Annotated in this window: 50 protein-coding genes and 3 tRNA genes (1 of these 53 running past the window's edge); 27 read left to right on the forward strand and 26 right to left on the reverse strand. The window is 71.2% G+C overall.

All coding sequences use genetic code 11. The features are described 5' to 3' along the window. Positions 1-532: 532 nt before the first annotated feature. The 4 genes from ACFVJX_RS15800 to ACFVJX_RS15815 all read left to right on the forward strand — a co-directional run bounded on the left by ACFVJX_RS15800 (position 533) and on the right by ACFVJX_RS15815 (position 4,083). Entirely contained in the window at positions 533-826 is a 294-nt protein-coding gene (locus tag ACFVJX_RS15800; protein ID WP_384136760.1) for a Dabb family protein, read from the forward strand. A 353-nt stretch (positions 827-1,179) separates the two neighbouring features. After that, on the forward strand, positions 1,180-2,046 hold the full coding sequence (locus ACFVJX_RS15805) for an RNA polymerase sigma factor SigF (RefSeq protein WP_384136771.1): 867 nt from the start codon (positions 1,180-1,182) through the stop codon (positions 2,044-2,046). A 234-nt stretch (positions 2,047-2,280) separates the two neighbouring features. Then, entirely contained in the window at positions 2,281-3,147 is an 867-nt protein-coding gene (locus ACFVJX_RS15810; RefSeq protein WP_384136762.1) for an RNA polymerase sigma factor SigF, read from the forward strand. A gap of 57 nt (positions 3,148-3,204) precedes the next feature. Then, a complete protein-coding gene (locus ACFVJX_RS15815; protein ID WP_384136764.1) occupies positions 3,205-4,083 on the forward strand; it encodes a hypothetical protein in 879 nt (292 codons plus the stop codon). 30 nt (positions 4,084-4,113) lie between these two features. On the opposite strand, the gene ACFVJX_RS15820 is transcribed toward ACFVJX_RS15815, so the two are convergent. Then, positions 4,114-4,326: a hypothetical protein gene (locus ACFVJX_RS15820; RefSeq protein ID WP_356319176.1), complete on the reverse strand. Its 213-nt coding sequence runs from the start codon at positions 4,324-4,326 to the stop codon at positions 4,114-4,116. 736 nt (positions 4,327-5,062) lie between these two features. On the opposite strand from ACFVJX_RS15820, the gene ACFVJX_RS15825 reads away from it, so the two are divergent. The 5 genes from ACFVJX_RS15825 to ACFVJX_RS15845 all read left to right on the forward strand — a co-directional run bounded on the left by ACFVJX_RS15825 (position 5,063) and on the right by ACFVJX_RS15845 (position 10,524). After that, positions 5,063-5,584: a MarR family winged helix-turn-helix transcriptional regulator gene (locus ACFVJX_RS15825; protein ID WP_384136766.1), complete on the forward strand. Its 522-nt coding sequence runs from the start codon at positions 5,063-5,065 to the stop codon at positions 5,582-5,584. A gap of 23 nt (positions 5,585-5,607) precedes the next feature. Further along, on the forward strand, positions 5,608-8,085 hold the full coding sequence (locus tag ACFVJX_RS15830; protein ID WP_384136768.1) for a DHA2 family efflux MFS transporter permease subunit: 2,478 nt from the start codon (positions 5,608-5,610) through the stop codon (positions 8,083-8,085). A 177-nt stretch (positions 8,086-8,262) separates the two neighbouring features. Then, positions 8,263-9,081, forward strand: a complete 819-nt coding sequence (locus ACFVJX_RS15835; protein ID WP_384124920.1) for a YceI family protein — start codon at positions 8,263-8,265, stop codon at positions 9,079-9,081. Between the two features lie 26 nt (positions 9,082-9,107). Then, the gene (locus tag ACFVJX_RS15840) at positions 9,108-9,578 is read left to right on the forward strand and encodes a PPOX class F420-dependent oxidoreductase (protein ID WP_384124918.1); all 471 of its coding nucleotides are present in this window, start codon (positions 9,108-9,110) and stop codon (positions 9,576-9,578) included. Between the two features lie 4 nt (positions 9,579-9,582). Further along, a complete protein-coding gene (locus ACFVJX_RS15845) occupies positions 9,583-10,524 on the forward strand; it encodes an NAD(P)-dependent oxidoreductase (protein ID WP_384124916.1) in 942 nt (313 codons plus the stop codon). Here ACFVJX_RS15845 and ACFVJX_RS15850 read toward each other — a convergent pair. Further along, positions 10,518-11,300, reverse strand: coding sequence for a TetR/AcrR family transcriptional regulator (locus tag ACFVJX_RS15850; protein WP_384124914.1), 783 nt, complete (start codon positions 11,298-11,300; stop codon positions 10,518-10,520). The genes ACFVJX_RS15845 and ACFVJX_RS15850 overlap by 7 nt on opposite strands. Positions 11,301-11,448: 148 nt before the next feature. Further along, positions 11,449-12,972 carry an MFS transporter gene (locus ACFVJX_RS15855; RefSeq protein WP_384124912.1) on the reverse strand — a complete coding sequence of 508 codons (1,524 nt, stop codon included), beginning with the start codon at positions 12,970-12,972 and terminating at the stop codon, positions 11,449-11,451. Between the two features lie 138 nt (positions 12,973-13,110). On the opposite strand from ACFVJX_RS15855, the gene ACFVJX_RS15860 reads away from it, so the two are divergent. Continuing rightward, entirely contained in the window at positions 13,111-13,974 is an 864-nt protein-coding gene (locus tag ACFVJX_RS15860) for an endonuclease/exonuclease/phosphatase family protein (RefSeq protein ID WP_384124910.1), read from the forward strand. A gap of 3 nt (positions 13,975-13,977) precedes the next feature. On the opposite strand, the gene ACFVJX_RS15865 is transcribed toward ACFVJX_RS15860, so the two are convergent. From ACFVJX_RS15865 to ACFVJX_RS15890, 6 genes are all read right to left on the reverse strand, one after another. Then, the gene (locus ACFVJX_RS15865) at positions 13,978-16,185 is read right to left on the reverse strand and encodes an ArnT family glycosyltransferase (RefSeq protein ID WP_384124909.1); all 2,208 of its coding nucleotides are present in this window, start codon (positions 16,183-16,185) and stop codon (positions 13,978-13,980) included. After that, positions 16,182-17,528: a glycosyltransferase gene (locus ACFVJX_RS15870; protein WP_384124907.1), complete on the reverse strand. Its 1,347-nt coding sequence runs from the start codon at positions 17,526-17,528 to the stop codon at positions 16,182-16,184. Before ACFVJX_RS15870 ends, ACFVJX_RS15865 begins: the two co-directional genes overlap by 4 nt. A 26-nt stretch (positions 17,529-17,554) precedes the next feature. Then, positions 17,555-19,147 carry an ATP-binding protein gene (locus ACFVJX_RS15875; protein ID WP_384124905.1) on the reverse strand — a complete coding sequence of 531 codons (1,593 nt, stop codon included), beginning with the start codon at positions 19,145-19,147 and terminating at the stop codon, positions 17,555-17,557. After that, positions 19,140-19,880 carry a response regulator transcription factor gene (locus ACFVJX_RS15880; protein ID WP_384124903.1) on the reverse strand — a complete coding sequence of 247 codons (741 nt, stop codon included), beginning with the start codon at positions 19,878-19,880 and terminating at the stop codon, positions 19,140-19,142. Before ACFVJX_RS15880 ends, ACFVJX_RS15875 begins: the two co-directional genes overlap by 8 nt. A 148-nt stretch (positions 19,881-20,028) precedes the next feature. After that, positions 20,029-20,901 carry an amidohydrolase family protein gene (locus tag ACFVJX_RS15885; RefSeq protein WP_384124934.1) on the reverse strand — a complete coding sequence of 291 codons (873 nt, stop codon included), beginning with the start codon at positions 20,899-20,901 and terminating at the stop codon, positions 20,029-20,031. Positions 20,902-21,173: 272 nt separating this feature from the next. Next, positions 21,174-22,142 (reverse strand): DUF2797 domain-containing protein, encoded by a 969-nt coding sequence (locus ACFVJX_RS15890; RefSeq protein WP_384124901.1) that lies wholly within the window; start codon positions 22,140-22,142, stop codon positions 21,174-21,176. 245 nt (positions 22,143-22,387) lie between these two features. Between ACFVJX_RS15890 and ACFVJX_RS15895 the strand changes: the two genes are divergently transcribed. Next, the gene (locus ACFVJX_RS15895) at positions 22,388-22,639 is read left to right on the forward strand and encodes a hypothetical protein (RefSeq protein ID WP_384124899.1); all 252 of its coding nucleotides are present in this window, start codon (positions 22,388-22,390) and stop codon (positions 22,637-22,639) included. 18 nt (positions 22,640-22,657) lie between these two features. Here the strand turns inward: ACFVJX_RS15895 and ACFVJX_RS15900 are convergent, their stop codons facing one another. Continuing rightward, complete coding sequence (locus ACFVJX_RS15900) at positions 22,658-22,909, reverse strand: hypothetical protein (RefSeq protein ID WP_384124897.1); 252 nt, start codon at positions 22,907-22,909, stop codon at positions 22,658-22,660. Positions 22,910-22,994: 85 nt separating this feature from the next. Here ACFVJX_RS15900 and sigJ point away from each other — a divergent pair, with 85 nt between their 5' ends. Both sigJ and ACFVJX_RS15910 read left to right on the forward strand, forming a co-directional pair. Then, a complete protein-coding gene (sigJ, locus tag ACFVJX_RS15905) occupies positions 22,995-23,942 on the forward strand; it encodes an RNA polymerase sigma factor SigJ (protein WP_384124895.1) in 948 nt (315 codons plus the stop codon). Between the two features lie 93 nt (positions 23,943-24,035). Then, positions 24,036-25,307, forward strand: a complete 1,272-nt coding sequence (locus tag ACFVJX_RS15910) for an NAD(P)/FAD-dependent oxidoreductase (RefSeq protein WP_384124893.1) — start codon at positions 24,036-24,038, stop codon at positions 25,305-25,307. Between the two features lie 45 nt (positions 25,308-25,352). Here ACFVJX_RS15910 and ACFVJX_RS15915 read toward each other — a convergent pair whose 3' ends face one another. Continuing rightward, complete coding sequence (locus tag ACFVJX_RS15915) at positions 25,353-25,541, reverse strand: hypothetical protein (protein ID WP_384124891.1); 189 nt, start codon at positions 25,539-25,541, stop codon at positions 25,353-25,355. 248 nt (positions 25,542-25,789) lie between these two features. Between ACFVJX_RS15915 and ACFVJX_RS15920 the strand changes: the two genes are divergently transcribed. Beyond that, on the forward strand, positions 25,790-26,764 hold the full coding sequence (locus ACFVJX_RS15920) for a zinc-binding dehydrogenase (protein WP_384124889.1): 975 nt from the start codon (positions 25,790-25,792) through the stop codon (positions 26,762-26,764). Positions 26,765-26,940: 176 nt separating this feature from the next. Here the strand turns inward: ACFVJX_RS15920 and ACFVJX_RS15925 are convergent, their stop codons facing one another. The 3 genes from ACFVJX_RS15925 to ACFVJX_RS15935 form a co-directional block, all read right to left on the reverse strand. Beyond that, entirely contained in the window at positions 26,941-27,375 is a 435-nt protein-coding gene (locus ACFVJX_RS15925) for a signal protein (protein ID WP_384124887.1), read from the reverse strand. Between the two features lie 404 nt (positions 27,376-27,779). Then, positions 27,780-27,852, reverse strand: a tRNA-Arg gene (locus tag ACFVJX_RS15930). Positions 27,853-28,122: 270 nt separating this feature from the next. Continuing rightward, positions 28,123-28,213 (reverse strand) — tRNA-Ser (locus ACFVJX_RS15935). Positions 28,214-28,438: 225 nt separating this feature from the next. On the opposite strand from ACFVJX_RS15935, the gene ACFVJX_RS15940 reads away from it, so the two are divergent. Next, the gene (locus tag ACFVJX_RS15940) at positions 28,439-28,906 is read left to right on the forward strand and encodes an SSI family serine proteinase inhibitor (RefSeq protein ID WP_384124885.1); all 468 of its coding nucleotides are present in this window, start codon (positions 28,439-28,441) and stop codon (positions 28,904-28,906) included. Between the two features lie 212 nt (positions 28,907-29,118). After that, positions 29,119-33,624: a PAS domain-containing protein gene (locus ACFVJX_RS15945; protein WP_384124883.1), complete on the forward strand. Its 4,506-nt coding sequence runs from the start codon at positions 29,119-29,121 to the stop codon at positions 33,622-33,624. A gap of 131 nt (positions 33,625-33,755) precedes the next feature. Here the strand turns inward: ACFVJX_RS15945 and ACFVJX_RS15950 are convergent, their stop codons facing one another. The 8 genes from ACFVJX_RS15950 to ACFVJX_RS15985 all read right to left on the reverse strand — a co-directional run bounded on the left by ACFVJX_RS15950 (position 33,756) and on the right by ACFVJX_RS15985 (position 41,966). Continuing rightward, a complete protein-coding gene (locus ACFVJX_RS15950; RefSeq protein WP_384124881.1) occupies positions 33,756-35,405 on the reverse strand; it encodes a long-chain fatty acid--CoA ligase in 1,650 nt (549 codons plus the stop codon). A 191-nt stretch (positions 35,406-35,596) separates the two neighbouring features. Then, entirely contained in the window at positions 35,597-36,166 is a 570-nt protein-coding gene (locus ACFVJX_RS15955) for a SigE family RNA polymerase sigma factor (RefSeq protein WP_384124932.1), read from the reverse strand. Positions 36,167-36,651: 485 nt separating this feature from the next. Continuing rightward, positions 36,652-37,818, reverse strand: coding sequence for a lipid-transfer protein (locus ACFVJX_RS15960; RefSeq protein ID WP_384124880.1), 1,167 nt, complete (start codon positions 37,816-37,818; stop codon positions 36,652-36,654). After that, complete coding sequence (locus tag ACFVJX_RS15965) at positions 37,815-38,210, reverse strand: MaoC family dehydratase (RefSeq protein WP_384124930.1); 396 nt, start codon at positions 38,208-38,210, stop codon at positions 37,815-37,817. The genes ACFVJX_RS15960 and ACFVJX_RS15965 overlap by 4 nt, the downstream gene beginning before the upstream one ends. Next, on the reverse strand, positions 38,207-39,247 hold the full coding sequence (locus ACFVJX_RS15970; protein ID WP_384124878.1) for an acyl-CoA dehydrogenase family protein: 1,041 nt from the start codon (positions 39,245-39,247) through the stop codon (positions 38,207-38,209). Before ACFVJX_RS15970 ends, ACFVJX_RS15965 begins: the two co-directional genes overlap by 4 nt. A 1-nt stretch (position 39,248) precedes the next feature. After that, positions 39,249-40,202 (reverse strand): bifunctional MaoC family dehydratase N-terminal/OB-fold nucleic acid binding domain-containing protein, encoded by a 954-nt coding sequence (locus ACFVJX_RS15975; protein WP_384124875.1) that lies wholly within the window; start codon positions 40,200-40,202, stop codon positions 39,249-39,251. After that, positions 40,199-41,374, reverse strand: a complete 1,176-nt coding sequence (locus tag ACFVJX_RS15980; protein ID WP_384124873.1) for an acyl-CoA dehydrogenase family protein — start codon at positions 41,372-41,374, stop codon at positions 40,199-40,201. The genes ACFVJX_RS15975 and ACFVJX_RS15980 overlap by 4 nt, the downstream gene beginning before the upstream one ends. Positions 41,375-41,654: 280 nt before the next feature. Next, positions 41,655-41,966, reverse strand: coding sequence for a hypothetical protein (locus ACFVJX_RS15985; RefSeq protein WP_384124871.1), 312 nt, complete (start codon positions 41,964-41,966; stop codon positions 41,655-41,657). Positions 41,967-42,278: 312 nt separating this feature from the next. On the opposite strand from ACFVJX_RS15985, the gene ACFVJX_RS15990 reads away from it, so the two are divergent. Next, complete coding sequence (locus ACFVJX_RS15990) at positions 42,279-43,160, forward strand: bifunctional DNA primase/polymerase (protein WP_384124869.1); 882 nt, start codon at positions 42,279-42,281, stop codon at positions 43,158-43,160. 136 nt (positions 43,161-43,296) lie between these two features. Here ACFVJX_RS15990 and ACFVJX_RS15995 read toward each other — a convergent pair. After that, positions 43,297-43,383, reverse strand: a tRNA-Ser gene (locus ACFVJX_RS15995). Positions 43,384-43,433: 50 nt separating this feature from the next. Further along, positions 43,434-44,921, reverse strand: coding sequence for a trypsin-like peptidase domain-containing protein (locus ACFVJX_RS16000; protein WP_384124867.1), 1,488 nt, complete (start codon positions 44,919-44,921; stop codon positions 43,434-43,436). A 200-nt stretch (positions 44,922-45,121) separates the two neighbouring features. On the opposite strand from ACFVJX_RS16000, the gene ACFVJX_RS16005 reads away from it, so the two are divergent. The 3 genes from ACFVJX_RS16005 to ACFVJX_RS16015 all read left to right on the forward strand — a co-directional run bounded on the left by ACFVJX_RS16005 (position 45,122) and on the right by ACFVJX_RS16015 (position 48,094). After that, complete coding sequence (locus ACFVJX_RS16005) at positions 45,122-45,967, forward strand: glycerophosphodiester phosphodiesterase (protein ID WP_384124865.1); 846 nt, start codon at positions 45,122-45,124, stop codon at positions 45,965-45,967. Between the two features lie 44 nt (positions 45,968-46,011). Then, on the forward strand, positions 46,012-46,725 hold the full coding sequence (locus ACFVJX_RS16010) for an ATP-binding protein (RefSeq protein WP_384124863.1): 714 nt from the start codon (positions 46,012-46,014) through the stop codon (positions 46,723-46,725). Positions 46,726-47,128: 403 nt separating this feature from the next. Next, entirely contained in the window at positions 47,129-48,094 is a 966-nt protein-coding gene (locus ACFVJX_RS16015) for a DUF5926 family protein (RefSeq protein ID WP_384124861.1), read from the forward strand. Positions 48,095-49,081: 987 nt separating this feature from the next. On the opposite strand, the gene ACFVJX_RS16020 is transcribed toward ACFVJX_RS16015, so the two are convergent. Further along, the gene (locus ACFVJX_RS16020; RefSeq protein WP_384124859.1) at positions 49,082-49,792 is read right to left on the reverse strand and encodes a bifunctional DNA primase/polymerase; all 711 of its coding nucleotides are present in this window, start codon (positions 49,790-49,792) and stop codon (positions 49,082-49,084) included. A 597-nt stretch (positions 49,793-50,389) separates the two neighbouring features. On the opposite strand from ACFVJX_RS16020, the gene ACFVJX_RS16025 reads away from it, so the two are divergent. Continuing rightward, positions 50,390-51,760, forward strand: a complete 1,371-nt coding sequence (locus tag ACFVJX_RS16025) for a PP2C family protein-serine/threonine phosphatase (protein ID WP_384124857.1) — start codon at positions 50,390-50,392, stop codon at positions 51,758-51,760. 200 nt (positions 51,761-51,960) lie between these two features. Continuing rightward, positions 51,961-53,430: an aminopeptidase P family protein gene (locus ACFVJX_RS16030; RefSeq protein WP_384124855.1), complete on the forward strand. Its 1,470-nt coding sequence runs from the start codon at positions 51,961-51,963 to the stop codon at positions 53,428-53,430. 37 nt (positions 53,431-53,467) lie between these two features. Here the strand turns inward: ACFVJX_RS16030 and ACFVJX_RS16035 are convergent, their stop codons facing one another. Then, positions 53,468-54,025: an ATP-binding protein gene (locus tag ACFVJX_RS16035; RefSeq protein ID WP_384124853.1), complete on the reverse strand. Its 558-nt coding sequence runs from the start codon at positions 54,023-54,025 to the stop codon at positions 53,468-53,470. 258 nt (positions 54,026-54,283) lie between these two features. Here ACFVJX_RS16035 and ACFVJX_RS16040 point away from each other — a divergent pair, with 258 nt between their 5' ends. The 5 genes from ACFVJX_RS16040 to ACFVJX_RS16060 form a co-directional block, all read left to right on the forward strand. Further along, a complete protein-coding gene (locus ACFVJX_RS16040) occupies positions 54,284-55,102 on the forward strand; it encodes a hypothetical protein (RefSeq protein ID WP_384124851.1) in 819 nt (272 codons plus the stop codon). A 165-nt stretch (positions 55,103-55,267) separates the two neighbouring features. After that, a complete protein-coding gene (locus ACFVJX_RS16045) occupies positions 55,268-56,005 on the forward strand; it encodes a YcnI family protein (RefSeq protein WP_384124849.1) in 738 nt (245 codons plus the stop codon). Between the two features lie 49 nt (positions 56,006-56,054). Continuing rightward, positions 56,055-56,708 carry an SCO family protein gene (locus ACFVJX_RS16050; protein ID WP_384124847.1) on the forward strand — a complete coding sequence of 218 codons (654 nt, stop codon included), beginning with the start codon at positions 56,055-56,057 and terminating at the stop codon, positions 56,706-56,708. Beyond that, positions 56,705-57,154: a copper chaperone PCu(A)C gene (locus ACFVJX_RS16055; RefSeq protein WP_384124845.1), complete on the forward strand. Its 450-nt coding sequence runs from the start codon at positions 56,705-56,707 to the stop codon at positions 57,152-57,154. The genes ACFVJX_RS16050 and ACFVJX_RS16055 overlap by 4 nt, the downstream gene beginning before the upstream one ends. A gap of 14 nt (positions 57,155-57,168) precedes the next feature. Next, positions 57,169-57,200 carry the beginning of a copper resistance CopC/CopD family protein gene (locus ACFVJX_RS16060; RefSeq protein WP_384124843.1) on the forward strand. 2,059 nt of this gene lie beyond the right edge of the window, so 32 of the gene's 2,091 nt are visible here — the first part of the coding sequence; its start codon is at positions 57,169-57,171; the stop codon falls past the right edge of the window.

Raw genomic sequence — 57,200 nt, forward strand, 5'->3', positions numbered from 1 at the left:
GAGCCGGGGCCGGCGTTCGTATGCGCTGCTCAGGTCGGGGGAAGCGGCATCGGGGGGACAAGCCGCTTCCCCCGATGAGGACAGGCCCTGCCGGCCTCGCCGCGATCGGGGGTACGGCGCGGCGAGAACCCCACAGAGGGGGCCCGTCCCTGGCCCCGCGGACCTTCTGCCACATCCGCCGGGCTCGTCGCCCATCCTCCCTCTTCGCAGAAGCCGCGAGGCCGGGCAAAGGGCCCCGATCGCCGGGCCCTTGGTCCTTAAAGACGGGATGAGTGATCGGAAACGGCACGTGGATACGGCCATTCGTGCGGATAGACTCGCCCGACTGCACAGGGGAACGAAGGGGAGTCAGGGGCAGATGGTGCAAGCGAAGAAGATCGCTCTCTACTTGATAGTCGTCTTCGTGCTCTACACGATCATCACGTCCCCGGCCAGGGCCGCAGATCTCGTACAGGTAGGGTTCGAAGGCGTTTCGAGTGCCGCTCAGGGCGTTGGTGACTTCATGTCCGAGCTCGTGAACTAGGAGTATCCCGTGATCCGCCATCTGGTCCTGTTCAAGCTGAACGACGGCGTCGAGCGGGACGATCCGCGGGTCGTCGCGGGGGCCCGGGCCTTCCAGGAGCTGGCGGACAAGGTCCCGGGCCTGGAGTTCTGGGAGTGCGCCTGGAACATCACCGACCGGCCGATCGCGTACGACTTCGCCATCAACTCGGCCGTCGCCGACGAGGCCGCGCTGAAGAACTACATCGAGCATCCGGCCCACCAGGCGGCCGCCGGTCAGTGGCGCGAATTCGCCACCTGGGTGATCGCCGACTACCCGTTCTGACCCCTTCGGCCCTGCGAGCCCCTCACCACGGCGGTGAGGGGCTTTTCTTTGTGTTTAAACCGATTCGAGGTCAACACGGCGCTATGGGGTGCTTGCACATAGTGGACATGTCTTGTGATGCTATGACCGCTTTTGACGGATGAGTTGACCGAAGTTGACCGCAAAGGGGTGGCGTCATCGTGCCGGCCAGTACAGCGCCTCAAGTGCCTCCCCAGACCGTCCAGACGGCGCAGGCCGCCCAGACGGCACCGGGTGCCCAGACGACGATCCCGTCGGCCCAACCGGCCCAGCAGGCGCAGCAGACGCAGCAGACGCAGCCCGCACAGCAGGCACAGTCGGTGCAGGCACAGTCCGTGCAGGCACAGTCCGTGCAGCCGCAGCCGCAGCCGGTGCAGACGCAGCCGGTGCAGACGATCGAGACCGAGACGCCCGACGACACCGTCGCGCCCGCCAGGACCCGGGGCGCGGACACCAGGGCGCTCACCCAGGTGCTGTTCGGGCAGCTCAAGGGGCTGGAGCCGGGCACCGCCGAGCACGGCCGGGTCCGGACCGCGCTGATCGAGGCCAACCTCCCCCTCGTGCGGTACGCCGCCGCGCGGTTCCGCAGCCGTAACGAGCCGATGGAGGACGTCGTCCAGGTCGGCACGATCGGCCTGATCAACGCCATCGACCGGTTCGACCCCGAACGCGGTGTCCAGTTCCCGACCTTCGCGATGCCGACCGTGGTCGGCGAGATCAAGCGGTACTTCCGGGACAACGTGCGGACCGTCCACGTGCCGCGCCGGCTGCACGAGCTCTGGGTCCAGGTCACAGGCGCCACCGAGGACCTGACGACCGCTCACGGCCGCTCACCCACCACCGCGGAGATCGCCGAACGGCTGAAGATCTCCGAGGACGAGGTGCTGGCCTGCATCGAGGCGGGGCGCTCGTACCACGCGACCTCGCTCGAAGCCGCCCAGGAGGGCGACGGGCTGCCCGGGCTGCTGGACCGCCTCGGATACGAGGACCCGGCCCTGGCCGGCGTCGAACACCGCGATCTGGTCCGGCACCTGCTGGTGCAACTCCCCGAGCGCGAGCAGCGGATCCTCCTGCTGCGCTACTACAGCAATCTGACGCAGTCCCAGATCAGCGCCGAACTGGGTGTCTCACAGATGCACGTGTCAAGGCTCCTCGCCAGAAGTTTCGCCCGACTTCGATCCGCAAACAGGATCGAGGCGTAACCGGATCGGGTAAACAGCTCCCAGGACCTTCTCGCCGGACCAAATGCGGCACACCCCTTGTTAACTGCACAGACTCCCCCAAGACTTGTCGACAAGTCACTACAGCGTGTTGCCGACATGTGACATTCTGCGGGAACCGCGTTTGCCGCCGCCTCCCCTCCGGTATTCAGGTGGAGGCTGCGTTCCTCCGATGGTCGCGGCCACCGCGACCGTCCGCGACCTCAAGGGGGTGGCATGTCCGCAGAACAGGGCAGCTCGAAGGTGCTCACGCTCACCAAGAGCGCACCCGCACCCGTTGTGCTCACCAGCTCGTCGGAAGCCATCGACACCCGCACGCTGTCCCGCTCGCTGTTCGTGCGGCTTGCCGCACTGGGTCCCGCACCGGGTCCCGAAGGTACGGACAGCCCTGAGCGTGCCTATGTGCGGGACACACTCATCGAGCTCAACCTGCCGCTGGTGCGTTATGCCGCGGCTCGGTTCCGCAGCCGTAACGAACCAATGGAGGACATCGTCCAGGTCGGAACGATCGGCCTGATCAAGGCGATCGACCGTTTCGACTGCGAACGCGGCGTGGAGTTCCCGACGTTCGCGATGCCCACCGTCGTCGGCGAGATCAAGCGCTTCTTCCGCGACACCTCGTGGTCGGTGCGGGTGCCCCGCCGGCTCCAGGAGCTGCGGCTCGCCCTCACCAAGACCAGTGACGAGCTCGCCCAGAAGCTCGACCGCTCGCCGACCGTGCCGGAACTCGCCAAGGCGCTCGGGGTCTCCGAGGAGGATGTCGTCGACGGCCTGGCCGTCGGCAACGCCTACACCGCCTCATCGCTGGACTCGCCCTCACCCGAGGACGATGGCGGCGAGGGCTCGCTGGCCGACCGGCTGGGATACGAGGACGCGGCGCTGGAGGGCGTCGAGTACCGCGAGTCCCTCAAGCCGCTGCTGGCCAAACTCCCGCCCAGGGAACGGCAGATCATCATGCTGCGGTTCTTCGCCAACATGACCCAGTCGCAGATCGGCGAGGAGGTCGGCATCTCGCAGATGCACGTCTCGCGCCTGCTGACCCGCACGCTCGCCCAGCTCAGGGAGGGTCTCATCGCCGACTGACCCGTGCGCAGCCGCGCAGGGGTTCCGAATTGACGGACCGTCAGCCACACTGGCGCGATGCGACGTCAGACATTCGGCCCGCCCGGCCGCCGGGGCACCGCTATCGCCGCCTCGGCGGCGGTGCTGTGCCTGGGCGGGGCGCTGGCGGGCTGCGGCGCCGGGGCGGGCGGCGGCTACACGGCCGTCGGCGCGGTCCGGGCGACCCCCGGGAAGGCCCCGTCGGGCGCGGTCGCGCCCTCGGGGAAGGTCACGCTGGTCCCGCTGGACGGGGCCGGGCGCGGGAGCGACGACGGCGCCGGGAACGGCAGACGCGAGGGCGCCTCGCCCTCGCCGGGCTCCTCGGATGCGACCCGCGGGAAGAGCGGCGCGAAGGCAGGCGGTACCGGTGGTTCCGGCGCTGCCGACGGCGCGGGTTCCGGCGCCGCTGTCGGCGCGGGAGGCGATGCCGGGCGGCCGGGTACGCCCGGTCGTACGTCGAGCGGCTCCGGCGCATCGGGCAGTCCGTCCGGCGGCTCCACGGGCGGCACGGGCCCCACCGCCGGCAGCGGCGGTGGCTCCGGGGAGGGCTCCGGCAGCGGCCCCACCGGCCCGACGACGCCTTCCGAGCCCGGATCCTCCACGCCCGCAGGGCCGGCCGTGCTGAAGGTCGGCTCCCCGGGGCGTGCGGCGGCGGACGAGCGGTGGTGCGAGAAGGTGACCGTGGAGTTCCGCAACACCGGTGGTTCACCGGTTCGTTCGGGCACCGTCACCTTCGCCACGCACATCATCGGCGGGCTGGGCATCGACTGGGCGACCCGGAAATCGACAGCGCCGCTGCCCGCACCGATCGGCGCGGAAGCGGCGCGGAAGAAGACGTACACGGTCTGTGTGGACGCCTGGCGGGTGCCCCTGGGCATGCATATCGAGACCCGGGACGTCACCGCCGTCTGGAAGTGACGGATGGGGACGGGCCGGCCGGAGGGCCGGTCAGCCGAGCGCGAGCCAGGCGACCGCGCCGAGTACGACGATCACCGCGACGACCGCGGCGATAAGACCGGTCCTCGGTCCGGACGACACGGCCGCCGGCTGCTGCCGGCGCTGCGGCTCGCCCTCGTCGACGAAGGCGCGGAACATCTGAGTGTTGCCTGCCGGGTCGCCGGTGCCCTCGGGACCCTGCGGTGCGTGGGGATTGTGTGCCATGGGCCAGGACCCTAGCGAACTCGGCACAAACGCCCAACCCCCGGGGCGGTGAAGGCGCGAGACCACGGCGGGGGGATCCGGTGAGTGACCACGGACGACGGGGCGGGTGAGCAGCGGGGAACCCTCCGGGCCGGCCGGCCCCTGCCCTTACCTCCGCCAGACAACACCCCCGGGCCACGGGCCAGTTGAGGTTCGCTCCCGATCCCGTCCGCTCTCCCGTCTGCCCTCTCGTCCATCCTCCCGCCCTCTCTTCCGTCCTCCCGCCCTCCCGTCCTCCCGTATAGATGCGCGAACGGCCGCTCGACTCACGAGGAGCGGTCGGCCACCGCTCGCGGAGACTCGAAGCCGTACGACCGGACGCGCGAAACCGTACGACCGGACCCAGGAACCCGTACGACCGGACGCGCGAAACCGTACGAAGGGTGAACCCGGCCCACCCGGAGCTTGCCGCCTCGCCCCCTCACCCCCCTCGCCCTTCGAAGCCCTCGGGCCGGCTCGCCCCTCGGAGGCGCCCCTCGGAGGCGCCCCCAACGGCACGCCACCCGCGTCACGAGGTGTGGCACGAGACACATCCGCCTCCCGCGCATCCCACACGCTGGGGGTTTGACCCACACCCTACGGAGCCTTTTGGGTTCCTTTACTTATGCAAGCCCCTTTTCGTTTGCCTGCAGCAACCAACGGCTTCTATGGTTGCCCTAAGCAACAAGATGACCGGTGTGAGATGTCTGGGGGTCCCGTGGCCGCACGGAGTCAGTACGAAGAACTGGCCCGGCAGCTCAGCGCCATCGGCGCCGTGAAGCGGGGACTCGGCCGCATCCTTCCGGTGGAATGCCCGGCGGGCTCCGCGGCCGTGCTGGCCCTGCTGAGTCAGCACGGTGAGATGCGGATCAGCGGACTGGCCGAGCTGCTCGATGTCGATATGTCGGTGACCAGCCGGCACGTCGCTCACGTGGCGGAACGCGGCTGGATCGAACGGTCTCCGGACCCGGCTGACAAGCGCTCACGGATCCTGCGGCTGACCGCCGCGGGCAAGGACGTGCTGGCCGACCTGAACAGCCGGACCACCGAAATGTTCGCCCACCATCTCCAGGACTGGTCCGACGAAGAGGTCGGGCAGCTGACCACGCTGCTGGCCCGGCTGCGCGACAGTTTCTCCTGTCGCGGTCCCGGCGGATGCGCCCCCGGGAAGCACAGCGGCGACTGCCGCTCCCGGCCGGCCGACAGTTCCAACGGCTCGTACACCCGTACACCCGTGTAACAGAAGCAAAGACAAGGATTTAAATGGCTACGACCACACCAACCGGTGTGCGGGGCGGCCACGCCAAGCACGGAGGGAACGACTCCTCCGACGGCACGCCGATGACACACCGGCAGATCATGGAAGCACTCACCGGGCTGCTGCTCGGCATGTTCGTCGCGATTCTGTCGTCCACCGTCGTCTCCAACGCCCTGCCGGAGATCATCTCCGACCTCGGCGGCAGCCAGAGCTCGTACACCTGGGTCGTCACGGCCTCGCTGCTGGCCATGACGGCGACCACCCCCCTGTGGGGCAAGCTCTCCGACCTGTTCAGCAAGAAGCTGCTGGTCCAGATAGCACTGATCATCTACGTCCTCGGCTCCGTCGTCGCCGGTCTGTCGACCAGCAGCGGCATGCTGATCGCCTGCCGTGTGGTGCAGGGCATAGGCGTCGGCGGTCTCTCCGCCCTCGCCCAGATCGTGATGGCCGCGATGATCGCCCCGCGCGAGCGCGGTCGCTACAGCGGCTACCTCGGCGCGGTCTTCGCCGTCGCCACCGTCGGCGGCCCGCTGCTCGGCGGTGTCATCACCGACACCAGCTGGATGGGCTGGCGCTGGTGCTTCTACGTGGGCGTGCCGTTCGCGATCATCGCCCTCATCGTGCTCCAGAAGACCCTGAAGCTCCCGGTCGTCAAGCGCGAGGTCAAGGTCGACTGGACCGGTGCCTTCTTCATCAGCGCCGCCGTCTCGCTGCTGCTCCTCTGGGTGACCTTCGCGGGCGACAAGTACGACTGGATGTCCTGGCAGACCGGTGCGATGCTGGCCGGCTCCCTGGTGCTGGCCCTGCTCTTCGTCTTCACCGAGTCCCGGGCCAGCGAGCCGATCATCCCGCTGCGGCTCTTCCGCAACCGCACCATCACGCTGGCCTCGCTGGCCTCGCTGTTCGTCGGTATCGGGATGTTCGCGGGCACCGTCTTCTTCAGCCAGTACTTCCAGCTGGCGCGCGGCAAGTCGCCGACGATGTCCGGTGTGATGACGATCCCGATGATCGCGGGTCTGTTCCTCTCCTCGACCCTCTCGGGCCAGATCATCACCAAGACGGGCCGCTGGAAGGTCTGGCTGGTCAGCGGCGGTTTCCTGCTCACGGCAGGTCTCGGCATGCTCGGCACCATCCGGTACGACACCACGTACTGGCACATCGCGATCTTCATGTTCGTGATGGGTCTCGGCATCGGCATGATGATGCAGAACCTGGTGCTCGCCACCCAGAACCAGGTCGACCCCTCGGACCTCGGCTCCGCCAGTTCCGTCGTCACCTTCTTCCGTTCCCTCGGTGGTGCCATCGGTGTCTCGGCACTGGGCGCCGTCCTGGCGAACCGCGTCACCCACTACGTCAAGGACGGCCTCACGGACCTCGGTCCCCAGGGCGCGTCCATGGGCACCGGCGGCGGGGGCATCCCCGACCTGGACAAGCTGCCCGCGCCGATCCGTACGGTCGTGGAAGGCGCCTACGGGCACGGCGTCGGTGACGTCTTCCTGTACGCGGCTCCGGCGGCGCTGCTCGCCTTCCTGATCACGATCTTCATCAAGGAGGTCGCGCTGAGGACGAGGGCGGCGAACGACGCCCCGGTCGAGGCGGAGACACTCGCCGAGGTCCCGGGCGGCACCACCGCGCTGGTCTCCGAGGGTTCGGCCGGCGTCACCGCCGTCGACACCCCCGTCGACACCGTCAAGGCCGCTCCGGTGGCGACCCTGCAGGGCACCGCCGTACGCGGTGTGGTGCGCGGCTCCGAGGGCGCGCCCGTCGGACAGGCCGCCGTCACCCTGATCTCGCTGGGCGGCCGGCAGCTGGGCATCTCGGTCGCGCAGGCCGACGGCAGCTACGGACTGGACGCCCCGGGCGCCGGCTCGTACGTGCTGATCGCCTCCGCCGACGGCTTCCAGCCGCAGGCGTCCACCGTGGTCGTCGGCGAGGAGACACTCGCCTACGACATCCTGCTCGCCGGTACGAGCGGGCTGGCCGGAACCGTGCGGGCCGCCGAGACCGGCGCGCCGGTCGAGGGCGCCATGATCATCGTGACCGATGTGCGCGGCGACGTGCTGGCCACCGGCAAGTCCGGTGAAGCCGGCGAGTTCACCTTCGGTGAGCTGGTCCCCGGTTCGGTGACCGTCGCGGTGAACGCCGCCGGGTTCCGCCCGATGGCGCTCCCGGTGGAGATCGGCGGCCAGGGTGTCACCCGCGTCGACGCGGCACTGCGCTCCGGCGCACTGGTGCAGGGCGTCGTGCGGGCCGGTTCCGACCGGCGGCCGCTGGCGGACGCCCGCGTCACGCTGATCGACGCGGCGGGCAATGTGATCGCCAACTCGACGACCGGGGAGGACGGGGCGTACGCCTTCACCGACCTGGACGCGGGCGAGTACTCGGTCATCGCGACCGGTTACCCGCCGGTGGCGGGCGCACTGACCGTGGCCGGTCGCGGGGTCGACGGCCACGACATCGAGCTCGCCCACCCCGGCGAGTAGTCAAGACCCCTGGCGGGACGGCGCTTCGAGCGGAGAGGCTGTCCGGGCCGGTGGAAATGGGCCCCGGTGGCGGGGACGGCAGGCAGGGGACGGCCTGCCGTCCCCGCCCCGGGGCCCGACTCATTGAGTGACCTGTTCCATGAGCGGACGGGTCATTGAGCAAGGAGAGAAAACGGGATGGGACTTCGCGCACAGGTACGCACGCGGGACGGCTGGGCCGTCCAGCACGCGGTCGTGACGGTCACCGACATGACCGGTACGCAGGTGCTGCGCGCCGCCGCCGACGAGGACGGGGCGGTGTGGACGGACACCCCGCTGTCCGCGGGCGCGTACACCGTCATCGTGACGGCGGTCGGATACGCCCCCGCCGCATCGACCGCCCTCGTCACGGCGAGCGGCCGGGTCGAGGCCGGCACGGTGGTACTGGCCCGCCAGGGCGGTGTGGAACTGCCGCCGCCGGGCGCCTGGTCGCTGGACCCGGCGCACTCCTCGGTGGGCGCGGTCGCCCAGCACCTGGGGATCTCCAGCGTGCACGGCCGGTTCACCGAGTTCGGCGGCCGGATCGAGATCTCCGAGGACGTACAGCGCTCCCGGGTGGACGCGGTCATCGGCGCCGCCAGCATCGACACCGGCAACGGCATGCGGGACAAGCACCTGCGCTCCCCGGACTTCCTCGACACGGACCGGTTCCCGGAGATCACCTACCGCTCCAACGGGCTGACCCCGGCCGGCCCCGACCGGTGGACCGTGCACGGTGACCTCTCGCTGCACGGGGTGGAGCGCCCAGTCGACCTCGACCTGAGCTACCTCGGCACCGGCCCCGACCCGTGGGGCGGCGTGCGCGCCGCGTTCCGGGCCACGGCCGAGCTGCGCCGCGAGGACTTCGCCATGAACTACAACCAGGTGGTCCAGGCGGGCATCTCGGCGATCGGGACGACGCTGCGGGTGGAGCTCGACATCCAGGCCGTGCAGGGCGACGCCCTTCCGGCGGTCTGACCCACCGCGGTCGTAGGGTCTGTTCCATGGCACCCAACATCGCGACCAACACAGCCGTGGAACTCGACGAGTTGCTGGCATTCGTACGGCCCAGGCACCGGGCGATCCTGCTGACCACCCGGTCCGACGGGCGTCCCCAGGGCTCCCCGCTCACCTGCGGCGTCGACGAGGCGGGCCGGATCGTCGTCTCGACCTACCCCGAACGGGCCAAGACCCGTAACGCCAAGCGGGACGAACGGGTGAGCCTGATCGTCCTGTCCGACGAGTGGAACGGGCCGTGGGTGCAGGTCGACGGCTCGGCCGAGGTGATCGACTCACCGGATTCGGTCGAGCCGCTCGTCGAGTACTTCCGGAGCATCTCGGGCGAGCACCCGGACTGGGACGAGTACCGGGCGGCGATGGTGAAGCAGGGCAAGTCGATCATCCGGGTCACTCCGGAGCGGTGGAGCCCCGTCGCCACCGGCGGCTTCCCGGCGCATCTGGCTCCGAAGGCCTGATTCCGTGACCGTTCCCCCGCCCGGTGCCGAACTCCTCGCACGGGCGCGGCTGCTGGCCGCGCCCGGCCTCACCGCGCCCGTGGTCCGCTCGCTGGAGCGGATCGCCGGGCGCCCGGTGGAGCGGCTGGGCGAAGGCGCTGCCGCGCCGGACGGCCCCTGTGTCTACGTGGGGGCCACGCTGCCGGAAGCGCTGCGCGGGGACGGGCTGCTCTGGTTCCACAGCGTCAACGCCGGTACGGACGCCCTGCTGGGTTCCGGGCCGTGGCCGCCCGGCGCGCTACTCACCCGGACGGTGGGCCGGATGGGCGAGCGGATCGCGCAGTACGTGCTGGCCTGGGTGCTGGCCGGCTGCCAGTCCGTCCCGGAGTTCGCCGCACAGCACGGGCGGGCCGAGTGGCGCCGCATCCCCTCCGAACTCGCGGCCGGGCAGACGGCCGTGGTCCATGGCACCGGCCGGATCGGCTCGGCCGTCGGCGGGCTGCTGCGGGCCTGCGGCATCCGGACGGTGGGTGTGGCGCGCACCCCGCGCGAGGTCCCGCCCGGCTTCGACGCGATGGCGGGTCCGGACGAGCCGGTTGCCGCCCGCTGGGTGATCGCCGCGCTTCCGCTGACCGGGGCGACCGGGGGCTACTTCGGGGCGGACCGGTTCGCGGCGATGGGCGGCGCCACGTTCATCAACGTGGGCCGGGGCGCCACCGTGGACCTGGTGGCGCTGGAGGCAGCGCTGCGCTCGGGGGCGGTGGGGAGCGCGGTGCTCGACGTGCTGCCCGAGGAGCCCGCCGGGCCCGGTGCCCCCTGCTGGCGGCTGCCCCGGACGGTGGTCACCTCGCACTCCGCGGGCATCACGGCGGACGACGACATCGTCACGGACTTCGCGGCCTGCCTGCGGGAGCTCGCGGCGGGCCGTGTACCGGCACTCGCCGTGGACCCGGCACGCGGCTACTGAGCGGACCCGGAACCCTCCGCGCGCTCACGCATCGCCTCGATGCCCGCGATCAGCAGGTCGAGGGCGAAGCCGAAGTCCCGCTCCCGCATCTCCTCGACGGTGTCACCGCCGCGCGCCTCCATCAGGCTCTGCGAGGCCTCCAGCAGCTCCTTCAGCTGAGGCTGGGCGCTGATCGTGCCAAGCGCCTCCCGGTAGAAGTCGTCCTGGCTGAGCCCCGCCGCCGCGGAGCGCTGCACGACATGCCCCTCGATGGTGCCGAACCCGTACACGAACTGGAAGACCGCCGACATCCCGCCCGGCTGGTGCCTCAGGGGCAGTCCGGTGGCCCGGATGATGTCCTGGACGGCGTAGGAGAACAGCAGCGAGTGCGGGCCGATGTTCAGGAAGCTCCCGGCCAGCGCGGAGGCCCAGGTGTGCCCGACGAGCATGCTCCGGTAGCTGGTGGCCAGTTCGCGCAGCCGGTCGCGCCAGTCGGCGTCCTTGCCCGGGGTCGCGATCTCGGCGTGGACCGCGTCCAGGGCCAGCTCCAGCAGATCGTCCTTGGTGTCGACGTACCAGTACAGGGACATCGCCGTGACGTTCAGCTCGGCGGCGAGGCGGCGCATGGAGAATCTGGCGAGCCCCTCGGCGTCCAGCAGCCGGACCGACGCGGCCGTGATCCGCTCCCGGTCGAGCCCGGCCGGCTGGTGGGATCTACGGCTGCGCGTCGGCACCCTGCTGTCCAGCCAGACGCTGGTCCTGGCGGGGTTCTTCACGCGGTCGGCCGCGGACACCATGGCGCACTCCCTCGTCTCGCCGGCGGGACGAACCGGATACCTACGCGTACTCCTTGCCCGGAAACCGGAGTCGCGGACGAACCGGATACGTACACGTACCCCTTGCCCGGAAACCGGAGTCGTACGGTCCGGTACGTCCCACCCGATGCTATGCCGCTGCCGCGGCCTGGTCAGCCCGAGCCGATTCTGCCTGCTCCGCCCGGCGCAGCAGTACGGCGGCCAGCAGTCCGCCCAGCAGCACGGCCGTGGCCCCGACCAGTTGGCTCGTCTCTAGACCCGAGGCGAAGGCGTCCGTGATCCGAAGGCGTTCCCCCTCGCCGCTCGCCGCGGCCAGTGCGGCGGGCAGCGAGGCGGCGCCGACGGCCGCCGGGACGAGCGCCGCGAACCGTGAGTTCAGCACCGCGCCGAGCACCGCGACCCCGAGGCCGTTGCCGCATTCGGCGAGGGTGCCGTTGACCCCGGCGCCGACACCCGCCTTCTCCGGCGGGATCGCGCTCATGATCGCGTTGGCCATGGCGGGCATGGCGAGCGCGATGCCCGCCCCCATCACGACCAGGCCGAGCAGCATGCCGCCGTAGCCGTTCCCGCCCAGCAGCGCGATCGCGGCCAGACCGGCGGCGAGCAGCCCCATTCCGGCGGCGATGGTGACGGGCGTGCCGAGCCGGGACACCAGCCGCGCGCCCAGTCCGGTGAGGTTGAGCGCGACGACGCTGAGCGCCAGCGGGGCCGTCCGCAGACCGGCCTCCAGCGGACCGTAGCCGAGGACGAACTGCAACTGCTGGGTGAGCAGGAAGAGCGAGCCGCCCATCCCGAAGGCGACCAGGACGGCGCCCGCGACCGCGCCGATGAACCTCTGGTTCCGGAAGAAGTGCATGTCCAGCATCGGATACGGGATGTGCAGCTCCCACAGCACGAATCCGGTGAGGACGGCGGCCCCGGTGAAGGCCGTCAGCAACACCTGTCCGGAGGTCCAGCCGTGTGCCGGTCCGGAGATGATCGCGTAGACGACCGCGGCCATACCGATGGTGGAGAGCAGGGCGCCCAGCAGGTCGGGGCGTTCCCCGGCCCGGCTGCTGGACTCGGGCACCAGCCGGGCCACGGCGATCAGCGCGATGACGGCGACCGGGATGTTGATCAGGAAGATCGCCCCCCACCAGAAGTGGTCGAGCATGACCCCGCCGATCAGCGGACCGACGGCGAAGCCGACCGAGTTGACGGTCGACCAGATACCGATCGCCTTCACCCGGTCGCTCTCGTCGAAGATCTGGACGACGACGGCGAGGGTGGTGGTGATCAGCAGCGCGCCCCCGATGCCCATTCCGGCCCGTGCGGCGATCAGTTGGGCGGCCGACTGGGCGAGCCCGGCCGCTAGCGAGCCGATGCCGAAGAGAGCGAGCCCCGCGATGAGCATCTTCTTGCGGCCGTAGCGGTCGGCCGAGCTGCCGGCGGTCAGCAGCAGCCCCGACTGGACGAGCGAGTAGGCGTTGATCATCCACTGCACATCGGCCGTGGAGGCGTCCAGCTCCCGGGTGAGGGAGGGGATCGCGACGTTGAGCACGGTGTTGTCGAGCAGCACGGTGAGCTGCGCGAGGCAGATGACGCCGAGGATCAGCCAGCGCTGGGGATGGCTCGTCGGCGAGAGACGGTTCTGCTCGGCGGCGGTCGCCGTCATTCGGACTCCCGGGTCGGCCTGGCCCCTATACGGCGTACAGGGAATCGACGTACACCGTATAGCTGCTCCGGCCGGGCCTACAACCGGCTTTTCCCGCGGTACGGTGCCGGTCGCTGATCCGACAAGGGCTGGAGTGGTATGTCACTGCGTCGTCGTACGGTGGAAGTCCTTCTCGCGGCAGGGCTGTTGGGGACGGCGCTCGCGCCTCCGGCTTCGGCGTCCGGGCACGGCCCGCGGCCGCCGGTGCCGCTGCGCGTGGCCACGTACAACATCCACGCGGGCGCCGGCATGGACAACGTCTTCGATCTCGACCGGCAGGTGGCCGAGCTCCGCTCGCTGCACGCCGATGTGATCGGGCTCCAGGAGGTCGACGTCCACTGGGACGCCCGCAGCGAGTGGCGGGACCTGGCGGGCGAGCTGGGCCGGCGGCTCGGCATGCGGGTGTCGTTCGCCCCGATCTACAGCCTCGATCCGGCGACGCCCGGTGCGCCGCGGCGTGAGTTCGGGGTCGCGGTGCTGTCCCGGTACCGGATAGCCGGCGCCGAGAACCATGACATCACCCGGCTCTCCACCCAGGACCCGGATCCGGTACCGGCGCCCGCGCCCGGCTTCGGCGAGGTGGTCCTGCGGGTGAAGGGCCTGCCCGTGCACGTCTACGCCACGCACCTCGACTACCGCGGTGACCCGTCCGTACGGACCGCCCAGGTGGCCGACACCCGCCGGATCATGGCCGAGGACCGGAAGTCGGAGCGCGGGCCCGTGCGGCAGATCCTGCTCGGCGACTTCAACGCGCCGCCGGCCGCCCCCGAACTGGCCCCGCTCTGGGAGAACCTGACGGACGCCGAGCCGGGCGCCCTGACGTTCCCCGCGCAGGACCCCGTCCAGCGGATCGACTACGTGGCGGTGTCCAAGGACACCGTGCGGGTACGCGACGCGGCGGTGGCCGAGACGCTCGCCTCGGACCACCGCCCCGTCGTCGCGGACCTGTTGCTGCGGCGCTGAGCCTCAGCCGCTCGTCGGCCGGGTCAGGTCGTAGAACGTGGCGCTGCCCGCCGTGACCTTCTTGAAGTTGGCCTCCACCCAGGCGGAGATCTTCGACGAGGTCCCGCTGCTGCCGCCCATGCCGCCACCGCCGCCCTCTCCGCTGGAGATGAAGTAGTGGATGCGGCCGTCCTCGACGTACTTCTTGAACTGGGCGAGCGTCGGGGACGGGTCGCTTCCGTTGAAGCCGCCGATCGCCATCACCGGGTCGCCGGTGGCGAGCTGGTAACTGGCGGCGTTCTGCGAGCCGATGGCCGCGGCGCTCCAGGTGTAGTCGTCGGCGTTCGCCGTCAGGAGCTTCCTGGCCGCGGCGTCGACGGACGCGCCGTTGAGCAGTCCGCCCATGCCGCCACCGCCGCCGCCCCTGGTGCGTTCTCCCGTGCCGGGCATCCCGCCGGGCTGCTGCCCCTGGGCCTGTCCCTGCTGCGACGTACCGGGGCCGCCCTGGGTCCGGCCCTGGCCCTGGCCCTGCTGGTTACCGGTCGGCGGCTGTCCGCCCCGGCCGCCGGTCGGGGGCTGTCCCATGCCTCCGCCCTGCTTGCCGGTCGGCGGCTGCATGCCACCGCCGCGGCCACCACCGCCACCGGGCCCGCCCATCCCGCCGGAGGACGGTCCCGCCGTGACGATCGAGCCCTGGTGCCCGGTGTTCAGCGTGTTCAACGTGTACGCGACCGGCCCGGCCAGTGAGGCGGCGAACCCGAGACCCACGGCGGCGAGGGCCAGTTGGCGTCCCAGCCGGGCCGCGAACAGCAGTCCCACCGCGCCCAGGAGCCCGGCGACCAGGACGGCCTGACGCAGCCACGGCAGGTAGTCCGGGGTCCGCCCCAGCAGCACGAACGCCCAGTACGCCGTCACGGCGACCGTGAGCGCGAGCGTGGCCCCCGCCCACCAGCGGGACCGCTCCTCCCACAGGACCGTGACGCCCATACCGATCAGGGCGGCGATGTAGGGGACCAGTGCCACCGTGTAGTACTGGTGGAAGATCCCGGCCATGAAGCTGAACACGCCCGCGGTCATCAGCAGCGAGCCGCCCCAGGCGAGGAAGGCCGCGCGTGCCAGTCCCGTCGTACCCCGGCGCTCGACGCCGGGGCGGTGCCCGCCTGTCCGCCAGGTCAGCCAGACTCCCGCGACCAGCAGGATCAGCGCGGCGGGCAGCAGCCAGGAGATCTGGCTGCCGATCTCGGAGTTGAACATCCGGCCGATGCCGGTCTCGCCCCACTGACCGCCGGACCCGCCGCCGGGACCGCCCCCGCCGCCGACGCTGCCGGTCTCGTCGCCGTTGATCCGGCCGAGCCCGTTGTAGCCGAAGGTCAGCTCGAGGAAGGAGTTGTTCTGCGAACCGCCGATGTACGGGCGCGAGGAGGCGGGCCACAGCTCGACGATCGCCACCCACCAGCCGCCGGCGACGACCATCGCGAGGGCCGAGAGTCCCAGCTGGCCGAAGCGCCGGCGCACGGAGACCGGGGCGAACACCGCGTACAGGACCGCCAGCGGCGGCAGGATCAGGAACGCCTGGAGCGTCTTGGACAGGAACGCGAGTCCGACCGCGACACCCGCCCACACCAGCCACTTGGTGCGGCCGTTCTCCATCGCGCGCAGTACACAGTAGACCGTGACGGTCATCAGCAGCGCGAGCAGCGCGTCCGGGTTGTTGAAGCGGAACATCAGCGCGGCGACGGGCGTCAGCGCGAACACCGCCATGGTGATCAGCCCTGCGGCGACGCTGAATCGGCGGCGTACGGCGGCGTAGAGCACCCCGGCCGTGGCCGCACCCATCAGCACCTGCGGGAGCAGGATCGCCCACGAGCTGAGGCCGAGTACGCGCACCGACAGGGCCATCGGCCACAGGGTGGCCGGGGGCTTGTCGACGGTGATGGCGTTGGCCGAGTCCAGCGAGCCGAAGAAGAACGCCTTCCAGCTCTGGCTGCCGGCCTGCGCAGCCGCTGAGTAGAAGGAGTTGGCGTAGCCGGAGGCGCTGAGGTTCCACAGGTAGGCCAGCGTGATGACCAGCAGCATGCCGAGGAAGGCCGGGCGCGCCCAGCGGGGATCCTCGGGCCTGCCGCGCCACAGGCGGTGCGGCAGCGACCGGCCGGGGCGCCCGTGGGCCGCGGGGGCGCCCGGCGGGGGCGCGTCCGGCGGGGCCGGGAGGTGGTCGGGGTGCAGCGTGGTCATCGGGCGTTCCTCAGTTCGTGGTGGGTGTCGTCGGCCGTCTCGGCGGACGGGCGGGGTGGCGGGGTGTGCGCCGGGCCGCCCACGTCACCGCCCCGGTCGCGGTCCGGGAAGACCCAGGCGCGGAAGAGCAGGAAGCGCAGCACCGTCGCCGCGAGGTTGGCCGCGATCAGCACGGCGAGCTCGGTGCCGTGCGAGGGCGATCCGGACGCCGCCCCCAGCGCGGCCAGCGAACCGCTCGTCAGCGCAAGGCCGATGGCGAACACCACGAGCCCCTGCGCCTGGTGGCGTACGGCCCCGCCCCGGCCGCGTACACCGAAGGTGAGCCGCCGGTTGGCCGACGTATTGGCGACGGCCGACACCAGCAGCGCGCCACCGTTGGCGAGCTGTGGGCCGACGCCCAGCCGGAAGAGCGAGTACAGCGCCAGGTAGAAGAGGGTCGAGAGGGCGCCCACGACACAGAACCCGACGAGCTGGCGGGCCAGTCCGCCCGGCACCCCGCCGATCCCGCGGTCGCGCGGATCGTCACCGAAGGGCCGGGCCAGCCGGTCCAGCGGCAGCGCGCCGACGGCCAGCGCGCGCCCCACCCGCCAGACGCCCTTCAGGTCCTCGGTCGCCGTCCGCACGATGTGGACGGTCGAGTCCGGGTCGTCGACCCAGTCGACGGGCACCTCGTGGATGCGCAGCCCGGCCCGCTCGGCGAGCACCAGCAGCTCGGTGTCGAAGAACCAGCCGGTGTCCTCGACCATCGGCAGCAGCCGCTGCGCCACATCGCGGCGGATCGCCTTGAACCCGCACTGCGCGTCGCTGAACCGGGCGGCCAGCGACGAGCGCAGGATGATGTTGTACGCCCGGGAGATGAACTCCCGCTTCGTCCCCCGCACCACCCGTGAACTGCGGGCGAGACGCGAGCCGATGGCCAGGTCGGAGTGGCCGGAGATCAGCGGTGCCACCAGCGGGAGCAGCGCGTTCAGATCGGTGGAGAGGTCCACGTCCATGTAGGCGAGGACCGGGGCGTCCGAGTGCGACCAGACGGTTCGCAGCGCCCGGCCGCGGCCCTTCTCCTCCAGCCGGAAGGACCGCACCCGCGGAAGCGTCTGCGCGAGCCGCCGCGCCACCTGCGGTGTCCGGTCGGTGCTCGCGTTGTCCGCGACGGTGATCCGGAAGGCGTACGGGAAGGTGCGTGCCAGATGGTCGTGCAGTCTCAGCACACACGGTTCGAGGTCCTTCTCCTCGTTGTAGACGGGTACCACCACATCGAGTACGGGGGCACCCGCCATATCGCCCGCGCCGGCCAGCAGGTGTTCCCGGGCCGGCAGGGTGCCCCAAGGAGTGTCGGTTCGCATGACATCGACACTCGCCAACCGCGCTGTCACACCCTTGTGCTGAGCCTGTGGTCCCCCTGTGAGTGGAAGAGGCCTCCCGCGCCCGGCTCTCCCGGGTGGCCGGCGTCCGCCGGCAGATGGACGGCGAACACCGTGTCCCCGGGCACCGAACGCACCTCGACGACACCGTCGTGCGCGGCGACGACGGCCTGCACGATGGCGAGGCCGAGCCCCGTCGACCCGGCGTGCCGGGAGCGCGAGGCGTCCCCGCGCGCGAACCGTTCGAAGACGTGCGGCAGCAGCTCGGGCGGGATGCCCGGCCCGTCGTCCCGGACCTCCAACGTCACCCAGGGATGCCCGGCCCCGGCCCGCACCCGGGCCGTGACCGTCGTCCCGGGCGGGGTGTGCGTACGGGCGTTGGCCAGCAGGTTGACCAGCACCTGCTGGATCCTGGTCGGGTCGGCCCGTACGGTCGCGGGCGCCTCGGGCAGCTCGAGCCGCCAGTGGTGGGTGGACGCGGGCCCGTCGGGCGAGGCGGACCGGCCCGCGACGCGGGCGTCGCTCACCGCGTCTATGACGAGCGGTGACAGATCGGTGCTCTCGTAACTGAGCGGCCGGCCGGCGTCCAGCCGGGCGAGCAGCAGCAGGTCCTCCACCATGCCCGTCATGCGCTCCGCCTCGGACTCGATGCGTCCCAGGGCGTGCCGGGTGTCGGGTCCGGTGTTCTCCCGGCCGCGCCTGGTCAGTTCGGCGTACCCGCGGATCGAGGAGAGCGGGGTGCGCAGCTCGTGGCTGGCGTCGGCGACGAACTGCCGGACCCGCATCTCGCTCTTCTGGCGGGCGTCCAGGGCCGAACCGACATGCCCCAGCATCCGGTTGAGGGCAGCGCCGACCTGGCCGACCTCGGTACGCGGATCGGCCTCCGTCTCCGGGACGCGTTCGAACAGGGCCACTTCGCCGCTGTGCAACGGGATCTCGGAGACCCGTGTCGCGGTGGCGGCGACCCGGCGCAGCGGACGCAGGGCGACCGTGACCATGGCGGCGCCCGCGATCCCGGCGGCGACGAGCCCGGCCCCGGTCACGCACACCTCGACGAGGATCAGGGTGCTGAGGGCCGTGCTTACCTCGGTGGTGGGGATGCCGACGAGTACGGTCCTGCCGTCGCTCGCCGGGACGGCCTCGACCCGGTAGCCGCCGAGTCCGGGCAGTTCGACGTCGTGCGCGCTCCGGTCCACCGGGACGTGGGCCGTCTCCAGGGCCTCCTGCTGGGCTTCGGTGAGCGGTTCGTTGCTCGGCTGGACACCCGGCCCGTCGGCCTTCACCACCAGGGAGGAGGTGACGGCACTGTCCGTGAGCACGGCGCCGAACGTCTTGAGGGGCTGGCCTCCACCGCCTATGAACCCCAGGGGCTCCTTGTCCTTGCGCCCGTCGGGGCCGGGCGTCCCGGGCATCCCCTCGGCCCGGACGGCGATATCGCGCAGCTGGTCGTCCAGCTTCCCGTACATGTAACTGTGGAAGGCGATGGCGGTGACCGTGCCGATCACCGCCGCGACGACCGCGATCAGCGTCACGGCGGAGACGACGAGCCGGGTCCGCAGGGTCCACGGCCCCCTGCCCAGCCGTCGCACGCGGCTACTCACCGGGCTTGATGAGATACCCCGCCCCGCGCCGGGTGTGGATCATCGACGTCCGGCCGGCGTCGATCTTCTTGCGCAGATACGAGATGTAGAGCTCGACGACGTTGGCCTGGCCGCCGAAGTCGTAGTTCCAGACACGGTCCAGGATCTGCGCCTTGCTGAGCACCCGGCGCGGGTTGCGCATCAGGAATCGCAGCAGCTCGAACTCGGTCGCGGTGAGGTGGATGCCGACGCCGCCCCTGCTCACCTCGTGGCTGTCCTCGTCCAGCATCAGGTCGCCGACGACGAGCGTCGACTCGCTGCGCACCGCCGCCGTGCCGGAGCGCCGGATCAGGCCGCGCAGCCGCGCCACGACCTCCTCCAGGCTGAACGGCTTCGTGACGTAGTCGTCGCCGCCGGCCGTGAGCCCGGCGATCCGGTCCTCGACGGAGTCCCGCGCGGTCAGGAACAGCACGGGTACGTCGGAGAGCTCCCGGCGCAGCCTGCTCAGGACGGCGAGGCCGTCCATGTCGGGCAGCATCACGTCCAGGACCACCGCGTCGGGCCGGAAGTCCCGGGCGGTACGGACGGCACCGGCCCCGTCCCCGGCACTGCGCACGTCCCAGCCCTCGTAACGCAGGGCCATGGAGAGCAGCTCCGCCAGCGGGGCCTCGTCGTCCACGACCAGGACCCGGACGGGGCTGCGGTCCGGCCTGAGCAGTTCGGTGCGCCCCTGGGGCGAGGTCGTCGTCGTCATGCCTCAACCCTGTGAGACGCCCCTGAGAGAGTTCTTTCCCGATTCTGTGAATTCCCTGAGAAAGCCCCTGCGGGCCGGAACGACGAGCGCCTCACCACCGCCTGCCGCCTCACGAGCGGCCTCACGAGCCGCCGCCTCACGAGCCGCCTCAGTCGAACAAAGCCTTCGCGTTGTCGTGACAGACGGCCCGCAGCCAGTCGTCGCCGAGCTCCAGCCGTTCCAGGGCGTGCAACTGGTGGGCGTACGGGTACGGAATGTTCGGGAAGTCCGTCCCCAGCAGGATCCGGTCCCCGAGCGCCGCGAGCCGCCCCCGCTCCGCCACCGGGAAGGGAGTGAAGTCCTCCACGAAGTCGGTGAACGCCATCGTCGTGTCGAGCCGCACCTGCGGGTACGTCTCCGCGAGCGCCAGGAACTCCGCGTACTCGGGCATGCCCATGTGCGCCACGATCAGCCGCAGCCGGGGATGCCGGGCGAGCAGCCGGCCGACCGGTTCGGGGCCGGTGTGCTTCCCGGGGGCGGGCCCGGACCCGCAGTGCATGACGACCGGGACGCCGGCCTCGGCCAGCAGCCCCCACACGGGCTCCAGCAGCGGATCGTTCGGGTCGTACGCCCCGACCTGGAGGTGCGATTTGAAAACCCGCGCGCCCGTCTCGACGGCCTCGGTCACATACGCCTCCACGCCCTCCTCCGGGAAGAAGGTCGCGGTGTGCAGACAGTCGGGCACCCGCTCGGCGAACCCGGCCGCCCAGCCGTTCAGCCAGGCCGCCATGCCCGCCTTGTGCGGGTAGAGCATCGAGGTGAACCGGAGCACACCGAACGACCGCAGCAGCGCGAGCCGTTCGTCCTCGTCCCGCCGGTAGGTGATCGGCCACTCCATCCCGGTCAGTGGACCGGCGGCGTCGAAGTAGGCCCAGACCTTGCGCAGTACCTGCTCCGGCATGAAGTGCGTATGGACGTCGATGAGCCCCGGCAGCCCGAGCCGCTGCGTGAACCGCAGGACGTCGTCGCGCTCGCCACCCACGGGTTCGTCCCGCACCCGCCCGCCGGAGACGTGCCCGCACCCCGCACGCTCGTCAGGCGCGGGTTCGTGCCCCGCACGCTCGCCAGGCGGCCGCTCGTCGGACACGCGCTCGCATCCCGCGCGCCCGCCAGGCGGCTGCTCGTCAGGCGCGTGTTCGTACCCCACACGCTCGCCAGGCACGCGCTCGTCACGCACCCGCCCGTCACGCAAGCGTTCACCAGGCACGCGCTCGTCAGCCATACGCCGCTCCTCCTTCGATCGCCCCGACGATCTCAGAACAACCCGCCCTGCGACGCGCCGCCCCCGGCATCCACGGTCGGCACACTCACCCCGGCGTCAGGGCCGGCCGCAGCGAGCGTCCAGCCCGTCATCAGCCGGGTGTCCACCACGACGACACCGTCCGTACCGGTCTTCAGATGCAGATCCGGCCCGGCGGCAGCGACCAGCCGCCCCGCGACCGCACCCCCGTCCACCAGCCCGGTCACCGCCCGCAGAGCCCCGGCCCGCCCGCACGCCTCACCGGGGCCACGGGACTCACCGAGACGTGACTCGCTGATGCCACCGACCTCACCGATGCCACCGCTCGCGGCGGTCCCAGCGATCCCGAAGAGGCCCGCGTGGTCGACGGCCTCGAAGGGCAGCCGCTCCAGCGCCTCCGGCCAGCCGCCCCCGTCGAGCGCCACGGCGCGCCCGTACAGCTCCGCCACCTCACCGGCCCGCTCGGCCGCCACCGGAAGCCCGGCCCGCACCGCCCGCTTCCGCGCGTACGGGATCCGGTCCGGAACCCCGAACGCCGCCCGTAGCAGCTCCTCGGCCCGCCGCGCCGCCATCAACGGCCCGCGCCCCAGCCAGCTGAAGACCACCGCTCCCTGCTCCCGCAGCCGGGCGGCGCCCCGCGCCTCGGCCGTGATCCCGACCTTCACCATCCCGGGCCCGAACCAGGCCAGGTACACGCGGTACGTCCGTGGGTCATCGGGGATCGTGTCGGCAGCCACCGAGTGCGCACGGTCCAGCCGCCCGCACTCCGGACACCGCCCCCCGGTGCTCCGCGCGGACACCACGGCCCCCAGCGGGCACACGTTTCCCCGGGCGCCGGAACAGCTCCGCACCCCCGTGGCCCGGAACCCGAACTCCGTCCCGTACGTCAGCGCGCTCCCCCGGACCTCCCGCCCCCTCCGCCACCCGAGCACGGGCCCACCCCGCTCCTCGGGCCACCGCAGGCCGGTGCACTGCCAGTCCATGCGCGAACCCTACGACCGGGCACTGACATTGATGCTGATACTCAGGTTCCGGTGGCCGTGGCTCGGGCACTGACTGACGCCCTGCTGGGCTGTCCTCAAGTTGTTCTGTCCGGCCGCCGGGACCTGTTCTCATGGCTCCGGCCGGGCGGAACATGACCTGATAGGAGCTTGGTCAGAAGCCCCCTCAATGTCCTGTCTGCGCCACCCGGCCGGCGCCCACCTTCGGCTGGGAAGGCAGTATCAGCATGACATCAGAGGTTGTGGAGGGCGCCGCGGACCAGGTCGTGTTCGGCGGGGCCGACTCCCATGCCGACACCATTCACGTCGCAGTGATCAGCGACAACGGCGGCCACCTCGCGGACGCCGAGTTCGCCACCACCGCCGCCGTCGCCCGTCACTTCGGCGTCTGGCCCGCCACCATCTCCACCCTCGAACGCGGAATCCGCCGGGACGCCAACCTCACCCACGCCTACCGCGACTGGCTCCACGCGGCCTGACCGTTAGACGCGAACACTTCACTCATAGACAGTGGCGGCCTGAAGCGCTCTGGCCAGGAAGGTCCAGTCCCCGCCTTCTGGGAGCTCCTTCCCAACGTTCTGGTACCAGCCCGGCGAGTCATGCATCCATGCCGCAAGAGCCTCAAGGAAGCGGTCGAGGCTCTGGTTCTCCCATTCGTGTCCCCTGCGGAGGTAGTCCTGACGCAGTTCTCGAACGAAGGAGACCAGTTCGTCGCGACTGCGGACTTCGTCGTCGGGAGTCAGTGACATGCAGCGAAAGTACCTTGCGCCTCGTGCCTCAGAACGCTTGACGAGCAATAGGAGCATCAACGAGCTCGGGACTAGGATTCGGGGCATGGACCTGACCGTGCAGGACGTGGACCGGTTCGAGGCGTCCAGGCCGCGTCTGGAGGCCATCGCCTACCGTCTCCTCGGCTCGGCGAGCGAAGCCGAGGACGCCGTGCAGGACACGTTCCTGCGCCTGCACGCCGCCGACGTCGACCGGATCGAGGTCCCCGAGGCCTGGCTGACGAAGGTCCTCACCAACATCTGCCTCAACCAGCTGACGTCGGCCCGCGCCCGGCGCGAGACCTATGTGGGCCAGTGGCTGCCCGAACCGCTGCTCGCCGGGGACACGATGCTCGGCCCCGCCGACACCGCCGAACAGCGCGAATCGGTCTCGTACGCGGTGCTCACCCTCATGGAACGCCTCTCGCCCAACGAGCGGGCGGTGTACGTGCTGCGCGAGGCGTTCGGCCACTCGCACCGGGAGATCGCCGAGATCCTCGACATCAGCGAGTCCGCCGGCCAGCAGATCTTCCACCGCGCCAAGAAGCACATCGCGGAGGGCAAGCCCCGTGCGGAGGTCGACGAGGCCGCCACCCGGCGGATCGTCGAGGAGTTCCTCGCCGCCGCCACCAGTGGCCGGACCGAGCCGCTCGTACGGCTGCTCACCGAAGACGTGGTCTCCGTCGGCGACGGCGGCGGCAAGGTCCCGGCGAGGGCCAAGGCGTTCGGCGGCGCACTCGCGGTCTCGAAGTTCCTCCGGGGACTGTTCAAACCCAGCGAGGCCAAGCGCACCCTGGCCGGCGGGTCCCCCGCGCTCTACGCGACGACAGCCAACGCAGCCCCCGCCGTCGTCGCGGTCGTCGAGGACCGGGTCGTCGGCATCATGTGCCTGGAGATCACCGACGAGGGCATCGCCGCGTTCCGCAACCAGGTCAACCCCGACAAGCTCGAACGCGCGACGCGGCTGTGGGCGGCGGCCGACGACCACGGAGACCCCCTGCTCCACGCCTTCTGACATCAATGTGACTCACGTCACATTCCACTCCTGTCAGGAAACGCCCGGCTGTCCGGTTCAAGGGGCGAACCCGCGCGAGACAGGAGCAGGGAAATGCAGCACCGAATCATCATCCTCGGAGCCGGATACGCCGGAGCCACCGCCGCCGGGCGCCTCGCCAGGCGACTGCACCGCGAAGATGTCGCCATCACCGTCGTCAACGCCGAGACCGACTTCGTCGAGCGGGTCCGGATGCACCAGCTCGCCGTCGGCCAGGATCTCAGGCCCAGGCCCTTCAGCAAGATGTTCGCGGGCACCGGCGTCGAACTGAGGCGCGCGGAGGTCACCGGCATCGACGTCGACCGCAAGACCGTCACCGTCCGGGACGCGGACAGCGGCAGCGGCAACCGCAACGGCAACCGCAACCGCAACGACGGCGTCGGCTCCGGCTCCGGGCACCAGGAGCTGGAGCTGGAGTACGACAGCCTGGTGTACGCGCTGGGCAGCGGCTGGAACAGCCAGGGCGTCCCCGGCACCGCCGAGCACGCCCACGAGATCGCCGGCCGCCCGGGGGCCCTCCGTCTGCGCGAGCGCCTGGCGCGCCTGGAAGCCGGACAGCCCGTGGTCGTCGTCGGCGGCGGGCTCACCGGCCTGGAGGCCGCCACCGAGGTGGCCGAGGCCCGCCCGGACCTCGACGTCTCCCTCGCCGCCCGCGGCGGACTCGGCGACTGGCTCTCCCCCAAGGGCCGCCGGCACCTGCGCCACGTCTTCGACAAGCTCGGCATCACGGTGCACGAGGACACCGCCGTCACCGGAGTCGGAACCGACCACGTCACCACCGCGGACGGCACGTCCATCCCGGGCGCGGTCACCGTGTGGACCGCGGGTTTCGCCGTCCACCCGATCGCGAAGGCCACCGCCCTGGAAGTCACCGGCACCGGCCAGATCGTGGTCGACGGGGCCATGCGCTCGGTCTCGCACCCGGACGTGTACGCCATCGGCGACGCGGCCATGGTGATGGGCCCCGGCGACAAGCCACTGCGGATGTCGTGCGCCTCGGGCATCCCCACGGCCTGGCAGGCCGCCGACGGCATCGCGGCCCGCCTGACGGGCACCAAGCCCCCGCACACACCGCTCCGCTACTTCAACCAGTGCATCTCACTGGGCCGTAAGGAGGGCGTGATCCAGTACGTCACCGCCGACGACCGCGCGGTCCGGGCGGCCGTGACGGGCCGGTTCGCCGCGTTCTACAAGGAACTGGTCTGCAAGGGCGCGGCCTGGGGCGTAGCCAACCCGACCTTCGGCGTGCCGACCCGCCGCCGCCGAGTCGTCCGGGCGGGCGCCCAGGAGCCTGCAACCGTCAACGCCGTCAACGCCGAGGCCTGACCCACCGCAGCGCGCCGGGCCCTGGCCCGTGCCGGGCACAGCTGCTCAGCGCTTCTGTGCCCGGTACCTCTTGAGCAGCGCGGTGAGCTGCGTGTGGTCGGCACCACGGTTCAACGCCGCGAGGAGGTCATCGGGGCAGAGCTCATAGTGATCGCCCCACCATCGGCCGCCTCTGTTGTCCCAGATGCGATATCCGCCCGGCACTCCTCTGGCCACATACCGTCGTCGGCTCATGCCGCGTAACCACCCGCCCCCCGCGCTTCCTTAAGAGGCAGCACCGTACCGGCCGCAACTGCCACCAGGGACTACGCACCGGCGCGCTTCATTCACGCCGGACGGCGATCGGGCGCACGCCCAAAAACCACCACCGGCGCTGCCGCGAGGAGATGGAGACCAAGACGTTCCCCGAACACGACGGGCGACCACACGGGCGACCACACCCGTTATGCCGGTGAGCCGTAGCTGTCGGCGACAATCGCCCCATGCGCGCACTCCTGACCACCGGCACACCGCCCGCGTGGACCGTGACCGAAATCGAGCCGCCTGTCGTTGCCCCCGACCAGGTGCTGGTAGAGGTCGCCAACGCGGGGCTGAACCGCGCCGACCTACTGATGCGCGAAGGCGCTTACGTCCCGTCCAGCGCCGACTGGAACGTCGCACCGGACCGCGTCGGGTTCGAGATGGCGGGTCGAGTGCGGGCGGTCGGTGCCCATGTCACCGGCATCGCGGCCGGTCAGTACGTCATGGCACAGACGGGCGGCGCCTGCGCCGAGTTGGTCGCCGTCGACCACCGGCTCCTCCTGCCGGCGCCCGACCTCCTGGACCTCGTCGCCGCCGCCGGCCTGCCCAGCGCACTCCTCACCGAATACGACGCCCTGACCGGGGCAGCGCAGTTCCGGCCCGGCGACCGCGTCCTCATCACCGGTGGCACCAGCGGCGTCGGTCACATCGGCGTTCAGCTCGCCCGCGCCCTCGGCGCCCGCACGGTCATCACGACCACCCGCTCCGAGGCCAAGGCGGGCCTTCTGCGCGAGCTGGGCGCCACCCGGGTCATCAACACGGATTCCGAGGACATCGCCCAGGCGCTCGGTCCGGACGCCTTCGACGTATGCCTCGACCACCTGGGCGGACCCGTCCTCGCCGGCCTCATCGGCGCCGCCGCTCCCCGCGCCAGGATCGTGCAGATCGGACGGCTCGCCGGGACGCACGCCCACCTCGACCTCGAAACGCTCGCCGCCCGCCGGATACAGCTGATCGGCACCACCTTCCGCGGCCGCGGGGCCGACGAACTGCACGCCCTCACCGCCCGGCTGCGCGAAGCCCTGCCCGGCCTACTGCGAACCCACGACGTGCGCCCCGTCATCGACTCGGTCCTCGACCTCAGCGAGGCAGAACGTGCGGGGCAACTCCTCGACCGGCCCGGACTCACCGGCAAGGTGATCCTGCGTATCGCCTGACCCGGCCACACGGCCCTCCCGGGCGGTGGCTTCGGACCCTCCTCGTGCGGCCGGGACGACGCGATCGCGCCCCGGGCTGGTCTTGCGGCCGGGCATGCGACCGCGCCGGAACGGCAGGACAGGCCAAACAGTGCCCCAACTCGAAGAGTGAGTGCCGACGCTTACGGGACAGCCCCTCAGGCCGATGAGGCGCCGACGCTCAACATGTAGTCCACGTCGACGGAGAAGTCGCCCGACTGACCATGGATTTTCAGCAGGTGCTGGCCGGGAGCCAGGGACGGAAGCTGCGCCCAAAGACCGCACCCCGTAGCTGTGAAGCGCCCTTCCTCCCCGGTGACCTGGTTGCCTTGAACGCCTTCCACCGTGATCGGGTCACCTTCGTAGGTCTCCGGTTTCACCGGCTTGCCGTCGAGTGCCAGGGTCCCTTGCGCGCTCCCCATGAAGGCCGCACAGCTCCGGTGGTCTCCGACCAGATTGACGACAGGCACAGCGATCGGACGACCGGAGGGAATGTCGCACGCTCGTACGGCCCGACCGCCGGGGGTGCCGGCCAGAAACCACACATCGGGCGGTTGGTTGCGCCCGCACATCTTCCCGCTCGCGTCAGCCACAGGGCTGGTCGCCTTGGGCTCCGAGGCAGCCCATGTCCACCATCGGCCCTGCAACTCCGCGGAAGGGAGCTTCCCGTTCTCCGCCACCGGCGCGGTGCTCGCCGATGCCGGCCCCACCGTGTGCCCCGAGCCTCCGGCTGCCCGTGACCCGCACCCCGCCGTCGCCGCCAGCACAACAGCTGTCAGGCCCGCCGCCCCAACTCTGAACCACATATAGCCCCCTCCGGCCGTACACGCCGCCTCGGCATCACCGCCGACGCGACGTGAGCGGACACCCTATCCACGAGTTTGGGACCGGGCCCGCTTCGAGCCCGTTGCTGCACCTCGCCGCCGTCCGGGCAACGCGGCCGTCCGGGCAACGCGAGAGGCCCCCAGGATTTCTCCTGGGGGCCTCTCGCCTGCTGTGCACTCGGCAGGATTCGAACCTGCAACCTTCTGATCCGTAGTCAGATGCTCTATCCGTTAAGCTACGAGTGCTTGGCGTCCTGGACTTTTCTGCCCCGTCGGCGTTGCGAGAACAACATTACATGACCTGCGGCGTCAGGCGAAATCCATTAGCCCTACCGCTGCTGAGCTGTGGAAACACCCGTTCGGCGGCGTCCGGACGCAGACCTGTCCCCGCCCGTTCCACGCCTGCTCACGCCCCCTGCCCCGGACCGGTCCAGGACGAGCGCGCGCCGGGCCGGACGACCCGGGCGCGGATACGACCGAAGCCCCGGCCAGTGGCTCGGGGCTTCGGTGATCACGCGGAGGCGGAGGGATTTGAACCCTCGATGGGCTTTAAGACCCAAACCGCATTAGCAGTGCGGCGCCATAGACCGGACTAGGCGACGCCTCCAGCACACCCCGCGCCAGCGCGGGTGGTGCGTGCAGATGATGACACAGCTGCTCGCCGCGCCACCAATCGACGCCTACGGTACTAGGCAGTCGGCCGCCAGAGCAAAGTGCCCGCGGTTGCGCAACGCCGTGGCGTGCGGAGCGTTAGTGATGTGGGGGCGCCGCCCCCGCCGTTCCCCTCCGTCGGCGGCCATGGTCGCCGACGTGCACGAGCACAGGAGCTCGCATGCTGCGTCGCCTCGCCTTCACCGCTGTCGTGTCCTTCGCCGCGCTTTCCGCCACCGTCCCCGCCGCGACGGCGTCCGGCGGTCCCCTGCCGGTGCTCCCGCTACCGCTGTCGCTGCCCGTGCTCCAGGGTGACGACGGCCGGACGCATCTGACGGTCGTCGTCACCGGATCGGGGAACCCGGAGGCGGACGGCAGCTACGAGCTGGAGTGCGAGCCGGCGGGTGGCAGCCACCCCGTGGCGCAGCAGGCGTGCGACCGGCTGGCGCAGCTTCCGCGCGAGGGCGCGGACCCGTTCGCGCCGGTGCCGGGGGACGCGATGTGCACCCAGCAGTTCGGCGGGCCGGCCACCGCCCGGGTCACCGGTAGCTGGCAGGGGCGAAGCGTCGATGCCACGTTCGACCGGACCAACGGGTGCGAGATCGCCCGCTGGAACGGGCTGCGCCCGGTGCTGCCGAACCTGCGCTGAGCAGCGGCTGCGCCCTCCAGGGGGCGGCGCAAGGGGCACGTAATGGGCCAGAGTCGTACACCGTATGCACAGAACCTTGGTGAGAGCTCCCCCTCATCCGCCGCCCCTTGCCCCTCCCCTGCCTTTAGACTCCTCCAGTGACAGCCTGAGGCCCGAGGGGCAAGATGGGGCCGCTGTCGGCAAGGTGCAGTAATCAGGGAGGAAGCGTCGTCGTGAGCAGCAGGCCATCCCGAGGCGCTGCTCGCCTCGCAGCCATACTCGACGCCCTTCCGGACGGGCTTCTGCTCGTCAACTGCAACGGTACGGTCGTCAACGCCAACACCATCGCCCTCGAAATGTTCGAGACGCCGGGCACCGCGCTCGTCGGACGCGGACTGCTCGATCTGCTGCCGGAGTTCGACTCCAAGCTGATCCCGGGGTCGATGCGGAGGCCGGAGGCTGCGGACGAGCGGGGCCGGACCAAGCCCACGCGCATGACCGCGCGGCGGACCGACGGCAACGAGTACCCCGTCGAGGTGACCAGCGCCAGCCTGGAGGACGGGCAGGCCGCCTACAGCGACGTCCAGACGAGCTACAACGGCACCTATACGGGTGACGAGCTGCTGATGCTCGTCGTACGCGATCTGTCGGGCACCGTCGACACCGAGGCCGAGCTGGCCCGGTCGCAGCGGCAGACCGAGATGATCCTGCGGGCGGCGTCCGAGGGTGTCGTCGGTACGGACACGGACGGCCGGGTCGTCCTGGTCAACCCCGCCGCCGCCCAGATCCTCGGTTTCCGCGCCACCGACCTCGGCGGCCAGGAGCTGCACCCCCTGATCCTGCACTCGCGCGGCGAGGGCGAGCCGTTCCCGTACGAGGAGTCGCCGCTCGCCGACACCCTCAGGTCGGGGCGCAAGCACCGGGTGCGCGGGCAGGTCCTGTGGTCCAAGAGCGGCGCGCAGGTGCCGGTCGACCTGACCACGGCGCCCGTGCGCGACGGTGACCAGCTGGTCGGCGCGGTCATGACGTTCACCGACCGCAGGCCCTACGAGGAACTCGGCGAGCAGCACTCGACCGAGGTCTCCGATCTGACCGCGAACCACACCGCCGCCGTCGCCGAGCTGACCGCGAACCACTCCGCGGAGATCGCCGGGCTGACGGACCTGCACGCTGCCGAGCTGGCCGACCGGACAGAGCGGTACGCCTCCGCGATCGAGGAGCAGACCGAGCGGATGGAGGAACAGGCCGGGCAACTCGCCGACCTGTCCGCTCGGCACAGCCAGCTGACCGCCGTGCTCGGCGAATCGCTGCGCGGGCCGCTGGAGGAGCTGCGCGGCGAGCTGTCCACCCTCGCCGCCGATCCCGCGGGCCAGCTGTGGCCCGAGGCCAACCAGATCCTGCACCACCTGGCCGCGGGCTACGCGCGGATGACGACCCTCGTCGACAACGTGCTGAGCTACCAGCGTCTGGACGGCGGTTCCGAGGCACTCGTCAAGACGAACGTGCTGCTCGACGGCGTGGTGACGGCCGGTATCGACGCTGCCGTCGAGTTGATCGGCCCCGGCCGCGCCCAGTTCGCGGTGCACGCGCCGCCGATCGAGGCCGAGGTCGACGCGGGACGGCTGGTGACGGCGCTCGCGCACCTGGTCGCGGATGTCGCCGGCGTCGATTCCACCGGCAAGGCCCGGCTCGTGCCTGGCGGCGGCTATGTCGACTCCACGGTCGTCGTCGCCGCGGCGCAGCGCGGTGATGTCGTACGGATCGAGGTGCGCGGGCCGTTCGCCGGGGGAGACCCGGTGCACGAGCCGATCGTGCGCGGGATCGTAAGGGCGCACGGCGGCGTGCTCCAGACACATGAGATGCCGGGGATGAGCGGCAGCGCGTACGTCCTCGAAGTACCGCTGGGCGCGGGCTCGGGGACCGTGATGCCGCCGATGGCCCCGGACGCTCCGGTAGGGATGGCTCCGCCGGGTCCGGGTGCTCCGATGGGTCCGGAGGGTGCGCCGGCTTCGGGAGACGGACAGGCCCTGGGGCTTCCTCACGCTCCTCAAGCTCCTCAAGTCGAGCAGGTCGAGCAGGTCGCTCCGGTTGAGGGGGTTCCTCAGGGTGAACAGGTCCCTCAGGTCCCTCAGGTTCATCAGACGGAAGGGACCGGCGGGGGGCGGCGCCGGGCGCGCAGGTCGTCCACGGATGCCTTCCTGGAGAGCCCTGTGGGCGGTTCAGAGGGTGGGGACCGGCCCGAGGACACCGGGGCCGCCGAACCGACCGGGCGACGCCGTGCCAGGCGCCAGTCCGCCCCCGGCGCTGTCACCGAGTCCGTGGAGCCGTCCGCGGCCGCGGCTGCCGACGAGCACCCGGGGCCGAACCCGCACGAGCCGGTTCCGGCCCAGCAGGGGGAGGGTTCCGGGCGCAGGCGCGGCCGGCCCAGCCCGGCGGAGACCGGTGCCCGGGGCGCCGAGGCCCAACAGGGGCCGGGACAGGCCCTGGCGCTGCCCGCCGCGGCTCCGTCCGAGGGTTCCGTGGTGACGGCGGCCGAGGGCGCTGCCGGAGGCCGCCGGCAGCGCGGGCAGACCGTACCGCCGCAGGGCGTTCCGGCCGAGAGCCCGATGCCGGTGCCGGCCGCCGGTCACCGGGCGCAGCACGGCGGCGAGGGCCGGCTGGCCCTTCCCGCCGCCATGCCGTCGGTGAACGCCGTGGAATCCGCGGGCCCCGCGGCCTACTCCGACCTCGACGACGCCGCTCGGACGCAGACCAGGGCTCACGGGTCCCGCGCCGGCGCGTCCGCTCCCGAATCCGCGCCCGCGCGGCAGCAGCCGACCGGGCGACGGGCCCGGCGCGCGCTCTCCGCCGCACAGGACCGGGCCGCTCAGGCCGAGCCGTCCGGACCCAGGGTGCCCTTCGCGCTGCCGCCCGCCGACGCCGACCGGCTGCCGCCCGCCGCCGATGCCGACGCCTCGCTCCCGGGGCGTCACGACTCCGTTTCCGGTGCGCCGGACCAGGACCACACCCCGCCGCAGGCACACCCGCTCCCGACCGGAAGGCGCCGGGCCCGGCGCGCGGACGCGCACGCGGCACCGCCGCGGCCGGGGACACCCGGCCGGCCCGAGCAGGCCGTCCCCTTCGCGATGCCCGAACAGGCCGTCCCGTCCGCGCCCGCTCACCCGTCCACGCCGCCGGCACCGTCCGCGATGCCCGGCGCCTGGGAGCAGGAGGACGAGGGGGACTGGGCCCAGGACGGCGTACCGGACCCGGACCGGGTTCCGGCCGGGGCTGCGATGACCGGACCCGCCGGTGAGCAGCCCGACGAGGGGACGGAGTGGCCGGAGGCAGGCCACACCACCCACACCACAGGCACGGCGTCGGCCGGCAACGCCCGCGGCTCCGGCCGTGCCGAGGGCCCGACCGGCCCCTCCGGATCCGAAGGCCCCGCGGGCCCCGACGAGACCCGTCCGCGGACGCTGGTTCCCGGGCCGGACGCGCGGAGGCAGCCGCTGCCCGCCGAGGCACCCATGCCCGGAGGGTCCTCGGACTCGACGCAGGGGCGGGCGTTCAGCGTGCGGACGCTCGGGCAGGGCGTGCCGTTCGCCCAGCACATCGCGCACCAGCAGAACCAGACGCTCGGCGGCGCGGGCCGACGCCGCAAGCTATCCGCCCCGCCGGGGATCGATCCGGCCGACCGGACCGCCCCGCAGGCGCCCGCGACACCGCAGCCGGTGGACCCGCGGTCAAGTGACCCGCAGCCGGTGGACCAGCAGCCGAGTGATCCGCAGCCGAGTGACCGGCAGCCGGGGGGACCGCAGCCTGCCGACGGCGGCACCGGGCCCGGCGGCACGGGCGGCACCGTGCAGGGCTCGGGCTCCGGGCAGTTGATGTCCGCTCCGGCCGCCGAAGGACGCGCGTACGCCATAGGCGCACCCGACGAGGGCGCCGCCGAGGGGCCGGAGCTGCTGGACGGTCCCGGAGGCGCGGTCGAGGTCGCCAACCGCCCCTCACCGCAGCCCGTCGACGACGAGCTGCCGCCGGAACCGCTGGACAACCCGCGCCGACTGCTCGTCTGGCCGGCACCCGATGTCTCCACCCAGCAGGCGCTCAGCGACCGCGGCTACCGGCCGGTGATCGTGCACTCGCGCGAGGAGGTCGACTCACAGATCGCGGCGTTCCCCGCCGCGCTGTTCGTGGACCCGCTGACGGGCCCCATCACCCGCAAGGCGCTCCAGTCGCTGCGCCAGGCGGCGGTGGCGGCCGAGGTGCCGGTCCTGGTGACGGCCGGTCTGGGACAGGCGTCACGGGAGGCGGCGTACGGCGCCGACCCCGCCGTACTCCTGAAGGCACTCGCCCCGCGCGACAGCGAACAGCACCCGCCCCGGGTCCTCCTGATCGAGGAGCACGAGGACATCGCGTACGCGCTGACGCAGACGCTGGAACGCCGCGGCATGCAGGTCGCCTGTGCCGCGACCGACAGCGAGGCGGTCGCGCTCGCGACCCGCATGCGGCCCAACCTGGTGGTGATGGACCTGATGCAGGTACGCCGCCGCCGGGCCGGGATCGTCGACTGGCTGCGCGCCAACGGCCAGCTGAACCGCACGCCCCTGGTCGTCTACACCTCCGCCGACATGAGCCAGTCGGACCTGCCCAAGCTCAGCTCGGGCGAGACCGTGCTCTTCCTCGCGGAGCGCTCGACGAGCGACGAGGTGCAGGCCCGCATCGTCGACCTGCTCGCGAAGATCGGCACGAACTGACCGCTCGCGGAACGGATGCGGGCGTACCGTGCGGGGACGTGGAGAGGGCGGTACGGGGCCCCTTCCCGTACCGCCCTCTTCACGTCCTCGGTCCCGGCGAGCCCGGCCGGATCAGGTCGGGTCAGGTCGGGTCAGAGCTGGGTGATGTCCAGCCCGCCCTCCGCGTACTGCTTGCGGATCACCTTCTTGTCGAACTTCCCGACGCTCGTCTTCGGTACGGACGCGATCACCGACCAGCGCTCGGGCAGCTGCCACTTGGCGATGCCCTGCTCCGCGAGGAACGCCTTCAGCGCCTGGTAGTCGGCGCTCGCACCCTCCTTGAGGACCACGGTCGCCAGCGGGCGCTCGCCCCACTTGTCGTCCGGGACGGCCACGACGGCCGCCTCGGCCACATCCGGGTGCGCCATCAAGGCGTTCTCGAGCTCGACGCTGGAGATCCACTCGCCACCCGACTTGATGACGTCCTTGGCGCGGTCGGTGAGCGTGAGGAAGCCGTCGTCGCTGATCACCCCGACGTCACCGGTCTTCAGCCAGCCGTCCTCGCTGAACTTGTCCTCGGGCCGCAGCGCCTCGCCGCCCGCACCGCCGTAGTACGCACCGGCGATCCAGGAGCCGCGCACCTCCAGCTCACCGGCCGACTTCCCGTCCCACGGGAGGTGTTCGCCACCGGGGCCGACCAGCCGCGCCTCGACACCGGCCGGGAAGCGGCCCTGCGTGATGCGGTAGGGCCACTCCTGCTCCTCGGTCAGTCCGGCGGGCGGGTTGGCCATCGTGCCGAGCGGCGAGGTCTCCGTCATGCCCCAGGCGTGACAGAGGCGGACACCGAGCTTGTCGTACGCCGCCATGAGGGAGGGCGGGCAGGCTGCGCCGCCGATGGTGACGCGCGCCATGGAGGTGAGGTCGCGCGGATGGGCGGTGACCTCGGCCAGCAGCCCCTGCCAGATGGTGGGGACCGCGGCGGCGTGGGTCGGCCTCTCCCGCTCGATCATGTCTGCGAGCGGAGCGGGCTGGAGGAAACGGTCCGGCATCAGCATGTTGACGCCGGCCATGAACGTCGCGTGCGGCAGGCCCCAGGCGTTGACGTGGAACTGCGGGACGACCACCAGGGTGGTGTCCTTGTCGGTCAGGCCCATCGACTCGGTCATGTTGACCTGCATGGAGTGCAGGTAGATCGAACGGTGGGAGTAGACGACGCCCTTCGGGTCCCCGGTGGTGCCGGAGGTGTAACACATGGCGGCGGCCTGGCGTTCGTCCAGCTCCGGCCAGTCGTAGCCGGTGGAACGGCCGGCGATCAGCTCCTCGTAGTCGTGGACCCGGGGCGCGAAGCCGTCGAGAGGGGAACGGTCACCGGGCCCCACGACGACCACGTGCTCCAGCGACGTCAGCTGGGGGAGCAGCGGCGCGAGGAGCGGCAGCACGGAGCCGTTGGCGATGAGGACCTTGTCGTCGGCGTGCTTGACGATCCAGACCAGCTGCTCGGCGGGGAGCCGGAGGTTGAGGGTGTGGAGCACGGCGCCCATGGACGGGATGGCGAGGTACGCCTCCACGTGCTCGGCGTTGTTCCACATCAGTGTGGCGACACGCTGGTCCCCGTCGACGCCGAGTTCGTCCCGCAGGGCGTGGGCGAGCTGGTTGGCCCGCCGGCCGATCTCGGCGAAACTGCGCCGCTGCGGCTCGGGCTCTCCGGTCCAGGTCGTGACCTGCGACTTCCCGTGAATCGTCATCCCGTGGTTCAGGATGCGGGTGACAGTCAGCGGTACGTCCTGCATGGTGCTGAGCACGGCGTCCTCCCGGTGGGCGCTACGCGGCAGTAAGGTTCCGCTGATTCTGCGCACATACCGAGTGGTATGTCACTACTCCCGGGCGTACGAATCGGTGGCGTCCGGCAAAATCACACCAGACGGGCACAAGGGTCGAACCTACCTCCGTCATGTCCATGACCAGGGGCGACGCGCTCCGCCGGGCCGGGGACTCACCTGACCGGGGTCAGCTCCGGGTCCTGCCGCAGCTTGCCGAGCGCCCGGGACACGGCGCTCTTGACCGTGCCGATGGATACGCCGAGCACCTCGGCGGTCTGTGCCTCGCTGAGGTCCTCGTAGTAGCGAAGGACGACCATCGCCCGCTGCCGGTCGGGAAGCTTCAGCACGGCCCGCCACATCGCGTCGTGCAGCGACTGCTGCTCGGCCGGGTCGGGCCCGGGAACCGTCTCCTGCTCGGGCAGCTCGTCGCAGGCGTACTCGTCGATCTTGCGCTTGCGCCACTGCGAGGTCCGCGTGTTCAGCAGGGCGCGGCGGACATAGCCGTCGAGGGCCCGGTGGTCCTCGATCCGCTCCCAGGCGACGTAGGTCTTGGTGAGGGCCGTCTGCAGCAGGTCCTCGGCATCGCTGGGATTCGCGGTGAGCGAGCGCGCCGCGCGCAGCAGCACCGGCCCGCGTGCCTTCACGAACGACGTGAACGACGGGTACGGGACGTACGGCGCACGTGCGCCGTACGGAGTGCGCGTGGCGGACGGCGTGCGCGTGGCGGACGGCGTGCGCGGCACCGCGACCGGCGAGTGCGGAGCGCCCGGTGTGTGCGGAGCGACCGATGTATGCCGTGCGGGTGTCGGCCCGTGCGGCGGGTGCCCGGCGGGCGGCGCGTGTGGGGTCAGCGGCGCATGCGAGGTGTGCGGCGTGCGTCCGGCGTTGGCAACGGCTCCCCTGGAGGTGTCCGTGCAGACTGGCGTGGTCATGCCTCCACGCTAGGAGCGGGCGCCCCCTCGGGGATCGCCCCCAGGTCCCGAAACCGCGTCCGCCTCAGGGTGTAGGGCCGGTCCCCCTTCCACCTCCTGTAGGTGGAGGGGCTGTACCGGAGGACTCAGGGTCGCCCCGAGGGCTGTGCCGGGGCCGGACGGATGGGCCGGTGGGCGGATGGACGGATGGACGGACCGGCCCCCGGACCCGGGCACACCCGGCGCCGACCGCCTGGGTTCACCCGTCAGCACCCGGCCGCCCCGCTCTTCCGCCCAGCACCACCCGACGACCCCGTTCATTCCGCCCGGCCCAGCACGAGGCCGGACGTGGGTACCCCCGTGCCGGCCGTGACCAGGGACCGGGCCGCCCCGGATACCTGGTTCACCGAAGTGCCCCGGATCTGCCGGACGGCCTCCGCTATGCCGTTCATCCCGTGCAGGTACGCCTCCCCCAGCTGGCCGCCATGGGTGTTCACGGGCAGTGCGTCGGCCGCCATGAAATCGGCTGCCTCACCGGGTCCGCAGAATCCGAACTCCTCCAGTTGCATCAGCACGAACGGGGTGAAGTGGTCGTACAGGATCGCCACATCGATATCGGCGGGGGAGAGGCCGGAGTTCCGCCAGAGCTGGCGGGCGACGACATCCATCTCCGGCAGTCCCGTCAGCCCGTCACGGTAGAAGCTGGTCATCTGCTCCTGCGCCCGCCCGGCGCCCTGAGCGGCGGCGACGATCACCGCGGGCGGCTGCCGCAGGTCCTTCGCCCGCTCCGCACTCGTCACGACGACCGCCTGTCCGCCATCGGTCTCCTGGCAGCAGTCCAGCAGCCGCAGGGGCTCGACGATCCAGCGGGACGCCGCGTGGTCGGCCAGGGTGATCGGCTTCTCGTAGAAGTACGCCGCCGGGTTGCGCGCGGCATGGCGCCGGTCGGTGACCGCGACATGGCCGAAGGCCTCCGGCGTCAGCCCGTAGGAGTGCAGGTACCGCTGTGCCGCCATGGCCACCCAGGAGGCGGGCGTGAGCAGCCCGAAGGGCAGATTCCAGCCGAGCGCCGCACCCTCGGCCGTGGGTTCCCGCTGCTGCACCCCGGAGCCGAAACGCCGGCCCGACCTCTCGTTGAACGCGCGGTAGCAGACGACCACGTCGGCCACCCCGCAGGCCACGGCGAGGGCCGCCTGCTGGACGGTGGCGCAGGCCGCCCCGCCGCCGTAGTGGACGCGGGAGAAGAACGACAGCTCGCCGATGCCGGCCGCCTGGGCGACGGTGATCTCCGGACTGGTGTCCATGGTGAAGGTGACCAGTCCGTCGACATCGGCGGGGCCGAGCCCCGCGTCGTCAAGCGCAGCGTGGACGGCCTCGACGGCGAGCTTGAGTTCGCTGCGGCCGGAGTCCTTGGAGAACTCGGTCGCCCCGATGCCGGCCACGGCCGCCCGCCCGCCGAGTGAATCGGCCCTGCGCACGCTCATGCGGATCCCTCCGGGACGCCGATGGTCACCGTGCCGGTGACATGTCTGCCGAGCCCGTTGGCGCCGACCACCGACACCTCGGCCGTCCCGTCGTCACCGACGGCGGTCACCTTGCCGCTCAGCACCATGGTGTCGCCGGGGTAGTTGGGGGCGCCCAGCCTGATGGCGACCCTTCTGAGCACGGCCGAGGGCCCGAAGTGGTCGGTGACGTACCGCCCGACCAGGCCGTTGGTCGTCAGGATGTTCATGAAGATGTCCGGCGACCCCTTCTGGCGTGCCAGCTCCGCGTCATGGTGCACGTCCTGGTAGTCGCGGGAGGCGACCGCGCCCGCGACGATCAGGGTGCGGGTCACCGCGATCTCCAGCGGTGCCAGCTCCTCGCCGACCTTCACCACGGCCCCGATCCCTCCTCCACCAGTAGTCCGCCGAGTTCCTGAAGCACTTCGCTGCCGCAGCCGAGATGGGCGTCGAGCTGACGTCCCCAGAGGAAGTGCCGGTGCACGGGATGGTCGAGATCGGCCCCCGTACCTCCGTGCAGATGCTGCGCCGCGTGCACGACCCGCTTGCCCGCCTCCGACGCCCACCACGCGGCGGTCAGCGCCTGCGCCGCGTAAGGCAGCGCCCGGTCGCGGCGCCACGCCGCCTCGTACGCCGTGACACGTATCGCCTCTGTGTCCATATGGGCGTCGGCCGCTCGCAGCAGCACGCCCTGGTTGGTCGAGAGCGGTCGTCCGAACTGTTCGCGTGTGCCGGTGTGTTCGACAGCACGGGCCACCGAACCGGCGCACACTCCCGCCTGCAGCCCCGCGAACGCCGTCCGGGCCATGGCCAGCACCTCCCCGTACGCCTTCGGTCCGCCCAGCCGTTCCCCCGGAGCGCCGGTGAGCACGAGCCGCCCCGCCGACCACGGGGCGGTGGTCTCCACGGGCGCGGTCAGTACACCGGTATCCGCGGTCCGCACGATCCACAGCGACCGGTCCGCGGCAACGACCAGGACATGGGTGGCCTCCCTGAGCCACGGCACCAGCGGCACCGTGCCACTCAGCCGGCCCTCCGGATCCGCCCGTACGGAACAGCGTGCCGGGAACGCCCCCGCCGCCACCGCCGTGCCGTCCCGGAGCGGGGGCAGCAGCCGCTCGCGCTGCTCGTCCGTACCGTGCTCTGCGACGGCGAGCAGCCCGTACACACAGCTCGCTGCGAAGGGCACCTGCGCGGTCGTCCGGCCCTGTTCCTCCAGGAGGAGCACCAGCCCCAGGAGGCCGATCTCCTCCACCGCTCCGGGCAGCCCGGCGGCGCAGAGCTCCTTCCACAACTCGGCGTCCGTGCCGGTGCCGGCCGCGGCCAAGCGGTCATGCGTCGACAGATCCCCGAAGATCCGCGCGGCGAGCCCCTGTGCCGCTGCCTGCTCCTCAGTGGGTGCGAAATCCATGTCAGCCCTCACTCCCCCGGAAGACCGGAAGCTCCAACTCGGTGTCCGTGCGCAGGAACTCCAGCCTCACCGGCATGCCCACCCGCACCTTGTCGTAGGGCACCCCGATCACGTTGCTGACCATGCGGACGCCCTCAGCGAGCTCTATCAGCGCCACCGCGTACGGTCCGGCCTCATCGGACGTGCTGAACGCGGGGAAGGGCGGGTGATGCATCACGACGTACGAGAAGACGGTGCCGTCGCCGGATGCCTCGACCGTGTCCCACTCGGACGATCCGCACGGGTTGCAGCCGGGCAGCCAGGGGAAGCGCAGAGTGCCGCACGCCCCGCAGCGCTGGATCAGCAGCTGGTGGTCGGCGACGCCCTGCCAGAATCCGGCGTTGTCCCGGTTGACCACCGGCCGGGGCCGCAGGTTCCCGCGGCCCCGTCGCTCCTCCGGCTTCCCGGCGCTCTTCGCCTGCGCCGGCCGGTACTTGAGGATCCGGAAGCGGTGCGTCCCGGCCGGCTCGTCCTGTGCCCTGACGTCCATGCGTGTGGTGATGAAGTAGCCCGTGCCCAGCTTCGTCGTCTTCCGCTCGGACACCGCCTCGATCATCGCGTCGAACGTGATGCGGTCGCCGGGCCGCAGGGGCCGCAGGTACTCCTGCTCGCAGTCGGTCGCGACCACCGACCCGTACCCCGCACCGTCGAGCAGGGCGAACAGTTCGTCGTACGCCGCTCCCCGGTCCGTGTGCCCCGACAGGCCGCCCATCGTCCACGCCTGCAGCATGGTCGGCGGTGCAACGGCGTCCGGACCGGTGTACGCCGGATTCGTATCCCCCACGGCCTCGCACCAGTGCCTGATCATCGCCTCGTTGACCAGGTCCTTTCCGCTGCCTGCGGCGGCGGCCGCCCGGCCCTCGTACGCCCTGAGCCGCTCGTACAGCTCGTCCGGCGCGCCCTGCCCGTCCGTCACCGTTTCCCCCTCCTCATGCCGAGACGCATCGTCGCGACGATCTCCCGCTGCACCTCGCTCACCCCGCCCCCGAAGGTGTTGATCTGCGCCGCCCGGTTCATCCGCTCCAGCTCCCCGTCCCCGAAGGAGCCGGGTGAACCGCCGCGGATCAGCCCCGCGTCGCCGGTGATTTCCTGGCACATTCGATACACCTCTACGGCGCTTTCGGTGCCTACGAATTTCACGCCGCTCGCATCGCCGGGGGCCAGCGCACCGGCGCCGACATCCCCGACCAGACGCCAGTTGAGCAAGCGTGTCGCCGCCAGCCGGGCATAGGCCTCGGCCAGCCTGGAACGAATCCAGGGCTCATCGACGGGACGCCGACCGGTCAACGGATCGGGCGTACGGGCGAAGTCGAGCGCCGCGTCGTAGAAGTCCTCGGCCTGCATGCCGATGGCGGCCAGCGCCACCCGCTCGTGGTTCAGCTGGTTGGTGATCAGCCCCCAGCCCTCGTTCTCCGCGCCGACCAGCCCGGCGGCGGGAACCTGAACGCCGTCGTAGTACGTGGCGGTCGTCGTCAGCCCGCCCACGGTCTCGATGGGCGTCCAGGAGAAGCCGGGCGCGTCCGTCGGCACGAGGATGATGGAGATGCCCCGGTGTTTGGGCGCCTCGGGATCCGTGCGGCAGGCGAGCCAGATCCAGTCCGCGTTCTGCGCGTTGCTGGTGAAGATCTTCTGCCCGTCGATGACCCAGGAATCGCCCTGCCGCACGGCTCTGGTGCGCAGAGCGGCCAGGTCGGTGCCGGCCTCCGGCTCGCTGTAGCCGATGGCGAAGACGATCTCCCCGGCGAGGATCCGCGGCAGGAAGTACTCCTTCTGCGCCGCCGTCCCGTACTTCATGAGGGTGGGGCCCACCGTGTTGAGGGTGACCATCGAGACGGGGGCACCCGCCCGGTACGCCTCGTCGAAGAACACGAACTGTTCGTCGGCGCCCCGCCCCTGCCCGCCGTACTCGACCGGCCATCCGAGCCCCAGCATCCCGTCCGCGCCGATGCGGCGCAGGAGCCGCCGCTGTTCGGCCGGGCTTTCGGCCCCCGGGCCGGGGCGGCCAGCCGGGTCAGGCATCACATCGCGGAAGTAGGCGCGGAGTTCGGCGCGCAGCTGTAGCTGGCGCTCCGTCGGGGCCAGGTGCACGACGACTGCCTCCCGGGACGTGGCTGCGGATCAGTCTCCTGACTGAGTTTCTGACTGTCCGTCAGTTCCCGTACGACTGTCAAGGCACCCGACAGCACCCTCTCGCCCGCACCCGCGTCCCATCCCACGTCTCCCGCCTCCCGTCACCTCCCGTGCGAGAACGACAACGGCCTCCGCGAGAACGACGACGGCCCGCGCGCCGCCACCGAAGTGGCGCCGCGCAGGCCGTCGTTCCCCCAACTGCGACCCGGCCCCCCGACCGGCCGCAGCAGGCACTGGATCACCAGAGATTGGTGAAGTTCACCGCGACGTCGTGGCTGGACTGGTCGATGGCGGTGAACGCCGAGCCGCTCACCTGGGCGGACGTGCTCGTGTTCGACGCCCCGTCACCGACGGCCTGCTGCTGCGAGGTGGACGAATTGCCGAGGTTGGCCCCGCCGACACCACTGCCACTGATCGTCGCCACACCCGCGTTCGATCCGTCGTTCGCGAACGAGCCGTTGTCGGCCTGGGCCACTCCGCTCAAGAGAACGGCGGCGAGGGGCAGAGCGGCAACAACGGCGAGGGCGCGAGCGGTACGGATGCTTGCCATGTCTATTCCTCCAGGAACCGAAAGTAAGGCTGATCCCGGGCCAGTTGGCCGACCGTCCGGGTGGTGGTGCGACGTCGCGAGATCAAGGTTGCCCACGGCCACCCCGGCGAACCGCCCATGGATTTCGATTCCCTCGCAAGCGTGAGGAAGCGCCGATAAACCCCCAGACATCACAAAGTCCCAGGTCAGCCTCGCGTACATACACAACCCTTGCGGCGCGCGAGGAGAAGCGTTACGCCACATCACTCCGCACACCACCTTCGAACCCCTCTCCCTCTTCCCATATTCGAACGTTAGTACGAACATAGAGTCATGGCCATCACAGACCGGCGAACCTCCACCCTGGCCCTGGCCCACGCACTGTCCGCGGCCGAACACGGGCTCCCCGTCATCCCGTTGTCCGCGAGCAAGCTCCCCGCCCTGCGCTCCCCGCACCACGGCGAGGACCGCCCGAGCAGTTGCCGGGGCGCCTGCGGCCTGCCCGGACACGGCGTCCACGACGCCACCACCGACCCCGCCGCCGTACGTGCCCTCTTCGCCGCCGCGCCCTGGGCCACCGGCTACGGCATCGCCTGCGGCCGCGCTCCGCACCACCTCATCGGCATCGACCTCGACATCGACACCACCGGCCGGAACGACTCTCCGGCAGCCCTCCGCGGACTGGGCGTCCAGCACGCCTTCACCATCCCGCCCACCGTCACGGTGCTCACCCCCAGCGGCGGCCGCCACATCTGGTTGGCCGGCCCGCCCGGAGTGGCCGTACCGAACTCCGCCGGCCGCCTGGCCCCCGGCATCGACGTCCGGGGCACCGGCGGCTACCTGGTCGGCCCCGGCTCGGTGACCGCCCACGGCAGCTACCGACTCCTCCCAGGCACCGGCAGCCTCCCCCCGGCCCCCTGCCCCCGCCCCCTGCTCGAGCTGCTGACACCTCCCGCCCGCCACCACCGGCACCCGACCCACCCCGACGAACGAGGCAGGGGGCTGATCCGGTTCGTCCTCGCGGCGGACGAGGGCCAGCGCAACACCCGGCTCTTCTGGGCAGCCTGCCGCGCCTACGAACACGGCTTCGGCGAAACCCTGGCGAACGACCTCACCGAGGCCGCCATCAGCACCGGCCTCCCCGAACACGAGGCCCGCGCCACCATCGCCTCCGCGGCCCGCCTCACCACAACCCGCTGCCAACCGCCGCACTGACGCCGTCACGGGCCGGACCGATGCGATTCGATGCGGGCCCGTGCCGATGCGTGCCGATGCGAGCCGGGCAGGCCGATGCGAGCCGGGCATGCGAACGGCCCCCGACCGATTCACCTGGTCAGGGGCCGTTCATCTGCGGTGGGTGTGGGATTTGAACCCACGGTGACATCGCTGCCACGACGGTTTTCAAGACCGTTCCCTTAGGCCGCTCGGGCAACCCACCCCGCGCCGACGGTCGAGGACCTGCTTTCGACGCGAGGACAGCCTAGCCGGTCAGCTGTCGCCCTTGCGCTCCCCCAGGGTGACTTCGGCGGTGGACGTCTTCCCGTCGCGCTTGTAGGTCAGCTTGACCTTGTCGCCCGGCTTGTGGGTCCAGATCTCACCGATCAGGGTCGGACCGCTGTCGACCACCGTGTCGTTGAACTTCGTGATGACGTCCCCCGACTTGAGACCGGCCCGGCCCGCGGGGCTGTCCTTCGGTACCGCCTCCGTGCCGCCCGAGCCCTGGTCGGAGATGACCGCGCCGCCCGTCTTGTCGTCCATCGTCACCGTGGCGCCGATGACCGGGTAGACCGGCTGGCCCGTCTTGATCAGCTGTCGGGCGACGTTCTCCGCCTGGTTGATCGGGATCGCGAAGCCGAGGCCGATGGAGCCCGCCTGGCTCTGGCCGGTGCTGCTGCCGGTCGACTGGATCGCCGAGTTGATCCCGATGACCGCGCCGCCCGCGCTCAGCAGGGGGCCGCCGGAGTTGCCCGGGTTGATCGAGGCGTCGGTCTGCAGGGCGCTCATGTACGAGCTGCTGCCGCCGGAGCCGTCACCGGAGGCGACCGGGCGGTTCTTGGCGCTGATGATGCCCGTGGTGACCGTGTTGGACAGGCCGAAGGGGGCGCCGATCGCGATCGTCGAATCGCCCACTGCCACCTGGTCCGAGTTGCCCAGTTCCAGCGGGGTGAGGCCCTGCGGCGGGTCCTTCAGCTTCAGGACCGCGACGTCGTAGCCCTCGGCCCGCCCGACCACCTCGGCGTCGTACTTCTTGCCGTTCGAGAACGTCGCCGTGAGCTGGCCGTTGTCCGCCGCGGATGCCACCACGTGGTTGTTCGTGAGGATGTGGCCTTCCTTGTCGTACACGAAGCCGGTGCCGGTGCCGCCCTCGCCGTCACCGCCCTGCGCGTCGATGGTGACCACACTGGGCAGCGCCTTGGCGGCCACACCCGCCACCGTGCCCGGGTCGCGCTTGAGGTCCTGCGGGTTGGCCGACGCCGCGACCGTCGTCGAACCGGCCGAACCGGAGCTGTCGTTGCTGTCCGCGGCCCAGTAGCCGAGCGCTCCGCCCACTCCGCCCGCGACGAGCGCCGCCACGGCCACCGCTGCCACCAGCCCGCCGGCGCCCCGCTTGCGGGGGGCACCCGGCGCGTGCAGCTGGCCGGGCGGCCCCCATGCCGGGCCGCCGCCCTGCGCCCCATGGGCGTAGGCGGGAACGGCGGGCGGGGGCGGCGGCCAGCCGGCGTCTGCCGCCGACTGGGGGGCGGGAGGGGGCGTGTGGGGCTGCTGCGCCCCCGGGACCTGCGCCATCGGCGCGGTCGCCGGGTCGTGCGCCGGGGGGACCTGCGGCTGCGCGGCCGTCACATCCGGCTGCGGCGGGGCCGGAGGCGTGCTTCCAGGGGAGCCCTGGGGAGCATCGGCCGGCACTGGAGGTGCGGACGGAACGGACGGGGCGGCCTCGGCCGCGGTGCCCTCGTTGCCCTCGTTCTCTGTGCTCACAGCTCTGTACTCCTCGGTTCCACATCATGATTCGGCAAGAGATCCGCTGTGTACGTGTCTGGAGTCAGCTTTTCCCACAGCACGTCAGACCACTGTAAGCAGGACCTGTGCATCTGTGCACGGGTCTTTACATCGGGCAAAACGGTCCGGCGTCGCAAGGTACGCGCACCCCGGGGCTCACCCGGTGACACCATGACGCGGTGACCCAAGCACGGCAGCAGCACAGCACGCAGCATCCCATCCAGGTCATCGCACACCGAGGTGCGTCCGACGACGCCCCCGAACACACCCTGGCCGCATACCGGAAGGCGATCGAGGACGGCGCCGACGCCTTGGAGTGCGACGTACGACTCACAGCCGACGGCCATCTCGTATGCGTACACGACCGACGGGTGAACCGCACGTCCAACGGCCGCGGCGCGGTCTCCACCCTGGAGCTCTCCGAGCTCGCCGCCCTCGACTTCGGCTCTTGGAAGGACCGGGAGGAGTCGGAGTCCCCGGACTGGGACCCGGTGCCGGGCGAGCTCACCTCCGTACTCACCCTGGAGCGACTGCTCGAACTGCTGGTCGAGACGAGGGCCGCCGGGCGTCCGCTCCAGCTGGCCATCGAGACCAAACACCCCACCCGTTGGGCGGGCCAGGTCGAGGAGCGCCTGCTGCACCTGCTGAAGCGCTTCGAGCTCGACGCGCCACCGTCCGACGGGCCCTCACCGGTCCGCATCATGAGTTTTTCGGCCCGCTCCCTGCACCGCATCCAGGAGGCGTCACCGGATCTGCCCACCGTCTACCTGATGCAGTTCGTATCGCCGCGACTGCGCGACGGACGGTTGCCGGCCGGCGCCAGGATCGCCGGCCCCGGGATGCGGATCGTGCGCAGCCACCCCGGCTACATCGACCGCCTGCACCGCGCCGGCCACCGGGCCCACGTCTGGACGGTCAACGAACCTGAGGACGTCGACCTCTGCGTCCGGCTCGGGGTGGAGGCAATCATCACGAATCGCCCGAAGCAGGTCTTGGCGCAACTTGGACGCTCTTCATATCAGTAACAGGGTGTACACCGGCGCATTCGGGCTGTGTTCGATCGTTACGAGTGCGTCACTGGCAGACCATTGGCCGGTTTCCGGCCCATCCCAGGGGGGCATCCACACCGTGGCGTGGGGCAAAGGAGGTCTCGGGGGTGGCGTTGGTGGTGGCACAGGAAGTGCCCACGTCGTCGAGCATGGCCGTACCCCATGGCCCTGCGGGCGTGGGCCAGGCAAGGCACCGGATGCGTGAGCAGTTGCGCAGCCACGGAGTGCCGGATTCGGTCGTCGACGATGCTGTATTGATCCTTTCCGAACTGCTCAGCAATGCCTGCCGGCACGGCAGGCCGCTGGGTCGGCAGAGCGATATGGGAGAAGGCGACGTGCGCGCCGCCTGGCGCGTGGACAGCACGGGCGGCCTGACCGTCGAGGTGACTGACGGCGGCGGTCCGACCCGACCAGTTCCGGCCACTCCATCAGTGACCGCCCGCGGCGGCCGAGGGCTCAACATCATCAGTGCGCTCGCCAAGAAATGGGGCGTACGTGACGACTCGTCCGGCGAGGTCACGGTCTGGGTGCTGGTGAACGAGGGACCGGGCCGCGCGGGTGGCCGACCTGGCGGGCGGGCCAACGGACGGACATCGGGCACGACCGGTCTGTCGGGCACGGCCGGGGTGTCGGCCGCACCTGCTGTACCGGGCGTACCTGCTGTACCGGGCGTACCGGGGCTCGACGGACTGGATCTCGCCGCCTTCGGCGACGCCTTCGACGACGCGGGCTGAGGCCACGGACGGACCGGCGGCCACGGGCGGGCCGGCGGGCAGGCAGGTGGGCGGGGTACGGACCGCCTGGGTATGGATGGACCGCCTGGGCGCATGGACCGGCCGGACCGGCTGGGTACGGACCCAGCCTGGGCACGCACCGGCTGGAGTGACCAGGCGGACAGGCAGACAGGCAGGCCGGACAGAGAGGCCGATCCGCTTCCCGGGCCCGCCACTCGTCCACGCTCTCCCGGCCCTCGTCCGCGGACTTCCCGGCCCCGCGTCCGCAGGCTTCCGGGGCCCGTGCCCACAGGCAGCGAGGCCCCGTGCCCGCAGGCAGCGAGGGCAGCTGCGCCCCGGACACCGCACGGGCGGCTAGGCTCGCGGCCCAGACCGCACTGTCGCAACCGGGAGAAAGCCCACCATGGCCAAGAAGCGCCCTCAGACCAAGGCCGGGAAGCAGCAACTCAAGGACGGCGAGATCCCGGTCGTCGGGGCTCGCGAGCCCTGCCCGTGCGGTTCGGGCCGCCGGTACAAGGCCTGTCACGGCCGCGCTGCGGCCCAGGCCGTGACCGAGCTGGTCCAGCGCCCCTTCGAAGGGCTGGCAGGCGAATGCGACTGGGTCGCGCTGCGCGAGCTGGTCCCCGCCGCCACGGTCGAACTGACGCTGAAGGGCGGGCTGCCGGACGGCGTACCGTCCGTGACGCTCGCGACCGTGCTTCCGATGGCCTGGCCCGCGCTGCGCCGCGACGACGGCTCGGTCCTGCTCGCCCTGCAGAACGACACCTCTTCCGGCGACCTCAGCCGGGACCTCGCCGACACCCTGCAGCGCGCGCTGGAGACCGAGCCCGGCTCGCCCGTCGCCGCCCGCCGCGTTCCGGCCGACGGCCCCCGGCTGCAGGACTTCCTGGACCCGGATGCGCCGTTCGCGCCCGTCGTGCACTCCGGCTTCGAGTTCTGGGTGCCGGACGCGGAGAACGCCACGGCCGAGGTGTCCGCATCCCTGGAGCGCGCGAACGACGCGGCGATCCCGACCGTCCTGCTCACCGGGGTGGACGCCGCCTACTGGTGCGAGACCCCCGACAAGAACCACCTCCGGTGGGTCATGCCGCATCCCGAGGAGCAGCTCCTCGACGCTCTCGCCCGGCTGCACGCCGCCGGTGTCTCCTCGCTCGGCGAGGGCACCCGGCTGGTCGGCTCCTTCCGGGCGCACGGCCTGATGGTTCCCGTCTGGGATCTGCCGAGCGCTATGGGGGCCGAGGAGTGCGAGAAGCCCGCCGCCGTGTTCGCGGAGCGGCTGGCGACGGCGCTCGCTTCGGACGCGCCCCTCACCCCCGAGGAGCGGCGGGCGCGTGGCGGGCTCACCAACCGACAGGTGACGCTCAGCTGACAGTGACGACCACCCGGCCCGTACGGTGACTCCCGTCACAACTCACCGTACTGACAGGTAAATCGCTGTCCGAATACGCGAGATCGAATTTGCGAACGGCAGATCTCTTGTTACCGTTCTAGAAGCCCGGTCGCTGGTGCATCCCCCGTCGCCAGCGATCGGGCATCCTCATTTCCGGGTACGGCGCCCACGGCGCACCGCACGGCGCACGAGCCGCGCAGAGACCTGACGCAGGCCCCCGGACGAGCCCTCGGTGACACACAGGCCCCATCCGCTCCGGGCCGGTCCCGCCGCTCCTGCTCTCGACGGCTCGGGAGCAGCGTCCACCGCCCTGCATCAACCCGAGGCAGCCGGAACCCGGTTGAATCCGGCCCCGTCGCGGCCCCTCCGCCGCCCCGTCACGGCCCCGTTGCGCGCCGCACAGCCGCGGCTCCGTCGGCATCGGGCGGCGGGGGCGACAGGAGCCGGTCATTCCGATGCCGGACGGCCGCAAAGCACCAGCCAAGCACCAGCCAGGCACCAGCCAGGCACCAGTCAGGCGCCCTCCGAGCCCGGCCGAGCACCGACCGAGCACCCGGAGAGCACCCGCGGAGCACCGGCCGAGCGCCGAGTCGGCGCCGGCTGAGCACCCGGCGGAAAGCAACGAAAAGGCGCCACGAGGGCTTCCGGACAACACCCGATGAGATCTTCGGACCTGCCTCGAACCTGCTTCGAACGCGTTTCGGAGGGTGCATCAGAAAGCCGACCGTCGAGGGACTTTGCACCGGCAGACTTTGCACAGTCCGCATGAGCCCTGCCGATGGCGGCGGGCCGGAAGATCCAGCGGCCTGCGATTCGGTATTTCCGGTGACTCTCAGCTGCCCGGCATGAAGCAATTCCTGACGGTGCGCCGAATTCCGGCGCTATGGCGCCGGCCGCCTGCGACTTCCGTCACCGACCACCGTGGCCGCCGCCCCCACTGCCCGCCGGGCGGCCGCCACCGCCCTTTCAGTAGGCGAGCCGGCTTCCGCCGTCCGGGGCGCTGTTGCTCGCCTCGACCAGCGCGTCCACAACCGCCCCCACGTCCGGCAGCCAGGGCGAGGCGGCCGCCGCGACGTCCCCTCCACTGCTCAGCCGCAGCCGGGAGATCCGGTCCGGCGCCCGCTCCCAGCGCACCTGGCCCGTGCCGGTCTCGGACGGCGGAAGCATGAGATAGCCCCCCTCGCCGTGGAACCGCAGCGAGCTGGGGACCCAGTCCTGCGCGTGCAGCAGCTCACCGAGCCGTTCGAGGGTGTACGGGGCGACCAGCAGCGACCAGCGGGTCGGCGTGGCGACCACCGGACCCAGCCGCATGCCCATCCGGTCGAGTTCGGCCAGTGCGCCGGCTCCGGCCGCGGCCGGCAGGCTCAGTGCGCACGGCGCCCGCCCGCCGGTGGCCAGTACGACCGGCGCGGTGGGCCGGTTCGTCCACCACCAGCGCACCATGCGCGGGTCGGTGGTCGCCGCGAGCAGTCCGGGATCGAAGGGGTGCGCGCCGGGTACGGCGCACTCGGGATCGGGGCAGGCGCAGCCGCGCTCACCGCGGCTGTCGGCCGTCTGCAGCCCCACTCCCGGGAGTACGGGCCACTGCCACTCGGTGGCACAGGTCAGGGCCGCGTCGAGCTGGGCGGGCCTGTCCCGGAACCGGAGCCTGCGTCGCCTTCCGAGGATCTCGCGCATGAGCGCTCGTTCCTTTCCGTTGAACGCCGAGGGTCCACATCACACCACGCGTGCGTCACACCGCGTGTGCGGAATTTCACTGTGTGTACATGCTCGTCGAGCCTGCGGTACGGGTTGGTCGTCGCTACCGAGCGTGAGCTGTGCTGAGCCGAATCGAGCCGGTTCCAGTCGAAATCATGGCCAGGTGCAGGGCGTGTGTCGCGCCTGCCGTCCGTGCGTACAACCTCGCCACTCGGGGGTGGGGCGTGGCCGTCACAGATGAGGACGTCCGGGCCCGCTGCCAGGTTCCGGGGCGGTCGGAACCGCTCCTGGTCATCCAAGGACTACGTACCCAGCATGCCCGGAATGACGCTCCCCCGGGACTTCCCCGCGAGCGCATCCCCTGCCCGAGCAGACCCAGTCGACCGCAAATACCTGCCACAGGGTGCATTTTTTGGCCAAGTTAGTAGCCCCTTGGACACCACAAATCCCGTTGGGACAATGCTGGACATCGGCTTACTTGTGCGTGTACATGTGGATGCACTGATAGCGGCGCAGAATGACATGGGGGTTTGCGATGCTATTCGACGAAACACACCAGTCGGAAAGCGGACGACCATGAGCGCCCCGCACCTGCCGAAAGTGGCTGGAATCGATCCCACAGATCCGGTTTCGGCGCAAACTGCCGGGCCTCTCTCCGAAGTACCCGCCGCGCCCGGCGCCTTCATCCAGGACCGTCTGGCGGGCTGGGTCTCCGACCTCACCACGCTCCACGAGCTCACCGAGCGGCTGGCCGGAACCAACACCCTGGACGACGCCCTGCACGAACTCCTCGATGCCGGAGCCGCTCTCGTCGGTGCCCGCCGCGGGCTGATCGCCTTCGAACCGTCCGACCGTCGCGGCCCCGTCAGCACGATCGGCCTCGGACTGGCCCACGCGGAGCTCGGCCAGATCGAGACGGTGCCGCGCAGCGCCACGTCCTACGGCCGCATCCTCGAAGGTCTGCCCAACCCCGAAGGCCCGCTGACCACCCCCGATCTGCTCGGTGACACCAGCCTGGACCCCCGCAGGCGCGAGGTCGCCGCCCGGCTCGGCTACGCGGCCAGCTACGCGCTGCCGATCACCACCGACCGGACAGGCCGCCTCGCCGCCGCAGTCTGGCTCTACGACGAGCCCGCCGAGCCGCTGGAGCGCCAGCGCCACCTGGCCGGCCTGTACGTCGGATACGCCGCCGAACACCTCGCCCGGCTCCTGGAACTGGAACGGGCCAGGACCGACGTCGCCACCGTCACCGAGGAGCTGCTGCCCAGCCGGCTGCCCCGGATCCCCGGCGTGGAACTGGCCGTGCGGCATCACTCCGCGCCGCAGGGCGGCAACGACTGGTACGACGCGCTGGCCCTCCCCGAGGGTGCGCTCGGCCTCGCCGTCGGGTCGGTGAGCGGCTCCGGGCCGAGCGCCCTCGCCGCGACGGGGCGTCTGCGCGCCAGTCTGCGGGCGTACGCGGTGATGGAGGGCGAGGACCCCGTCGCCGTACTCTCCGATCTCGAACTCCTGCTGCGGCTGACCGAGCCCGCCCGATCCGCGACCGCGCTCTTCGCCTACTGCGAGCCCGCCCGCCGCAAGATCCTGCTGGCCGGTGCCGGGCACACCCCGCCGTTGATCATCGGCGACCGGCGTACCGAATTCGTCGAGACGACCCTGTCAGCACCCCTGGGCATGCTCGCCTGCTGGGAGGCGCCGAGCGTGGAGATCGCCCCGGCGCCCGGCGAGACCGTGCTGCTGTACACCGACGGACTCCTGCACCGGGCCGGTGACTCCATGGACCGGGCGTTCGCACGGCTCCACTCGGCGGCGGCGAGCGTCCCCAAGGCGCTTCGCCACGACGCCGCGTCCGTCGCCGACCACGTTCTGCGGACCGTCCTGCCCGACGGGCCCGAGCAGAGCGACGAGACCGAGGACGTGGTCCTGCTGGCGGCACGCTTCGACTGAGCCGCCCTCCGCACCCGCGCACCCCAGGACTGCACGGCCGCCGGGCCCCCCGCCCGGCTTTCCGGATGATCCGGGCGCTCACGATCCCGGCGAGCGAGGTGATCCGAGCGATCGAGGTAAGAGGTCTTCCGGCCCTGGGCCCCCTTCCGTACGCCCGTACGATGGAGGGGGCCCAGTGTCGTATCAAGGAGAGACAAATCGTGTCTGAGGAGCTCACCCCGGAGAACCCGGAGACCGAGACCGAAGAGGCAGAGCCGGTCAAGCAGCGGAAGAACGGCCTGTACCCGGGCGTCTCCGACGAGCTCGCCGCGAGCATGAAGTCCGGTTGGGCCGACACCGAACTGCACGGGCTGGAGCCGATCCCCCAGGCCCCGCACACCGCCGACCGCCGCGCCGCGCTCTCCGCGCGCTTCCCCGGCGAGCGGCTGGTCGTTCCGGCGGGCCGGCTGAAGACCCGTTCCAATGACACCGAGTACGCCTTCCGCGCCTCGACCGAGTACGCGTACCTCACCGGCGACCAGACCCAGGACGGCGTGCTCGTCCTGGAGCCGAAGGACGACGGCCACGAGGCGACGGTCTACCTGCTGCCGCGCTCGGACCGGGAGAACGGCGAATTCTGGCTCGACGGCCAGGGCGAGCTGTGGGTCGGCCGCCGCCACTCCCTCACCGAGGCCGAGCAGCTGCTCGGCATCCCGGCGAAGGACGTGCGGGAGCTGCCCGCCGCACTGGCCGAGGCCACCGGCCCGGTCCGTAACGTCCGCGGCCACGACGCCGGCATCGAGGCCGCGCTGACCGACAAGGTCACCGCGGAGCGCGACGAGGAGCTCCGGGTCTTCCTCTCCGAGGCCCGCCTGGTCAAGGACGCCTTCGAGATCGCCGAGCTGGCGAAGGCCTGCGACATCACCGCGCGGGGCTTCGAGGACGTCGTGAAGGTCCTCGACAAGGCCGAGGCCACCAGCGAGCGCTACATCGAGGGAACGTTCTTCCTGCGCGCCCGCATCGAGGGCAACGACATCGGCTACGGCTCGATCTGCGCCGCCGGCCCGCACGCCACCACCCTGCACTGGGTCCGCAACGACGGCGCGGTGCGCTCGGGCGAGCTGCTGCTGCTCGACGCCGGCGTGGAGACCAACGACCTCTACACCGCCGATGTGACCCGCACCCTTCCCATCAACGGCACGTTCACGCCGCTCCAGCGGAAGATCTATGACGCGGTGTACGAGGCGCAGGTGGCCGGTATCGCCGCGGTGAAGCCCGGCGCCGGTTTCCGTGACTTCCACGACGCCGCTCAGCGCGTCCTCACCGAGAAGCTCGTCGAGTGGGGTCTGCTCGGCGACCTGACCGTGGACAAGGTCCTGGAGCTGGGGCTGCAGCGTCGCTGGACCCTGCACGGCACCGGCCACATGCTCGGTATGGACGTCCACGACTGCGCAGCCGCGCGGACGGAGTCGTACGTCAACGGAACGCTCGAGCCCGGGGTGTGCCTCACCGTCGAGCCCGGCCTCTACTTCCAGGCCGACGACCTGACCGTTCCCGAGGAGTACCGCGGCATCGGCGTCCGGATCGAGGACGACATCCTCGTCACCGAGGACGGCAACCGGAACCTTTCAGACAAACTGCCCCGTCAGGCCGACGAGGTCGAGGCGTGGATGGCCCTGCTCAAGGGCTGATCGTCCGCCCCGTCACCGGCGCCCGGGGGCGCCCTGCTCAGGACACCATGAGCAGGGCGCCCTCCCGCCATTTCAGGACCTTGTCGAAGCTCACCACCGCGCCGCCGCGCCCCGGCCTGTTGCCGAAGTGGACGTGGTCGGCGAGCTGCTCGATCAGGCAGAGTCCGCGCCCGCTCTCGGCGGCGAGCGGCGGATGCGCAGGCCCCGCCGGTGGCGCCCGGAACGCCCGCTTCTCGTAGGGATCATGGTTCTGTGCGGCATCGCGAAGCGTGCGCCGCGCGGGGAAGCCGGGACCCGAATCGGCGACTTCGATACGGCATTTCTCGCCGTCCAGATACGCCGTGACCCGGTACTGCCCGCAGGCCGTACCGGACGGCTCCTCCCGCACGTCCCAGCTCTCCCCGGCATCGTCCGGGCCGCCATGGGCCCCACCGTGCTCGACGGCGTTGGCGCAGGCCTCGCTGAGCGCGACCGACAGATCGAAGGAGATGTCCGGGTCCACGCCCGCGGTCTCCATCGTGCCGAGCAGGAAACGACGGGCGAGCGGAACGCTCGCAGCTTCGCGCCGCAGATGGAGTGACCACCAAATGCTCATGCTCCAGCCTCCTGGCTGCGGCTCGACATACCGATACGTATTGCCGCCCTGTGCCGTTCGTAAGCACTGACGGCATGTGAGACCGCTCATTCGGCGGATACCCGGGCTCGCCACACGTGTGCATGCCCGACCCACAGGGCGTCTCCTACCCCGTCCGCAACCATCCCCAACAGCCCGGCTCGCAGCCAATCGGGCGGAAGGTGACCTTCCGGACCTGCCGTACGGCGGCCGGGGGCGCAGTGCGATGATGGCCCGGCCATGTCTACGTCTGTGGGACGCGCCGGAGCCGGTCTGCGGCTGCTGAGGGCCGCGGTGTTCGCCGCGGTCTGCGTCGCGTTGTCCGCGGCCGGACACGCGATGGCCTCCTGCGCGATGGTGCCCGGGTGGTCCCTGCTCGCCGGATTCCTCGGCGTTCTCGCGGTGGCGGTGGCACTGGCGGGACGCGAACGCTCGCTGCCGTCGATCGCCGCGGCCCTGGCCGGCGGCCAGATCCTCCTGCACACGCTCTTCGGTGTCGGTACCCACACCGCCACGCAACAGCCAGCGGCCGGCGAGGACGCGCTGACCCGGTTCGCCGCGAGCCTCGTCTGCGGTGCGGGCCCCGCTCAGTTGAACGCCGCCGACGCCCATCGCATCGTCACCGACGCGGGCATCGACCCGGCATCGGTCACCGCGCAGGCGCACCAGCACATGGCCGCCACCCCCTCCGGCGGCATGTCCGGCACCGGGATGACCGGCCTCGCCGGAATGTTCCCCAGCCTGCCCATGCTGCTCGGTCACCTGCTGGCCGCCGTGGCCACCGGCTGGCTGCTGCGGCGCGGCGAGGTCGCCCTGTTCCGGCTCGCCCGGCTCTCGGCGCACGGCGCCCAGCAGGTCGCGGCCGGGGCCCGGCTGCGGGCGCTTCGAGCGGCGCTCGTCCTCGTCTCCGCCCTGCGCGCCGGCCTTCCGGGCGGGCCGGCCACCGGCCCCCGCACCCTCCGCACGGCTGCGGACGCGCCCTCCCCGGTCACCGGGGATCCCTTGCAGCACATGGTGATCAGGCGCGGGCCACCACCCGTACTCACCCTCGCAGCCTGACGCGACGCCCTCCACGCGATGCACGCGCGGCCCCCGCGGGCACCTTTCCGGTGCCGGCACGGGCCGGCGCACCCACGCCGCTCGTGAGGAAGAGGTGTCGCGATGCCGTCGCGCACCCGCGCGGCGGAGCACCTCTCCTACGTGCTTTGTGGAGTGATTCCTGACATGAACGTTTCCCGCATCGCCCTCGCCGGCGGCGTCGCCGCGTCCACCGTGCTGATCCTCGCCGGTACCGCCTCCGCCCACGTCAGCGTCCAGCCGCAGGGCGAAGCCGCCAAGGGCGGTTACGCCGTCATCAACTTCAAGGTCCCCAACGAGCGGGACGACGCCGCGACCTCCAAGCTCGAGGTCAGCTTCCCGACCGACCACCCGCTGGCCTCCGTACAGCCGCAGGCGGTCCCCGGCTGGAAGATCGACGTCACCACCAGCAAGCTGGCCAAGCCGCTCGACATGCACGGCAAGAAGATCAACGAGGCCGTCTCCAAGGTGACCTGGACGGCGGACGGCGGCAAGATCGAGCCCGGCCGCTTCCAGCAGTTCCCGCTCTCGATCGGCCAGCTCCCCGAGGACGCCGACCAGCTGGTGTTCAAGGCCATCCAGACCTACGACAACAAGGAAGTCGTCCGCTGGATCGAGGAGCAGAAGGCCGGGGCCGAAGAGCCCGAGAACCCCGCTCCGGTCCTCGAGCTGACGGCCGCCGCGGATGATGCGCACGGCGCCGCCGCGGCCGCCGGCTCCAGTGACAAGAGCGGCTCCGCGGACCATGCGAAGGACTCGGAGACGACGGCTTCGGCGGCCTCCTCCAGTGACACCACGGCCCGCGTCCTCGGCATCGTCGGCATCGTCATCGGCGTGGCGGGTGTCGCCTTCGGTGTCCTGGCCGGCCGTCGACGTACCGCCTGACCAACACAAGTCCCACCCGCCACACCGACCCATCAGGAAACAGTGCTCCATGGTTAAGAAGTCTGTGCTGGCCGCGGCGCTCGTCGCCGCGGCCGCACTCACCCTGTCCGCCTGCGGCGGCAGTGACAACGACAGCAAGAAGCCGGTCGCGGACGTCTCGATGGAGGCGAACACCAAGGCCGCGACGGTGCTCGACCAGCCGTTCACCAAGCCGAACCTCGTCCTCACCGACACCCACGGCAAGAAGTTCGACCTGCGCGAGGAGACCAAGGGCAAGCCGACACTCATCTACTTCGGCTACACCAACTGCCCCGACGTCTGCCCGCTCATCATGAGCAACATCGCGATCGCCAGGAAGTCCCTCCCCGAGGCCGACCGGGACAAGCTCCAGGTCGTCTTCGTCACCACCGACCCGGAACGGGACACCCCGTCGTCGCTGGGCAGCTGGCTCAAGGCCCAGGACCCCTCCTTCATCGGTCTCACCGGCGACTTCCCGACCATCCAGGCCGGTGCCCGGCAGATCGGCATCGGGATCGACGCGCCGAAGAAGGAGAAGGACGGCACCATCGTCTCGATGCACGGCTCTCAGGTCATGGCGTTCTCGCCGAAGACCGACCAGGGGTACGTGCTGTACAGCGAGGACACCACGCCCGACGACTACACCAAGGACCTCCCCAAGATCATCAAGGGGGAGAAGCCGTGAACCACCGCACCGCCCTCGCCGGCGTCCTGGCCCTCTCCACGGGCCTGACGCTGGCGGGGTGCTCCTCCTCGGACAGCAAACCGGAGCTGAAGGTCAGCGGCGCGTTCATGCCGCAGCCAGTCAACGACATGGCCGCCGCCTTCCTCGTCGTGCGGAACAGCGGCGGCAGCTCCGACCGGCTCACCTCCGTCACCAGCCCGCTCTCGGACGACGTCACGATCCACGAGACGAAGAACCAGGCGATGCGGATGGTGACATCCTTCTCCGTGCCCGCGGGCGGTGAGCTGGATCTGGAACGCGGTGGAAACCACATCATGTTCATGAAGCTCAAGCAGCAGCCCAGGCAGGGCGAGAAGGTGTCCGTGGAACTGCACTTCGAGAAGGCCGACCCCATCAAGGTCGACCTTCCCGTGAAGGAGACCACCCACAACCCGAAGAAGCAGTGAGGGACTGACAGACCATGACAGCCACCGCCCCGCACTTCGGGCCGCC

This window comes from Streptomyces sp. NPDC127177, assembly GCF_042672475.1.
GTDB lineage: Bacteria > Actinomycetota > Actinomycetes > Streptomycetales > Streptomycetaceae > Streptomyces.

What these genes read in the sequence shown, in the direction of transcription:
- ACFVJX_RS15810 (WP_384136762.1), top strand. Translation starts at nt 2,281, where the DNA reads ATGTCCGCAGAACAGGGCAGCTCGAAGGTGCTCACGCTCACCAAGAGC.
- ACFVJX_RS15815 (WP_384136764.1), top strand. Translation starts at nt 3,205, where the DNA reads ATGCGACGTCAGACATTCGGCCCGCCCGGCCGCCGGGGCACCGCTATC.
- ACFVJX_RS15820 (WP_356319176.1), bottom strand. Translation starts at nt 4,326, where the DNA reads ATGGCACACAATCCCCACGCACCGCAGGGTCCCGAGGGCACCGGCGAC.
- ACFVJX_RS15830 (WP_384136768.1), top strand. Translation starts at nt 5,608, where the DNA reads ATGGCTACGACCACACCAACCGGTGTGCGGGGCGGCCACGCCAAGCAC.
- ACFVJX_RS15835 (WP_384124920.1), top strand. Translation starts at nt 8,263, where the DNA reads ATGGGACTTCGCGCACAGGTACGCACGCGGGACGGCTGGGCCGTCCAG.
- ACFVJX_RS15840 (WP_384124918.1), top strand. Translation starts at nt 9,108, where the DNA reads ATGGCACCCAACATCGCGACCAACACAGCCGTGGAACTCGACGAGTTG.
- ACFVJX_RS15850 (WP_384124914.1), bottom strand. Translation starts at nt 11,300, where the DNA reads ATGGTGTCCGCGGCCGACCGCGTGAAGAACCCCGCCAGGACCAGCGTC.
- ACFVJX_RS15855 (WP_384124912.1), bottom strand. Translation starts at nt 12,972, where the DNA reads ATGACGGCGACCGCCGCCGAGCAGAACCGTCTCTCGCCGACGAGCCAT.
- ACFVJX_RS15860 (WP_384124910.1), top strand. Translation starts at nt 13,111, where the DNA reads ATGTCACTGCGTCGTCGTACGGTGGAAGTCCTTCTCGCGGCAGGGCTG.
- ACFVJX_RS15865 (WP_384124909.1), bottom strand. Translation starts at nt 16,185, where the DNA reads ATGACCACGCTGCACCCCGACCACCTCCCGGCCCCGCCGGACGCGCCC.
- ACFVJX_RS15870 (WP_384124907.1), bottom strand. Translation starts at nt 17,528, where the DNA reads ATGCGAACCGACACTCCTTGGGGCACCCTGCCGGCCCGGGAACACCTG.
- ACFVJX_RS15880 (WP_384124903.1), bottom strand. Translation starts at nt 19,880, where the DNA reads ATGACGACGACGACCTCGCCCCAGGGGCGCACCGAACTGCTCAGGCCG.
- ACFVJX_RS15890 (WP_384124901.1), bottom strand. Translation starts at nt 22,142, where the DNA reads ATGGACTGGCAGTGCACCGGCCTGCGGTGGCCCGAGGAGCGGGGTGGG.
- ACFVJX_RS15895 (WP_384124899.1), top strand. Translation starts at nt 22,388, where the DNA reads ATGACATCAGAGGTTGTGGAGGGCGCCGCGGACCAGGTCGTGTTCGGC.
- ACFVJX_RS15900 (WP_384124897.1), bottom strand. Translation starts at nt 22,909, where the DNA reads ATGTCACTGACTCCCGACGACGAAGTCCGCAGTCGCGACGAACTGGTC.
- sigJ (WP_384124895.1), top strand. Translation starts at nt 22,995, where the DNA reads ATGGACCTGACCGTGCAGGACGTGGACCGGTTCGAGGCGTCCAGGCCG.
- ACFVJX_RS15910 (WP_384124893.1), top strand. Translation starts at nt 24,036, where the DNA reads ATGCAGCACCGAATCATCATCCTCGGAGCCGGATACGCCGGAGCCACC.
- ACFVJX_RS15915 (WP_384124891.1), bottom strand. Translation starts at nt 25,541, where the DNA reads ATGAGCCGACGACGGTATGTGGCCAGAGGAGTGCCGGGCGGATATCGC.
- ACFVJX_RS15920 (WP_384124889.1), top strand. Translation starts at nt 25,790, where the DNA reads ATGCGCGCACTCCTGACCACCGGCACACCGCCCGCGTGGACCGTGACC.
- ACFVJX_RS15940 (WP_384124885.1), top strand. Translation starts at nt 28,439, where the DNA reads ATGCTGCGTCGCCTCGCCTTCACCGCTGTCGTGTCCTTCGCCGCGCTT.
- ACFVJX_RS15960 (WP_384124880.1), bottom strand. Translation starts at nt 37,818, where the DNA reads ATGAGCGTGCGCAGGGCCGATTCACTCGGCGGGCGGGCGGCCGTGGCC.
- ACFVJX_RS15970 (WP_384124878.1), bottom strand. Translation starts at nt 39,247, where the DNA reads ATGGATTTCGCACCCACTGAGGAGCAGGCAGCGGCACAGGGGCTCGCC.
- ACFVJX_RS15985 (WP_384124871.1), bottom strand. Translation starts at nt 41,966, where the DNA reads ATGGCAAGCATCCGTACCGCTCGCGCCCTCGCCGTTGTTGCCGCTCTG.
- ACFVJX_RS15990 (WP_384124869.1), top strand. Translation starts at nt 42,279, where the DNA reads ATGGCCATCACAGACCGGCGAACCTCCACCCTGGCCCTGGCCCACGCA.
- ACFVJX_RS16015 (WP_384124861.1), top strand. Translation starts at nt 47,129, where the DNA reads ATGGCCAAGAAGCGCCCTCAGACCAAGGCCGGGAAGCAGCAACTCAAG.
- ACFVJX_RS16020 (WP_384124859.1), bottom strand. Translation starts at nt 49,792, where the DNA reads ATGCGCGAGATCCTCGGAAGGCGACGCAGGCTCCGGTTCCGGGACAGG.
- ACFVJX_RS16025 (WP_384124857.1), top strand. Translation starts at nt 50,390, where the DNA reads ATGAGCGCCCCGCACCTGCCGAAAGTGGCTGGAATCGATCCCACAGAT.
- ACFVJX_RS16035 (WP_384124853.1), bottom strand. Translation starts at nt 54,025, where the DNA reads ATGAGCATTTGGTGGTCACTCCATCTGCGGCGCGAAGCTGCGAGCGTT.
- ACFVJX_RS16040 (WP_384124851.1), top strand. Translation starts at nt 54,284, where the DNA reads ATGTCTACGTCTGTGGGACGCGCCGGAGCCGGTCTGCGGCTGCTGAGG.
- ACFVJX_RS16045 (WP_384124849.1), top strand. Translation starts at nt 55,268, where the DNA reads ATGAACGTTTCCCGCATCGCCCTCGCCGGCGGCGTCGCCGCGTCCACC.
- ACFVJX_RS16050 (WP_384124847.1), top strand. Translation starts at nt 56,055, where the DNA reads ATGGTTAAGAAGTCTGTGCTGGCCGCGGCGCTCGTCGCCGCGGCCGCA.